Origin of the sequence: Streptomyces sp. NPDC015130 (genome assembly GCF_043080005.1) — a bacterium.
Taxonomy (GTDB): Bacteria; Actinomycetota; Actinomycetes; order Streptomycetales; family Streptomycetaceae; genus Streptomyces.
This window is the reverse complement of the sequence record NZ_JBIBVC010000018.1, coordinates 57,672-113,591: the sequence shown is the minus strand read 5'-3', so window position 1 is coordinate 113,591 and position 55,920 is coordinate 57,672. Positions and strand designations below refer to the sequence as shown.

Sequence of the window (55,920 nt, the reverse complement as noted above, 5' to 3'; positions counted from 1 at the left end):
CTATTACGTCCTGCGGGACACGGACGGTCGGCCGCTCACCACGTCAGCGCTCGACAGCATCGGGCCCGGCAAGTCGATCCCCGTCTTCATGCAATTCCCCGCACCCCCCGCCACCACCACCGAAGTCTCCTTCCAGCTCCCCACCTTCGAACCCGCCACCCTCAAACTCTCCTGAGGCGACGCCATGACGACGACGAACCGCCGCCTGGCCGCCCTGGCCCTCGTCTCCGTGGCCGTGTGGCCGCTCACCGTGCCCACCGCGCACGCCGACGATCCGCCCGGGTCGGCCGGTGTGGCCGCTGCGCCGCCCGCCATCAACGCGAACGCGCCCGGGCTCATGCTTCCCGACGGGGCCACCCTCGCGCCCGCCAAGGTGCTCGACATCAAGCAGATCGTCGAGGAGGAGGGCGGTGCGGAGCGCCGGCAGGACACCAACGTGGACGTGACCTTCGCCCTTCAGGCCGAGGTGCTGTTCCCGAAGAACAGCGCCAAGCTGAGCCCCGCCGCCACCTCCCGCATCGCCGCGATCGCCGCCGAGGTCAACAAGCTCGGCTCCGGTCGGGTCCGGGTCTTCGGGTTCACCGACAACCTCGGTACGTACGAGCACGGGCTCAAGCTCTCGAAGCAGCGTGCCGTCGCCGTGCAGCAGGTCCTCGCGCGGAGCCTCGACCCCGGTACGACCTTCGACGTCCGCGGCTACAGCGAGGACTACCCGATCGCGGACAACTCCACCGAGGAGGGCCGCACGAAGAACCGGCGCGTCGAGATCTCCTTCCCTCGGACGACGGTGTCGCCCTAGGTCGACAGGGAGGTCAGAGCCGTCCGGATCGTTCGCGTCATGCGGTCCGGGGCCGTGAAGACCTCCCTCGCCGTGAAGCGCAGCACCCGCCGCACCTCCGGGCAGGACTGGAGCGCGTTGAAGCGGGCCACGTCCCGTTCGTGGGCCCGGCGCGTGCCGTGGAAGGCGTAGCCCTCTACTTCGACCGCCAGGCCCGCCTCGCGGAAGAGGAAGTCGGGGCGCAGGGGTCGGCCGGCCCCTGCCGGCCACAGCGGCGGCTGCGACTCGGGGCGCAGGCCCGCGTCCCGCATCCGGAGGCGGGCCACCGACTCCGCCGGGGAGCCCGAGGTCGCCTCGGTCAGCGGCAGCCAGGCGCGGGCGCGGGGGCCGCCGGGCCTCGGCGCGGCCAGTTCGGCGGCCAGGTCCTCGTACCGGACGAGCGCCTCGCGCCGGATGCCCTCGACCACCCGCCGCGCCAGCGCCGAGTCCGCCGCGACGACCGCCTCCTCCCGGCTGTCGCAGCTCCGTATGAGGTCGCCGACCGTCCGCGCCGGGGTCGTCACCCGAAGGCCCCGCCGCACGGTGGAGTCTCCGTCCGTGAGGGTGGTCGTGGAGTGGATCCGCAGGACAGCTGTCCGCGTCGAGCGGGACGCGGCCGGGGCAGTGAAGTCGAGCGGCGGCGGTTCCTCGTCGGCCGGGGCGCCCAGCAGCTCGATGCGGTGCACCCGCGCCGCCGTCCCGTGGCTGCACACCAGCTCCGGGCGGAGGAGTTGGAGCGCCGTCGCCCGCACCCGCCAGTCCACCTCCTTGCCCGGCGCCGCCCACGCGCCCCGGCAGATCCCCTGCCATCCGTCCCGGCGCAGGCGGCCGGCGAGGCGGCCCCGGGGCCAGCCCGCCGCGAGCGCCCAGACCGTGAGGAGTACCCCGCCCCTCGCGAGGATCGCCAACTCGTACATACGCCCAACGATCCACGGAAGAGGGACACTTCGCACCCCCTGTGGAAAACCTGGAGAAACTCGTCGTCAGGAAAGCGCAAAAGTGACGGGACGTCCCCGTCGCCGAGGAGCATTCTGGAGCGGAGTACCCGACACCACAGGGTCCGTTCCGAAGTGGGCTGCCGATGACGTCGACGACGCCGAGTGTCCAGCTGGTCAGTGATCTCGTCACCCGGATTCCCGAGTTCCGGGGCGTGTACGAGACCCATGTCTTCACCCAGGGCGATGTCCTGCCGCACGTCTTCTTCTGGGACGTCGTCCAGGGCACCGTCCGTTCCTTCCTCGGGGAGGACCCGACGGCCGCCGACTGGCGCCGGACCCTCGACTTCCTGGAGGAGCAGTGCTGCCGAGGCGTCCTCGGCATCGACGAGGTCATCGTCACCTCCTTCCTCGGTGACCTGCCCTCCCCCCAGGAGCCCGGCCACGCCATCGTCCATCAGCTGGGTCCTGCCCTTTCCGCGAAGTTCGTCCGTATAAGGCCCCTCGGGTGAGGGGCAACGTGTGGTGAGGGGGACGGCTCCTCAGGGGCGGTCGGGATAATCGGCGGCATGTCCGCGCCAGACCGTCCTAGCAGCCTCCGCCGTCCCCGCCGCCCCCTCAGCCCCACCCTCATCGCCGTCGGCGGCTACGTCCTCACCCGTGTCATCGGCCTCGTCGTCCTCGCCGTCGCCGCCGCCGCGACTGGCAAGGACGGGCTGCACCGGCTCAAGGGCCGCTGGGACTCCGTCTGGTACGTCCGCGTCGCCGAGCACGGATACGGGTACGAGGTCACCCTGCCGAACGGCGACGTCCACTCCGACCTCGCCTTCTTCCCCCTCCTCCCCGCCCTGGAGCGCGGCCTGTCCGCCGCCCTGCCCTTCGACGCGGCCACCGCCGGGCTGGTCGTCTCCTGGACGGCCGCCGTGCTCGCCGCCGCGGGCATCTACAAGTGCGGTGCCCACGTCGCGGGGGAGCGCGCAGGGGCGCTGCTCGCCGTCCTCTGGGGCGTCTACCCGACCGCGTTCGTGCAGTCCATGGCGTATACCGAGACCCTGTTCACCGCTTTCGCCGCCTGGTCGCTGTACGCCGTGCTGCGCGGGCGTTGGATCCTGGCCGGCGCGCTGTGCGCGGGCGCCGGGCTGACCCGGCCGACCGCCGTCGCGCTGGTCGCCGCCCTCGGGATCACGGCCCTCGTCACCCTCGTACGGGAGCGGAGGCTGCCCCTCCGGACGGTCGCCGGGGTGCTGATCGCGCCGCTGGGCTGGTTCGCGTACATTGCCTACGTCGGGATCCGCGAGAAGAGCCCCACCGCCTACTTCGACGTCCAGGCCGCCTGGGGCAACTCCATCGACGGCGGCGTCGCGCTCGCGCGCTTCATCGCCGGCCTGCCCTGGCCCGCCGCCCTCGGCCTGTGCGCGGCGCTCGCCCTGCTCGGCTGGCTCGTCGCCCTGTGCGTACGGCAGAGGCAGCCGCTGCCGCTGCTCGTCTACACGATCGGCGTCGTCTTCGTCTCCCTCGTCGGCGCCGCCTACTTCGGGTCCCGGCCGCGCCTGATGATGCCCGCGTTCGGGCTGCTGCTCCCGCCCGCCGTCGCCCTCGCGCGCCTGCGCACCCGCGCCGCCGTGCCCGTCCTCACCGGCCTCGCGCTCGCCTCCGCCGCCTACGGAGCCTTCACCCTCCTCGGCTCCGGCCCGCCGTGATGCCGGTGGTTCCTCGGCCTCTTCGGCTCCGGCCCGCCGTGATGCCGGTGGTTCCTCACCCCGCTCGGCTCCGGCCCGCCGTGACGCCGACGGGTCCTCAGCCTCTTCCGCTCCGCCCCGCCGTGAGGGTCACCACCACCCCCGGCCGCACCCCCCAACCCACCATCGCGCCCGCCTCCGCCTCCAGGACGTGCCGGCCGCGCGGTCTGACCATGCCCAGGCGGCCCGGCCGCATCGTCACCACCGACAGCACCCGGAGCGAGCGGTCCAGGTAGGCCACGTCGATCGCGAAGCGCATGCCGAAGGTGTGCACGCTGTTCGTCGGCGTGATCAGCAGCGCCCCCGCGATTCCGTCCCGCCCGAGCAGCCCCCGCCGCCGCGCCCGGTACGAGGCCGCCACCTCCAGGGGGACCTCGACGGAGGACACCGCCAGCGTCCCCGGACCGTCCGCCCACTTCCCCGTTTTCCCCATGCGCCAGACCGTAGCGGCCCGCCGACCCTAGGGTCGGCTCCGTGTACGTCACGCTGATCTTCACCGCGGCGCTGTGGGGCGCCGCCGTCGGGCTGCTCGTCCCGCGGGCCGCCTACCGGCTCGCCGTGCCCGCCGAGGAGCCGTGGCGCGACCGCTGCCCCGCCGGGCACCCGCTCGCCGGGCCCGCGCGCGGCTGGCTCGGCGGGCCCGGGCGGCGGGACTGCGCGACCACGCCCACCCCGCTCGCCGCGCCGCTCCTCACCGCCCTGGCCTGCGCCGCGCTCGCCGCCGCCACCGGCGGGCCCCGGCCCGAGCTGGCGGTCTGGCTGCTCGGCGCGCCCTTCGCCGTCCTCCTCGCCTGCGTCGACGCCCGCGTCCACCGGCTCCCCGACGGACTCACCCTGCCGCTCGCCGTCGCCGTCCCGCTGTTCCTCGGTGCCGCCGAACTCCTGCCGTACGACGCGGGTTCCTGGCTCCACGCGCTCCTCGGCGCGCTCGCGCTCGGCGGGTCCTATCTGGTGCTGTACGTGATCAATCCGGCCGGACTCGGCTTCGGCGACGTCAAACTGGCGCTCCCGTTGGGCGCCGCCCTCGGCTGGTACGGCTGGGGCGTCCTCTTCGCCGGGGCCTTCGCGGGCTTCCTCCTCGGCGCCGTGTACGGCATCGGGCTCGTCCTGCTGCGCCGCGCGGACCGGTCCTCCGCGATCCCCTTCGGTCCGTTCATGCTGGCGGGCGCCCTGCTCGGGCTGCTCCTCGGGGCCTTCAGCGCGCTCCCGTGACGGCCGGACCGTCAACGCCGTGCCCGTGCCGGACGGTCCCTCTTGGGAGGGACGGAACTCCGCCGCCACGCCGGGGCGCAAACCCGCCACACGGCCTCAGAGCCCTTGTGCGGACTGGGATCCACCGCATCCCGTGGGATGAGTTCCGCGCACGTGGCGCGCAGCACGACTATCGAAGGGTTATGGTGGAAACCCCCCCTCGGGCCGGTCCGTATCCCCCCCACGGACCGGCCCGTTTTTCTTTTCCTCCCCGCGCGGGCCAGGTGATCAGCCGCGGCCGGCCCAGATGTTCGTGCCGGCGGTGTCGACCGCGAACGAGTCGATCTCCTTGAGCTCCTCGGCCGTCAGCGGCGCAGCCGCGAGCGTGGCCACGTTCTCCTCCAACTGGGCGACGCTGGACGCGCCGATCAGCGCCGAGGTCATCCGCTCGTCGCGCAGCACCCACGCCAGCGCGAGCTGCGCCAGCGACTGGCCCCTTCGCTCCGCGATGCCCGCGAGGCCGCGCAGGCGCCGCAGCACCTCCTCGGAGAGCAGGTTCGGGTCGAGGGACTTGCCCTGGGTGGCCCGCGAGCCCTCCGGGATGCCCTTGAGGTACTTGTTGGTGAGCAGCCCCTGCGCCAGCGGCACGAAGGAGATGCAGCCCATGCCGGCTTCCTCCAGCGTGTCGAGGAGGCCGTCGTCCTCGGTCCAGCGGTTGATCATCGAGTACGAGGGCTGGTGGATGAGCGGCCGGACGCCCATGTCCTGGAGGATCCGGGCGGCCTCGGCGGTCTGCTCGCTGTTGTACGAGGAGACGCCGACGTACAGCGCCTTGCCCTGCTGGACTGCGGAGGCCAGGGCCCCCATCGTCTCCTCCAGCGGGGTGTGCGGGTCGAAGCGGTGCGAGTAGAAGATGTCGACGTAGTCGAGGCCCATCCGCTTGAGGGAGGCGTCGAGCGAGGACATCAGGTACTTGCGGGAGCCCCACTCGCCGTACGGGCCGGGGTGCATCTCGTACCCGGCCTTGGTCGAGACGATCAGCTCGTCGCGGTAGGGCGCGAAGTCCTGGGCGAAGATCTTGCCGAAGTTCAGCTCGGCGGAGCCGGGCGGCGGCCCGTAGTTGTTCGCCAGGTCGAAGTGGGTCACGCCGAGGTCGAAGGCGCGGCGCAGGATCGCGCGCTGCGTGCCGAGCGCCTTGTCGTCGCCGAAGTTGTGCCAGAGGCCGAGGGAGATCGCCGGGAGCTTCAGGCCGCTGCGGCCCGTGCGCCGGTACTCCATGGTGTCGTAGCGGTCCGCGGAGGCGCGGTACAGGGGGGAATCAGTCACGTATCTCTGCTTATCACGGACTTGTGACAGTCCCGGGCTGGGAGCCTGTCGCCCGTGCGCAGTAGTGTGGCGGCTTGCGGACCGCCGCTGCCGGGCGGACCCGCCGCTGCACGGAGAGGTAAAGAACAGTGAACCTGCGCGACCTGGTGTACGGGCTCTACGCACGCCGGGTGGAGGGGCGCCTCGACCATGCCCAGGTGCCCAAGCACATCGGGGTCATCCTCGACGGGAACCGGCGCTGGGCCAAGGCCTCCGGCGGGACCCCCGAGCAGGGGCACAAGGCCGGCGCGGACAAGATCCAGGAGCTGCTCGGCTGGTGCGCCGAGACGGACGTCGAGGTCGTCACGCTCTGGATGCTGTCCACGGACAACCTGAACCGGCCCGAGGAGCAGCTGGTCCCGCTGCTCGGCATCATCGAGAACGCCGTGCGCGCGCTCGCCGCCGACGGCCGCTGGCGGGTCCACCACGTCGGCACGATGGACCTGCTGCCCGCCCGTACCCAGTCCGTGCTGAAGGAGGCCGAGCAGGCCACCCACACCAACACCGGAATACTGGTGAACGTGGCGGTGGGCTACGGCGGCCGGCAGGAGATCGCGGACGCGGTCCGCTCGCTGCTCCTGGAGCACGCGGAGCGGGGCACGAGCTTCGAGGAGCTCGCCGAGATCGTCGACGTCGAGCACATCTCGGAGCACCTCTACACGCGCGGTCAGCCCGACCCGGACCTGGTGATCCGTACGAGCGGCGAGCAGCGGCTGTCCGGATTCATGCTGTGGCAGAGCGCCCATTCCGAGTACTACTTCTGTGAAGTGCACTGGCCGGCCTTCCGCAAGGTCGACTTCCTGCGGGCCCTGCGCGACTACGCGGCCCGGCACCGGCGCTACGGCACCTGACAGACCCGGTCGGAACCGATCATCTGGTGTTCACGAACACGTCGTCATATGCCTCTGCATGGCAGAGGTGGTTCGAGGGCATATCCCTGGTGAAGTGAGCGGCACGGAGACCGCCACCCGGGAGGCCCCTTGCACCAGGACGACCGTGCGGGACACGTACGGGAGAAGCGGAGGGCCGTGGTTCGGCCCGCGCTCGGCGGCCTGAGCCCGGTCCCATTCCGCAGCGACACCGGTTCCGTCGCGCCCCGACCTCTATGGGGTCTTCAGAGGGGGTCTGTCCTTCCGTGGTGACCAGCACGAAGCGCCGCCTTAACGACCGGCGCACCTATGTTCTCGACACCAGCGTCCTGCTGGCCGACCCCAACGCCGTGTCCCGGTTCGACGAGCACGAAGTGGTGCTCCCGATCGTCGTGGTCACCGAGTTGGAGGCCAAGCGACACCACCCCGAGCTCGGCTACTTCGCCCGGCAGGCCCTGCGCCTGCTCGACGACTTCCGGGTCCGGTACGGACGCCTCGACGCCCCGCTCCCCATCGGGGAGCTCGGCGGCACGCTGCGTGTCGAACTCAACCATTCCGACCCCGGCGTACTGCCCGCCGGCTACAGGTTGGGGGACAACGACTCACGGATCCTCGCGGTCGCGCGCAACCTCCAGGCGGAGGGGTACGACGTCACGGTCGTCTCCAAGGACCTGCCGCTGCGCATCAAGGCCTCGTCGGTCGGCCTCCTCGCCGAGGAGTACCGCGCCGAGCTGGCCATCACGGACACCAACGGCTGGACCGGGATGTCCGAGCTCGCGCTCTCCGGGGAGCAGGTCGACCTGCTCTTCGACCAGGACGCGCTGCACGTGCCGGAGGCCGCCGAGCTTCCGGTCCACACGGGCCTGGTGCTCCAGTCCGAGCGCGGCAAGGCGCTCGGCCGGGTCACCGCCGAGGGGAACGTGAAGCTGGTCCGCGGCGACCGGGAGGCCTTCGGGCTCCGCGGCCGCAGCGCCGAGCAGCGGATCGCGCTCGATCTGCTCCTCGACCCGGACGTCGGCATCATCTCGATGGGCGGCCGGGCCGGTACGGGCAAGTCCGCGCTCGCGCTCTGCGCGGGCCTGGAGGCGGTTCTGGAGCGCCGGCAGCACCAGAAGGTCATGGTCTTCCGCCCGCTGTACGCGGTCGGCGGCCAGGAGCTCGGCTACCTGCCGGGCAGCGAGGCGGAGAAGATGAGCCCCTGGGCTCAGGCGGTCTTCGACACGCTGTCCTCGGTCGCGAGCCGCGAGGTCATCGAGGAGGTGCTCGGGCGCGGGATGCTGGAGGTCCTGCCGCTCACCCACATCCGGGGCCGCTCCCTCCACGACGCCTTCGTCATCGTGGACGAGGCCCAGTCGCTGGAGCGGAACGTCCTGTTGACCGTTCTGTCCCGGATCGGGGCGAATTCGCGGGTCGTCCTGACCCATGACGTCGCCCAGCGCGACAACCTCCGGGTCGGCCGGTACGACGGAGTCGTCGCCGTGGTCGAGAAACTGAAGGGGCATCCGCTCTTCGCCCACGTCACCCTCACCCGCTCCGAGCGCTCCCAGATCGCCGCGCTCGTCACCGAGATGCTGGAGGACGGTCAGATCTGACCCGTTTCGTACGCCTTCGTACGCGTACGGCAGTTGGCGCCGCCCGGCAAAGCGCAGGAGCTTAGCCGGGCGGCGCACTCCTGTCCTCTGTATCTCCCAAAACACCTGTGTCCACCGAGGTGTGAGCTTTCACACGCAACGCAGAATTGCCTTGCGGTGTCGCCGTCCGGCAAAGTCTTGCTTCCGTCAGGCCCCGCATACGGCACCCGTGCACCCTCATCGGTGCGCACCCTGAACAACTCAACAGCCGTCAGCCGTATGCCGCCCACAGCACCACGGGCCCGTGTCTTCAGTGACCCAGTACGTCGGAGACCAGCGCCAGGGGCACGATTTCGCCCGCGTGGTCACCTGTGCGGGCGATGCTGGAAGGAAACCGTGTGAGCCGGATCTCGGTCCGGGGATTCGCGGTGGCTTCGGCCACTGCGGTCACCACCGTCGGCGCCGTCGTCGGCGTTGCCTCGGGCAACGCAGCGCAGGCTTCGGATGACAACTTCGAGGCCACCGCGGCCGACACGACGCTGCTCGCGGACATCCCCGCAGGCGAGCAGGCCCAGGTACAGGTCTCCTCCCTCTCGGAGCAGGCCGACGTCCAGGCCGCCGCCGCCGACGCCACCGCGAAGAAGACCGCGGAGGAGAACGCCCGGCTCCGCGCCGCCAAGGACGCCGAGGCCAAGAAGGAGGCCGCCGACAAGGCTGCCGCCGAGGCCAAGGCCGAGGAGGAGCGCAAGGAGCGCGAGAAGGAAGAGGCCGAGCGCGCGAGCCGTTCCGCGGTGCGCGACGCCTCCAGCTTCGCCGCTCAGGGCTCGTACTCGGTCGCCGAGGTCAAGGCGATGGCCCGCCAGATGATCCCGGCCTCGCAGTTCCAGTGCTTCAGCAACATCGTGAACCACGAGTCGACCTGGAACTACCGCGCGGTCAACCCGTCTTCGGGTGCCTACGGTCTCGTGCAGGCCCTGCCGGGCAGCAAGATGTCCTCGGCCGGCGCCGACTGGCAGACCAACCCCGCCACCCAGATCAAGTGGGGCCTCAACTACATGAACGACCGCTACGGCAGCCCCTGCGGCGCCTGGTCGTTCTGGCAGGCCAACCGCTGGTACTAGTACCGGCGTGCTCAACCTCGCGGAGCCCCTCACCGTCCTACGGTGAGGGGCTCTTGCGTGTAGGTTGCGAAAACGAGCGGGGGGAAGAAGGAAGCGATGTCGAGACTGCCGGGATGGCTGGCGCGGCTGGGCGAGGGCCTGAGCCGCATGGGCGAACGCCTGGACGAGCGCAGGGCCGAGGCGGAACGCGAAGATCCGATCGGGCCGCCGTACGAGGGCGGGCCCGAGGACGCGGCCGCCCCCGCTCCGCACGAGGACGCCGCCGCTCCCGCACCCGAGCGGCCCGCCCCCTCGGACGCCCCCGCCACCCCGCCCGTCCCGACGGCCGCCCCGGCGCCGGCCCCCGTACCGACGCCCGACGAGGAGGACGGAACCGGACGCTCCGTGCCGGCCCCTCCCTCGTACGCCCCCGCCGTCGCGGCCCGCCCCGACCCCGTCGCCGCGATCCCCTGGGGCATGCGCGTCGCGGCGGAGGCGAGCTGGCGGCTCCTCGTCTTCGCGGGCACGCTCTGGGTGCTGATGAAGGTGATCAGCTCCGTCCAGCTCGTCGTCCTCGCCTTCGTCGCCGCGCTCCTCGTCACCGCCCTGCTCCAGCCCACCGTCGCCCGGCTCCGCACCATGGGCCTGCCGCGCGGACTCGCCACCGCCGTCACCGCCGTCTCCGGCTTCGTCGTGATGGGCCTCGTCGGCTGGTTCGTGGTCTGGCAGGTGATGGACAACATCGACAACCTCTCCGACCAGGTCAAGGACGGCATCGAGGAGCTCAAGCGCGGGCTCCTCAACAGCCCCTTCCACGTGACCGAGCAGCAGATCAACGCGATCGCGAAGAACCTCAGCGACTCCGTCGGAGCCAACGCCGAACAGATCACCCAGGTCGGACTCCAGGGCGTCACGGTCGTCGTCGAGACGCTCACCGGCATCCTGCTCGCCATGTTCTCGACGCTCTTCCTGCTCTACGACGGGAAGAAGGTCTGGGAGTGGACGCTCAAGCTCGTCCCCGCCCAGGCCCGGCCCGGCGTCGCCGGAGCGGGCCCGCGCGCCTGGCGCACCCTCACCGCCTATGTGCGCGGCACGGTGCTCGTCGCCCTCATCGACGCGGTCTTCATCGGCCTCGGCCTCTACTTCCTCGACGTGCCGATGGCCGTGCCGCTCGCCGTCTTCATCTTCCTGTTCGCCTTCATCCCGCTCGTCGGCGCCGTCATCTCCGGCGCCCTCGCGGTCGTCGTCGCCCTCGTCACCAACGGCCTGTTCACCGCGCTCATGGTGCTCGTCGTCGTCCTCGCCGTGCAGCAGATCGAGGGCCATGTGCTCCAGCCGTTCATCCTCGGCCGCGCGGTGCGGGTCCATCCGCTGGCCGTCGTCCTCGCGGTCGCGGCCGGCGGACTGATCGCGGGCATCGGCGGCGCCGTGGTCGCCGTCCCGCTGGTGGCCGTGTCCAACACGGTGGTCGGCTACCTGCGCGCGTACAGCACCGAACAGGCCCTGCGCAGCACACCGGAACCGCGCGGCGCGACCGCGTTCGCAGTGGCCCCGGTCCCGGCACCGGGCGCGGGGGCCGACAAGGGGGAGAAGCACACGTGATATCCGAGCCGGAACTCGACGGCGGGGACGGCTTCGTCGTCTCCGAGGTCCTCACCGAGACCCCGCCGCCCGGCCCGCCGCGCCCGCCCCGCGCCCGCCGCGCCTGGCTGTGGGCGCTCGGCGGCGCAGTGGTGGCGTCGGCGGTCTGGGGCGCGGGGCTCTACGCGTACGAGAAGCGCCAGGCCGGGGGGCCGGACATGCGCGGGTACAAGCGGGTGGAGAGCCTCTGCAAGGCGGCGGAGCTGAAGGGGCTCGCCGGAGTCCTGGGGAAGCGCTCGACCGAGGAAGGCGCGGAGAGCGGATCCGGGAACGGGTACAGCAGCGGGATCGACGTCGGCGGGTCCGGCGCCGGGGAGGGCGCCGACGACCAGGTGCTGGAGTACGCGCAGTGCTCGCTGATGTTCGGGTCCCCGGAGACCGGCTACAGCGGGGACGTCACCTACACCCGCCACCTGGTCACCGACCCCGGGCCCGAGTTCGCCGTCCTGGCGCAGCGCTACGGGGGCGGGAAGCCGTACGAGGGGCTGGGGGAGAAGGCGTACCTCGACATCTACGAGAACGTGGGGGGCGAGCTCCGGGTGCTCGACGGGCAGGTGGAGATCACCATCAGCTTCAACGGCATGGGCAGCTGGAACGAGGACACGGACGAGCCGATCCGGAAGGTCGAGCCGATCGACCTCTCCGGTATCGAGGTGCCGCTGGCGCAGGACATGCTCGCCCTGATGGCGGCGCTCAAGAAGTGACCCGCGCGGGGACGGCCTGACCGGGCACGATCCGTCCGGGCACGATCCGACCGGGCACGATCCGTCCGGGTACGAGAAGGCCCCGGGGCTGTGTGCCCCGGGGCCCTTCTCGTACGACGGTCACGCCCTACTCGGCGAGGACCGCTTCCGCGTCGAGGGTGACGCCGACGGCCTGGATCACCGCGGCGATCTTCACGGCCTCCTGGATCGTCTCGCGGTCGACACCGGCCTGGCGCAGGACCTGCTCGTGCGAGTCCAGGCACTGGCCGCAGCCGTTGATCGCGGAGACGGCCAGCGACCAGAGCTCGAAGTCGACCTTCTCCACGCCCGGCTTGCCGATGACGTTCATCCGCAGACCGGCGCGCATCGTCCCGTACTCGGGGTCCGACAGCAGGTGCCGGGTCCGGTAGAAGACGTTGTTCATCGCCATGATCGCGGCGGCGGACTTGGCGGCCTGGTACGCCTCGGGCTTCAGGTTGGCCTGGGCCTCGGGCTCCAGCTCCTTGAGGACGATCGGCGAGCGCGAGGCGATCGCGCAGGCGAGCACGGTGCCCCAGAGCTGCTGCTGCGGCAGCTCGCTGTTGCCGATGACCGAACCGAGGTTCAGCTTCAGGTCCTTGGCGAAGTCCGGTATGGCGGCCTTGAGTTCGTCGAGAGCCATCTCAGATCGCCCTTACTCGCCCGCGAGGAGGGCGGCGGCGTCGAGGGTGCCCTCGCCCTTGTTCCAGTTGCACGGGCACAGCTCGTCGGTCTGCAGGGCGTCGAGCACCCGCAGGACCTCCTTGGGGTTACGGCCGACGGAGCCGGCGGTCACCATGGTGAACTGGATCTCGTTGTTCGGGTCCACGATGAAGACGGCGCGCTGGGCGAAGCCGTCCTCGCCGCGGACGCCGCAGTCGCTCATGAGCTCGTGCTTCGAGTCGGCGAGCATCGGGAAGGGCAGGTCACGCAGGTCGGCGTGGTCCTTGCGCCAGGCGTGGTGCACGAACTCGGAGTCGCCGGAGACGCCGAGGATCTGGGCGTCGCGGTCCGCGAACTCGTCGTTCAGCTTGCCGAACGCGGCGATCTCGGTGGGGCAGACGAAGGTGAAGTCCTTCGGCCAGAAGAACACCACGCGCCACTTGCCCTCGTAGGCCTTGTGGTCGATCTGCTCGAACTCCTTGCCGCTCTCCAGCGACACGCAGGCGGTCAGGTCGTAGGTGGGGAACTTGTCACCGACAGTGAGCACGCGCTCTCCTTGCGAAACGGGAAGGGTCCCTTTTGGGGTCTTCCGTGGGGGTTGGACGTGCTCACAGCATGGCACGGAGTGCATTGATCAGTGAAATAGCTAGAGTGGGTCGTGTTGATCGAAGGTGGTTATCAGTGGCGTCCCCGTACACCCCGCCGTACAGCCCGCTCCGAGGCAAGCAGCCGAGCCTTTCGCAGCTCAGGGCCTTTGCCGCGGTCGCCGAGCATCTGCACTTCCGCGATGCGGCCGCGGCCATCGGCATGAGCCAGCCCGCGCTCTCGGGCGCGGTTTCGGCTCTCGAAGAGGCACTCGGTGTCCAGCTCCTCGAGCGTACGACGCGGAAGGTGCTGCTCTCGCCCGCCGGCGAGCGGCTCGCGGTGCGCGCCCGGGCCGTCCTCGACGCGGTCGCCGAGCTCCTGGAGGAGGCGGAGGCGGCCCAGGCGCCCTTCACCGGGGTCCTGCGGCTCGGCGTGATTCCCACCGTCGCGCCGTACCTGCTGCCCACCGTCCTGCGCCTCGTCCACCGGCGCTACCCCGACCTCGACCTCCAGGTCCACGAGGAGCAGACCTCCTCCCTCCTGGAGGGGCTCGCGGCCGGGCGGCTCGACCTGCTGCTGCTCGCCGTGCCGCTCGGCGTGCCCGGCGTCACCGAACTTCCCCTCTTCGACGAGGACTTCGTGCTCGTCACCCCGCAGGGGCATCCGCTGGCAGGGCGGGACGACATCCCCCGCGAAGCCCTCAAGGAGCTGCGGCTCCTGCTCCTCGACGAGGGGCACTGCCTGCGCGACCAGGCCCTCGACATCTGCCGCGAGGCCGGCCGCACCGACGGCGCCGAGGTCACCACCACCGCCGCCGGGCTCTCCACCCTGGTCCAGCTGGTGGCCGGCGGCCTCGGGGTGACCCTGCTGCCGCGCACCGCCGTGACCGTGGAGACCGCCCGCAACAGCGCCCTGTGGACGGGGCTCTTCACGGAACCGGCGCCCTCGCGGCGGATCGCCCTCGCGATGCGCACCGGCGCGGCCCGGCACGCCGAGTTCGAGGAGCTGGCACAGGAGCTGCGCGGCGCGATGCGGGGGCTGCCGGTGCGCGTGGTCGCCGACGGCGCCTGACGCCCGTACGACGGAACGGCGCGGGCTCCTGACGTCCGTCCGCGCGTCGGCGGGCGCCGGATCTCACGCCGTACGCCGAAGGGCGCGGGTTCCCGGAGCCCCCCGGCTCCAGGTGCCCGCGCCCATCTGCGTACATCTGCTCGACGGGTTACTCCGTGCGCAGCCCGTCCGCCTTCATCAGCCGCCACAGGACCGGCATGCTCAGCAGCGTCACCGCCGCGATGAGCCCGAGCCCGATCCCGACGACCGGCAGGAAGGCCCACCAGTCCTGGACCCCCTGTCCGCCCATCTTCAGCAGGACGACGCCGAGGGCGAGCCCGCCCCCCACGGCGAGGACCAGGCCGAGGACGATCGGGACCGCCGTCTGCCACAGGACCGACCAGCTCAGCGTCGAGCGGCGGGTGCCGAAGGCGACGAGCGAGGAGAGCAGCCGCTTGCGGTCCTTGAGCTGTTCGAGCGTGGAGACCAGCAGCGAGGCCGCCACCAGCAGCATCGTCAGCGTGGAGCCGACCAGGATGCCGGTGCGGACGCTGGAGAAGGCGGCGTCCCGCTGGGTGTCCTGCAGCTCGCGGACCCAGGACGTCGGGTCGATCGCCGCCGCCGTGTTCCGTACGCGGTCGGCGGCGTCCGGCACGGCCGGGTCGAGCCGCACCATGGCCTGCGCGTCGGGCTCGTGGAGGAGTCCGGTGTCGATCGCCGACGGGGTGGCGAGGACCCCGTACTCGTACATGCCCGTCGGGTCCGGGCGGGAGTCCACGACCCGGGCCGTGGCGGGGATGCGCCACTGGGGCAGCGGCGTGCCCTTCGGCGGCTGCGGCTCGCTCGGGTGGGGGTGCGGGTCGCGCAGGGCGACCGTGGCCCCGGGGCGCGCTGCCCGGGTGACGTGGGAGTCGTCCGGACTGCCCTGCGCGCCGTGCGCGAGGAACACGAAGACGTCGCCGTCCCTGCAGGAGGGCAGCGTGGCGAACTCGCCGAGGGAGGCGCAGTCGCCGACCCTGATCGAGGTCATCGGGGCGAACTCCTCGGCCCCCTTCAAAGGTCCGGGCCGCCAGACGTTCGACTGGGTGACGCCGATGACACCGGCGACGCCCTCGGTCCGCGCCACGCGGTCGATGATCCCGCGGGCCTCCTCGCCGTTCTCGGCGTCGACACCGACCGTGATCTGGGCCCGGGAGGTGTCCTCACCGGTGACCTGCGTGAAGTCCTGTTCCATGGACTGGAAGAGCATCTGGAGCGCGATCGCCCCGGTGGCGGCGACGACGATGCCGCTGACCGCGCGGGCGGCGGTGCCGCTGCTCAGTTGGAGCCTGCGGACGGCCAGCTGCCAGGCCACGGGGCCCGCGTGGAGCCGCTTCACGCAGGCCTCGACGAGCCAGGGCAGAAGCGTGGTGAGACCGATCAGGGCGAGCGTGGTGCCGGCGACGAGGCTCACGCCGTCCACGCTGGTCTCGGTCACCTGGACCTGTCCGACGAGCGGGACGAGCAGGGCCGCGCCGGCCGCCAGGATCGCCAGCCGCCACCACAGCCTGCGGCGCCGGGGCGTGGAGACCCGGACGACCCCGAGCGGCTCGATCGCCACCCCGCGCAGCGCGAAGAGCGTGACCACGACCGAGGAGACCGGGACGGCGGCGAGCACGAGCACGGCGAGCGCGGGCAGCGGCACGACGTCGGAGGGGAAGGCGTTGACGTCCCAGATGGTGAAGGCGCCGGCGAACTGCCGGGCCACGGCGAAGAGTCCGAGACCCGTCAGGAGGCCGAGCAGCGCGCCCGCGAGGGACTCGCCGGCCGCGATCCGGCGGGTCGTCGCCGTGTCGGCGCCGACGAGCCGCAGCGCCGCGAGCCGCCGGTCGCGCTGCTCGCCGCCGAAGCGGACGGCGGTCGCGATGAAGACGAGCACCGGCAGCAGCAGGACGACGCAGGCGACGATGACGAGGAGGATGAGGAAGGCGTTCATCGGCTCCTCGGGCACCGACCAGCCGTAGCGTGTGCCGCGCCCGTCGAAGTTCTCGGCGGTGAGGAAGTCGACCCGGGCGACGTACCGCAGCTCGGCCGGACCGATCAGGCCGGCCGGGCCGATCGTCCCGGTGACCTCGTAGGGGAGCCGCTCCCTGAGGAGGGCGCCCTCGGGGGAGTCGAGCAGCTCGCGGAGTGCCGGGGAGACGGCCATCTCGCCGACCCCGGGCAGTCTCGCGGTGCCCGGCGGGACCGGCGGCGCGGCGCCCTCGGGGGTCACGAGGAGGCCGGTGACGACGTCGTCCCCGTAGGCCGTCGTCTGCCCGAGGTGCAGGAAGGAGTCGGCGCGCGGGGAGTCGATCTGCTCGCTGCCGTCGACGGCGCGGACCGACTCCCGTACCTCCCGCTGGAAGAGCATGTTCGGCAGGGACACCGCGAGGAGCAGCAGGGCCACGCCGAAGCCGACGCCGGTCGCGGTCAGCAGGGTGCGGAGGAGGCCGGGGCGGCCGCCGGTGACCGCGAACCGGGCGCCGAGCCCCAGGTCGCGGGCCCAGGTGGCGAGGCTCATACCGCCCACTCCGTGTCCCGGACGGACCCGTCCCGTACGACGATCTCGCGGTCGGAGTAGGCGGCGACCCGGGCCTCGTGGGTGACGAGGACGACGGCGGCTCCGGTGTCCCGGGAGGCGTCGGTCAGCAGCCGCATGACCCGCTCGCCGTTGAGGGAGTCGAGTGCGCCGGTCGGCTCGTCGGCGAAGATCACCCGCGGGGAGGTGACGAGCGCGCGGGCGACGGCGACGCGCTGTCCCTGGCCGCCGGATATCTCGCCGGGGCGCTTGGCGGCGGTGTCGTCGACCTCCAGCCGGGCCAGCCACTCGACGGCCCTGGCCTCGGCGGCCTTCCGCTTCTCGCCGCCCAGGCGGAGCGGCAGGGCGACGTTCTCGACGCAGGTCAGCTCGGGGACGAGCTGGCCGAACTGGAAGACGAAGCCGAAGTCGGTGCGGCGCAGGGCGCTGCGCGCGGTGTCGGAGAGCGCGGTGAGCTCGCGCCCGTCGTAGGTGATCGTGCCCGCGTCGGGGCGCACGATTCCGGCCAGGCAGTGCAGCAGCGTGGACTTTCCCGAGCCGGAGGGGCCCATGACGGCGACGACCTCGCCGGCGCGCAGGGAGAAGTCGGCGCCGGCGAGCGCCGGGGTGGAGCCGTAGGCCTTGTCGAGGCCGGTGGCACGGAGGAGCGGGACAAGGGGGTCCCGCCGGTGCGGGGCGCTGCTCATCGGCGGACCTCCTCGGCGAGCCGGTCGAGACGGGCGGCGGTCAGTTCCAGCCAGCGCAGATCCGCCTCCAGGTGGAAGAGGGCGTGGTCGCAGATGAGCTGGTCGGCGAGGTCGCCGTCCTTCTTGCGCCGGGTGAGCTCGCGCATCAGCCGCAGGTGCTCGGCGCGCTGGGTGTCGAGGAGTTCGGCGGCCCCGCGGCCGGTGAGCAGCGCCAGGACGACCTTGGTGTAGAGCGTGGACTGGAGGTACGGCTCGGGCTTCTCGGGGGTCGCGAGCCAGGCGGCGACATCGGTGATGCCGGCCTCGGTGATCGCGTACCGCTTCCGCTCGGGCCCGCCGCCCGCCTCGACTCCGTCGACGACGACCAGGCCGTTCTTCAGGAGCCTGGACATGGTCGAGTAGACCTGGCCGTAGTGCAGGGGCCGGTCGTGGCCGAACCGCTCGTCGAACGCGCGCTTGAGGTCGTAGCCGTGGCGCGGTCCGGATTCCAGGAGCCCCAGGAGGGCGTGACCGATGGACATGCGCGTCACTGTACACCGGGTGTATACGCGGTGTGCATAGTGGCTGAAAGGCGTGCCTGCCTCCCTGGAATCGCCCCGGCCGGAACCGTAGTTCCGCCCCGAGCCCGTCCGGAGCCCGCCCGGTTCGACGGCCCCGGCAAGGCAACCATCCGGCTCTTTCGAGCGTCGGTTCCTCTGGGGGTGGGTGCTGATTCTCACGTCCGGAAAAGGCGTGATCGGTTGCCCTTTGTCTGCATCGTCGGTGTTAGCTTGCTGAGCTGATCCGGCGTGGACGCCAGACAGCCGAGGCGCCGAGACACACGACGACTGGAGCGACAGGACCCATGGGCCGACCGGACAAGAGCAAGGCGAAGAGACGCGGCATACGCCGGTTCTTCTCCTGGAAGAAGCTCCTGGGCACCTTCTTCGTGTTCTGCCTGCTCGTCATGGGCGCCCTGTACGTCGTCTACCTGATGGTCCCCGTGCCGACGGCCAACGCCGAGGCGACCATGCAGAGCAACATCTACAAGTACGCCAACGGCAAGATCCTCGCCCGCACGGGCCAGATCAACCGCGAGATCGTCGGCCTGGAGAAGATCCCCGAGAAGGTCCAGAAGGCCTTCGTCGCCGCCGAGAACAAGAGCTTCTACCGGGACAACGGCGTCGACATCAAGGGCACCACGCGCGCCGCCTGGTCGACCCTCACCGGCCAGGGCAAGCAGGGTGGTTCGACCATCACCCAGCAGTACGTCAAGAACTTCTACCTGAGCCAGGACCAGACGGCCACGCGCAAGCTCAAGGAAATGGTCATCGCCGTCAAGGTCGACCAGGAGACGAGCAAGAGCGAGATCCTCGCCGGCTACATGAACACCAGCTACTACGGGCGCAGCGCCTACGGCATCCAGGCCGCCGCCCGCGCGTACTACGGCGTCGACGCCACCCAGCTCACCACCGCGCAGGGCGCCTACCTCGCCTCGCTGCTGCAGGCTCCCAACCAGTACGACTGGACCTCCGCGAGCGCCACCGGCCGCAAGCTCGTCGAGGAGCGCTGGAACTACGTCCTCGACAACATGGTCGGCGAGGACTGGCTCTCGCAGACCGAGCGCGCCGGCCTGAAGTTCCCCGTGCCGCAGAAGCCCAAGCCCGCCCCCGGAATGGAGGGCCAGACCGGCTACATCGTCGAGGCCGCCAACCAGGAGCTGATGCGCCAGGGCGTCAGCGAGGAGGACATCAAGGCCGGCGGCTGGACGATCACCCTCAACATCGACGAGAAGAAGCAGAAGGACCTCGTCAAGGCCGTCGACCGGCAGCTGGAAGCCAAGATCGACCGCAAGGGCGACAAGAAGCAGGCCACCGTCCAGGCCGGCGCCACCTCGGTCGACCCGAAGACCGGCGCGGTCGTCGCGATGTACGGAGGCGTCGGCGCCACCGAGCACTGGATGTCCAACGCCACCCGCCGCGACTACCAGCCCGCCTCGACCTTCAAGCCGATCGTCCTCGCCTCCGCCCTCGACAACATGGCGGAGACCCAGGACGGCCGGACCATAGGCCTCGGCACGATCTACGACGGCACCAGCCAGCGGAAGGTCGTCGGCACCGACATCGACTTCGCGCCCGAGAACGAGGACGACTACAGCTACGGCCCCGTCACCGTCCAGAAGGCCACCAACAAGTCGATCAACTCGGTCTTCGCCCAGATGATCGTCGACGTCAGCCCCGGCAAGACCAAGCGGACCGCCCTCGCCCTCGGCATGAAGGACGGCGCGGACTTCGGCGAGACCCCCGCCATGTCCCTCGGCACCATGGGCGCCTCGACCCTCGACATGGCCGGCGTGTACGCCACGCTCGACAACCACGGCAAGAAGGTCACCCCGACCCTGGTGAAGGCGGCCACCCACAAGGACCGCAAGGTGGACCCGGTGGACGCGATCGGCAGCCAGGTCATCAGCCGCGAGGCCGCCGACACCGTCACCAAGGCCATGCAGGGCGTCGTGCAGAGCGGCTCCGGCTTCCGCGCCGCCGGCGACTACCAGGCCGCCGGCAAGACCGGCACCTCCGAGAACAACCGCTCCGCCTGGTTCGTGGGCTACACCCCCGAACTCGTCACCGCCGTCGGCCTCTTCGGTGAGGACGCCAAGGGCAACCAGGTCACCCTGACCAACACCATCAACCAGGGCCGCGCCAACGGTGGCCGCACCCCCGCGCAGATCTGGGGCGACTACACCACCAGCGCGCTCGACGGCGGCTCCGACGCCGCCTTCGACCTGGAGACCGACGGCACGGGCTCCTACGAGCCGGACCCGGAGCCCACCGGGACCACCGCGACGCCGGACGAGCCGACCGAGGAACCGACCACCGAGTCCCCGGACCCGACGCCCCCGGCGACCCCGACGGCCACCACGCCGCCGCAGCCGACCCGCGACCCGGTCACCACGCCGCCGGAGCCGACGCGCGATCCCGTCACCACGCCGCCGACGCAGGACCCGACCACGCCGCCGCCGCCGACGATCGACCTGCCGACGACCCGCCCGACGACCGCCCAGCCGCCGGACCCGGAGCAGACGGGCGAGAGCAGCACGCAGGGCCCGGGCCGCTGAACCGGTGACGCCGTGACGTGACGAGGGCCGGACCCCCACCGGGGTCCGGCCCTCGTCACGTCGTGCTCCGGCAGGCGCTCAGCGCGTGGCCAGTTCGAACCAGACGACCTTGCCGCCCGAAAGCCGGGTCGCCCCCCACCGCCTGGCCAGCCGGTTCACCAGGAACAGCCCGCGACCGCCCTCGTCCGTGTCCCGCGCCCGCCGCTGCCGGGGCAGCTGCGGAGAGTCGTCGCCGACCTCGCAGCGCAGCACGTCCGTCCGCAGCAGCCGCAGGGTCACCGGCCGCTCCGCGTACCGCACGGCGTTCGTCACGACCTCGCTGATCAGCAGCTCCACCGAGTCCGTCAGCTCCTCCAGGTCCCAGCGGGCCAGCGCCCGCCGGGCGAGCCGCCGCGCCCGCCCCGGAGCTGCGTCCTCCGGTTCCAGGAACCAGTACGCGACGTCGCTCGGCGCGATCCCGTCGAAGCGGGCCGCGAGCAGTGCGATGTCGTCGTCCCGGTCGCCGGGACCCAGCATGTCCAGGACGTCGTCGCAGAGCGCTTCGAGGGGCGGCGAGTGGTCCGGGCCGGTCAGCTGCGCGGTTGCCGCGAGGCGCTCCCGCAGCTGCTCGATCCCGGTCCAGACGTCCCGCAGCCGGGACTCCACCAGACCGTCCGTGTAGAGGAGCAGCGTGGCGCCGGCCGGGGCGTCCAGCTCGACCGCCTCGAAGTCGACGCCGCCGACCCCGATCGGGGCGCCGGGCGGCACCCGCAGCACCTCGGCGCGGCCGCCGAGGTGGAGCAGTATCGGCGGCGGGTGGCCCGCGTTGGCGACGGTGATCCGGTGCGAGACCGGGTCGTACACCGCGTACATGCAGGTGGCCATCCGGTTCTCGCCGAGCCGCTGCGCCTGCTCGTCGAGGTGGTGCAGGACCTCCTGCGGCGGCAGGTCGAGCCCGGCCAGGGTCTGCGCGGTGGTCCGCAGCTGGCCCATGATCGCCGCCGAGGTCATGGAGTGGCCCATGACGTCGCCGACGACCAGGGCGACCCTGCTGCCGGGCAGCGGGATCGCGTCGTACCAGTCGCCGCCGACCCGGGCCGTCTCGGCGGCCGGGAGGTAGCGCGAGGCGAGCCGGACACCCGTCGGCTGCGGGAGGGAGTCCGGCAGCATCGTCCGCTGGAGCTCGTCCGCGATGTACGCCTCACGGCCGTACAGGACGGCCTTGTCGATGCCGAGCGCCGTGTGCGTCGCCAGCTGGGCCGCGACCAGGAGGTCGTTCGGCTCGAAGCCGGCCCGCTCGGGACGGCGCAGGAAGACGGCCGCGCCGATCACCCGGCGCCGGCCGCGCAGCGGCGCGAGGACCGCCCGCAGCCCGCCGGGCAGCGGGTGCTCGGGGCCCAGGAGTTCGGTCAGCGCGGCCCGGGCGGCCGCGGAGTCGCCGAAGACCGGCCGCACGCCCCGCAGGACCTCGGCGAGCGCCCCGCCGGACCGCACCTCGCAGAGTTCGGCCGCGGGGGTCGGATCCGGATCGGGTACGAGGACGAGCTCCTCGCCCTCCAGTTCGCTTAACCGGAGCCGGTCGGTGCGGCGCAGCCGCAGCACGAAGGGCGCCACCGGGCGCTCGTCGCCCACCGGCAGCGGGTCGCGCAGATAGACCAGGATCTCGTCGGAGAAGGTCGGCACGGTCGCCCGGCACAGGCCGAGCACGATCTCGTCCAGGTCGAGCCCGCGCGCGATCCGGCGGGTCGCCGCCCCGACGAACCGCAGCCGGTCGCCCTCGCGCCGAGCGGCGCCCTCGGGGCCCCGGCCCGCGCCCGCACCCGGGCTCTGCGCCGACACGGCGACGGCCACGGCGGCGGACCCGGCGCCGGTGCCGTTACCGGCAACGGGGGCACCGGATCCGGCGCCGGACGCATCGGAGGGAGAGCCGGGGGCGGCTCCTGGGGTGCCGGCGGCCGTCGCGGGGGTGCCGGTCGTCGCCGATGTGTCCGTACCGGCGGCCGGGGCCGTCCGGTCCGCCGGTCCGCCCGGCTGGGCGGGCAGGTCGGAGGGCAGGCCGGCGGCCGCCGCCTCCTGGCGAGGGCGCGCGCGTTCCTGCGGCCGGGCAGCCAGCGGCTGTCGGCCTTCGTGGGAGGTGGGATGCTCCGTCACGCGTGGGATTCCGTCCGTCCGGGCCGGTGGTGCGATGCACTCGCTCTTCTCGCCGATGCCGCGCCTTCGGCAGGGATAAACCCCTCGTATGCAGCGGATGTGGACGTTGCGCGAGCGGCGGCAACGGCAGGGGTCGGAACACCCGGGCGCACGTCCGGCACTGCTCTCCCCCTCGTGGATGACTTGCGGTCAGGTCCTGTGCTGTGATCGGTCGTTGACGTGGTCTTCGGTCGGTCTGACGTGCTGTTCGATCCGCTTCTGCCGTGCGGAGGACGATCCTACGTTTGAACCCCGGGGGCGCATCAAGGGTCTCACGGGGCCGTGTGGGCCGGAGTGCGGTCCCAGTCACCGGGCAGCTGGGGCACCGGCCACCCGGGATCGGGCCGCCAGTCCTCCCAGCCGTCCGCGAACGGCGTCCCCCAGGAACGGATCTGCTCCACCGCCCGACGGCCGGCGTCCTTCACCCGTGCGGCCTGCTCCGCGCCCATCAGGCCGGACCGCTGGGCCTGCGCGAACTCGTCCTCGTCCCGCCACAGCCAACTGTGGTCCGGATAGACGGAGATGTCGAGGAAGTGGTCCTCGGAGTCGACGCCGCCGGACCAACGGGTCTGCGGCTCCTCCAGGTTGACGTACCAGCTGCGGAAGCGCCAGCCGCGCTCCCAGAACAGCCACACCGACCAGGGGTCCCCGGGCCGGGCCAGCTTGAGGACCCCGGTGCCGAACCAGTGGGCCCGCTCCGTGGTGCGCGGCGCGGTGTACCGCGTGGCGAGCGGCTCGTCGTGCACGGACGTGCCGTCGGTCAGCACCGGCCGCACGCACTCGGTGCCGGGTGCCATCCAGACCGCGAGCAGCTCGGGCGTGTCCTGGACGACGGTCACCGGCCGGCAGATGTGCACGGCGCCGGTGCCGTTGTCGCGGTAGCGCCAGAGGATCTGGTCCCCCGGCGCCCAATGCTGCTGAGGGCCGCCCGACTCTGTCATGCGCAGATCTTAGGGGCGCGCTCCCACCGGCGCTGCGGCACAGATCACGGAGGGGCGGGGATGAGTCAGCCGCCGCCGTCCGTGATCCGGTGCCTCGCTACGGGTGCGTCATCCGCAGCACGTCGAGCGCCTCGTCCAGCTGCTCGACCGTGAGGTCGCCCCGCTCGACGTACCCGGAGGCGAGCACCACCTCGCGGATGGTCCTCCGCTCGGCGAGGGACTTCTTGGCGACCTTCGCGGCCTCCTCGTAGCCGATGTACTTGTTCAGCGGGGTGACCACGGAGGGCGAGGACTCGGCGTACTCGCGGGCGCGCTCGACGTTGGCGGTGATCCCGTCGACCGTGCGGTCCGCCAGCAGCCGGGAGGCGTTGGCCAGGAGCCGCACCGACTCCAGGAGGTTCTTGGCGATCACCGGCAGCATCACGTTGAGCTCGAAGTTCCCGGCCGCGCCCGCCACCGCCACGGTGGTGTCGTTTCCGGTCACCTGTGCGGCGACCATCAGGACGGCCTCCGGGACCACGGGGTTCACCTTGCCCGGCATGATCGACGAACCGGGCTGGAGGTCGGGGAGGTTGATCTCGGCGAGGCCCGTGCGCGGACCGCTGGCCATCCAGCGCAGATCGTTGGAGATCTTGGTGAGGGAGACGGCGATGGTCCTGAGCTGCCCGGAGGTCTCCACGAGGGCGTCCCGGGCGCCCTGCGCCTCGAAGTGGTCGCGGGCCTCCGTCAGCGGCAGGCCGGTCGCCCGCGCGACCTCCGCGATGACGGCCGCCGAGAAGCCGGCCGGGGTGTTGATTCCGGTGCCCACCGCCGTACCGCCGAGGGGGAGTTCGGCGAGCCGGGGGAGTGCCGAGCGCAGCCGCTCCACCCCGTACCTGACCTGGGCCGCGTAGCCGCCGAACTCCTGGCCGAGGGTGACCGGGGTGGCGTCCATCAGATGCGTACGGCCCGACTTCACGACCGTCGCGAAGTCGGCCGATTTTCGCTCCAGGGCGCTGGCCAGATGTTCGAGGGCGGGGATCAGGTCGCGGGTGACGGCGCCGGTGGCCGCGATGTGGATGGAGGACGGGAAGACGTCGTTGGAGGACTGCGAGGCGTTCACGTGGTCGTTGGGGTGGACGTCCCGGCCCGCGGGGAGGCGCTCGCCGGCGAGCGTGGCGATCACCTCGTTGGTGTTCATGTTGGACGAGGTGCCGGAGCCGGTCTGGAAGACGTCCACGGGGAAGTGCTCGTCCCACCGGCCCTCGGCGACCTCCTCGGCCGCCGAGACGATCGCCCCGGCCAGATCCGCGTCGATCACCCCCAGCTCGGCGTTGACCGTGGCCGCGGCGGCCTTGATCCGGGCCAGGGCCTCGATGTGGGCGCGCTCCAGGCGCTGCCCCGAGACCGGGAAGTTCTCCACGGCCCGCTGGGTCTGCGCACGCCACTTGGCGTGCGCGGGGACCCGCACCTCGCCCATGGAGTCGTGCTCGACGCGGTACTCGTCGGCTGCGCTGTTCGTCGTCATCTCTTCCTCGACCTCCTGGCTGTGCCCGTCGGGGGTGCCCCCAACCCCCCGAAAAAGTTGAGCACTTGTCTTGTTCGATGTATTCCCAACACGCGTACCGGCCAGTAAAAACCGTGGGTAACCCCACTTCCAGGAGGCGCAATGAAGCGCACCAGGTACAGACTCCGCTGGCCCATCGCGGCCGTCGCCGCGGCCGCCGCGGCGCTCGGCACGATGACCGCGGCGGCCCCCGCCGGCGCCGCCCCCGCCACCGCCGCGGCGGTCACCGCTTCCGTACCGCTCCCGCCCGAGCTGGAGGCGATCCGGGCCGCCGAGGCCACCAAGATCTACGGCGACCCCGCCGAACGCCCGCTCGCCCAGCGTAAGACGGGCCTGATCTCCCTGGGCGACAGCGAGATCTCCGGCGAGGGCGTCGGCACGTACGAGCCCCCGACCAACGGCCCGACCAACTGGTGCCACCGCTCGCCCGACGCCGCCATCCACCGCACGGGCATCCCCGCGGACCTCACCTTCAACGTCTCCTGCTCCGGCGCGTACACGGGCAACATCCGGATCGGCGGCTCGAAGCAGTACGCCGACGAGCTCGTCCAGAGCGACAACCTCGCCGTCAAGGCCCGCAACACCCGGATCAAGATGGTCCTGCTCGTCGCCGGAGCCAACGACGACCTGCAGTTCGGCCCCGTCATGACCGACTGCGTCCAGCGCTACCTGCTTCTCCAGGGCGCCTGCGAGCCCAAGTACGCCCCGGGCTGGCAGGCCCGCGTCGACGCGCTCGTCCCCAAGGTCGAGCAGACCGTGCGCGACCTCAGGACCGTCATGCGCGACGCCGGATACGCCGACGGCGACTACAAGCTCGTCGTCATGGGCTACCCCAGCCCCATCGGCCCCGACTTCCACGACAACCCCTCCTTCCCCGGCAAGCTCGTCTGCGGCGGACTCGGCTACGACTCCGACACCGTCTGGGGCCGCAACACCGCCGTCCCCGCCTTCGAGCGCGGCATGCGCAGGGCCGCCGCCACCACCGGCGCCGTCTACCTCGACAACTCGCGGCTCTTCCACGGCCACGAGGTCTGCATGGAGGACACCTGGGCCCGCGGTCTCTCCATCGACCTCTCCAAGCCCGGCACCCCGGACGAGAACTCGGTCCGGCAGTCCTTCCACCCCAACGCGCGCGGACACGCCGCCTTCGCCTCCTGCCTCACGCAGATCTACGGTTCCGGCCTCCGCGAGGCGAGCTGCGCCGACGTCGACTCCTCGGGTACGCCGACGCTCTTCCCGGTCGCCTGGGACGACGCGTACAAACCGCTGAGGAACCAGGCCACCGGCAACTGCCTGGACGTCGAGGCGGCCTCCTCGGCCAACGAGACCGGCGTGCTCGGCTGGGACTGCCACGGCGGCCGCAACCAGGGCTGGTGGTACGACTCCACCCGCCGGAGCGTCCACACCGAGCTCACCCAGGACCGCTGCCTGGACGTCCCCGCCTCCGCCTTCCAGGCGGGCAGGGCGCTCGTCATCTGGAACTGCCACGGCGGCACCAACCAGAAGTTCGTCCGTGACGGCGCCACGATCCGGCCCGCCGCCGCGACGGGCCTCTGCCTCGCCCAGGGCGCGGCGAGGGAGCCGGTCAGGCTCCAGAACTGCGACGGCTCCGCGAACCAGAAGTTCGCGTAGCACTCCCGAAGACGCCGTGGCCCCTCGTCCGGTGCGGGACGGGGGGCCACGGTCATGCGCGCCCGCCGGCGCTGCGGGAAGGGTTCGCCCTTCAGAGCGCCTTCGTCGTGCTCTTCGCCAGCTCGTACGCCGGGAGCATCGCCCGGTGCTCCGCCGTGTCGAGCCCGCCGAGGTGGACGATCACCGTCCCCTTCGGGGTCGCGACGGCGAAGGCCCGTTCCTCCTTGGACTCGCCCCCCAGCTCGTCGGCGACCGTGTACGTCACCTCGGTGGCGGGCAGCGCGCCCGCCTTCGTCTCCCGGTAGGCGACGGCGGTCGCCTTCTTCTCGGCCTTCACGAAGCCTTCCAGGGCGGCCCGGGCCGGACCCCTGTCCGCCGTCCACACCCGCAGGTACCCGATGTGCCCGGCCGGCTTGGCGTCCACCTCGCAGCGGACCGTGGCCGGCCCCTGGCGGGTGAGCGCCGCGAACTCCGGGTCCTCGGGGTCGTCGATCGCCTCGGGCTCCCACTTCGCCGCCAGCGCGAAGGAGGCGGGCAGCGCGCAGGCCGTCCCCGCACCGCCGAGGGTCGCGCCGGAGGCGGCGGCGGCCTTCGGGTCCGTCCCGCCCGCCGTCGTGGCCGGCGCCGCGGTCGGCCGGGCGCCCGGCGTGACCTCCGGCATCGGCTCGGGAGCGGCGCAGCCGGCCGCCAGTACCCCGCCGACCAGCAGGGCGACGACCGGGGCCATGATCCGTATCGGGTGTTCCATGGCCGTCAGGGTAGCCGCGCGGGCGGGCGGGCCCGGGACGGGAGGCGGACAATGAAGCGAGCCGAGGGGGAGGTCCACCACCCGCGAGGAGTGAGGTCATGTCCCGGAGCTTCAGGAGGACCGGTGCGCTCGGCGCGGCCACCGTCGCACTCGTCACCTTCGGGGCGTCCGCCCCCGCGTCCGCCGGCACCGCGCCCCGGGCCGTCGACCTCGAATTCACCCTCTACGCCCAGGAGGTCGCCGGCGAGGAGACCGAGGCGGGCGAGGAGACCGGCGAGGGCGTCCCCGCCCCCGCGGTCGGCGACGCCTTCGCCTTCGCCGAGGACCTGTACCGCACCAAGGGCGGCGAGAAGGTCGGCCGGGACGCCGTGACCTGCACGGTGGCGCGGGTCGGCGGCCCGGGCGGCACCGGCGACCTGGTGTGCGTGGGCACCTTCGTCCTGACCGGCGGTCCCGTCGGGCAGATCGCCGGCCAGGTGGTCCTCCCCTTCTCGACGGAGACCGAGCAGCCCGCCCCGTTCGACATCGCGGTCACCGGCGGGACCGGCGACTTCAAGGACGTGCGCGGCCAGATCCGCTCGACCGAGGACGGGGAGTACGCGCGGCTGGACTTCCGCCTCACGCGCTGAAGCGCCACCTCACGCGGCGAGGTGCCTCCTCACGCGCTTGAAGGGCCTCGTCACGCGGCGAGGTGCTTCCTCACGCGCTGAAGGGGCTCCCGCGGCTCAGGAGAGCTTGCCGTCGTAGTCGGGCAGTTTGAAGGCGCGCTCGGCGTGCCCGCCGACGATGTCGGTGGTGTTGTTGCCGATGTTCGCGATGATCGTGTAGCCCTTGGCCTCGATCTCCGCGCGCTTCTCCGTCTTGTACGCGCTGACCTCGGCGAACAGGTCGGGCAGAGAGCGCACGTACAGCCCGTCGACCGGGTAGCCGACCCGCTTCAGGTTCCAGTCGGTCAGGGAGTGGATGATCCCCGGCCGCGCGGTGACGAAGAAGACCGCCACCCCCTTGGCGTGGGCGTCCCGGACCAGCTCCCGGACCTCGGCGATGGCCGGGGTCGGCAGCTCCCAGAAGGGGTGGAAGTCGGTCTCCAGGGAGGAGTTGTCGATGTCGAGGACGATCGCCTGCTTCTCGCGGCCGGCGTCCTTCGCGCGCTCCTCGATGTACGGGCGGGCCTGCGCGACGACGGCGGCCACGTCCTTGCGCCAGGTCGTGTAGTCCACGTCCGCGAGGGCGGCGGTCGAGACGAGGTGGGTGTCCGGGTCGGCCGCGGAGGCGGCGGGCGCGGGACCGACGACCAGGAAGGCCGTCAGGGCCAGCGCGCCGGTGGCGCCGGCGGCGACCCGCCGGCGGGCGGCGGTGCGGGGGGTCGTGGCCGCGAGGGTGGTGGGGGGTACGGAGGGCATGGGGGCTCCCGAGTGGTCTACCGGCTCAGTGGTTGACATGCTCGCGGCCAATACTGACCGGTAGGTAACGGGAGGTCCACCGGTCGGTAGCGAGATTCTGAGCGGAGAAGGGCGGAGCCCCCGGTCCGCACGCGCGGACCAGGGGCTCCGTTCTGCCGGGAGGGGAGACCGATCGGGTCAGCCGAGGCCGGGACCCCGCACCGGGATGTGCGTGAAGGTCGGCTCGGGCGCCGGGTTCTGGAAGAAGTCGTTGCCCTTGTCGTCCACGACGATGAAGGCCGGGAAGTCCTCGACCTCGATCTTCCAGACCGCCTCCATGCCGAGCTCCTCGTACTCGACGACCTCGACCTTCTTGATGCAGTCCTGCGCGAGACGGGCCGCCGGGCCGCCGATCGAGCCGAGGTAGAAGCCGCCGTGCGCGCCGCACGCGGCGGTGACCTGCCCGGAGCGGTTGCCCTTGGCCAGCATGACCTTCGAGCCGCCCGCGGCCTGGAACTGCTCCACGTACGAGTCCATGCGGCCGGCCGTGGTCGGACCGAAGGAACCGGAGGCGAAGCCCTCGGGGGTCTTCGCGGGGCCCGCGTAGTAGACCGGGTGGTCCTTCAGGTACTGCGGCATCTCCTCGCCCGCGTCCAGGCGCTCCTTGATCTTGGCGTGCGCGATGTCGCGCGCCACGACGAGCGGGCCGTTGAGGGAGAGCCGGGTCTTGACCGGGTACTTGGTCAGCTCCGCGAGGATGTCGTCCATCGGCTGGTTCAGGTCGATGGTGACGACGTCGCTCTCCTCGGAGAGGTGCTCGTCCGTAGTGTCCGGCAGGAAGCGCGCCGGGTCGGTCTCCAGCTGCTCCAGGAAGACGCCCTCGGCGGTGATCTTCGCGACGGCCTGGCGGTCGGCCGAGCAGGACACGGCGATGGCGACGGGCAGCGAGGCGCCGTGACGGGGGAGGCGGACGACGCGGACGTCGTGGCAGAAGTACTTGCCGCCGAACTGCGCGCCGATGCCGATCTTCTGCGTCAGCTCGAAGACCTTCTCCTCCAGCTCCTTGTCGCGGAAGCCGTGGCCGGTGGCGGCGTCACCCTCGGAGGGCAGCTCGTCCAGGTAGTGCGCGGAGGCGTACTTCGCGGTCTTCAGCGCGAACTCGGCGGAGGTGCCGCCGACGACGATCGCCAGGTGGTACGGCGGGCAGGCGGCCGTGCCGAGCGAGCGGATCTTCTCCTCCAGGAACTTCATCATGGAGGCCTCGTTGAGGACCGCCTTCGTCTCCTGGTAGAGGAAGGACTTGTTGGCGGAGCCGCCACCCTTGGCCATGAAGAGGAACTTGTACGCGCCGCCGTCGGTCGCGTACAGCTCGATCTGCGCGGGCAGGTTCGAGCCGGTGTTCTTCTCCTCCCACATGGTCACCGGGGCCATCTGCGAGTACCGCAGGTTGAGCTGGGTGTACGCGTCGTAGATGCCCTTGGACAGGGCCTCCTCGTCGCGGCCCGAGGTCAGCACGTTCTGGCCGCGCTTGCCCATGACGATCGCGGTGCCGGTGTCCTGGCACATGGGCAGGACGCCGGCGGCGGCGATGTTCGCGTTCTTCAGGAGGTCGAGCGCGACGAACTTGTCGTTGCTCGACGCCTCCGGGTCGTCGATGATCCGGCGCAGCTGGGCCAGGTGGGCCGGGCGCAGGAAGTGCTGGATGTCCTTGATCGCCTCGGCGGCCAGCTTGCGCAGCGCCTCCGGCTCGACCTTGAGGAACGTACGGCCGTCGGCCTCGAAGGTGGAGACACCTTCGGAGGTCACCAGGCGGTAGGGCGTGGTGTCCTCTCCCAGGGGGAGCAGATCGGAGTACGCAAACTCTGGCATGACGGCGGCCATTCCTCACTCGGCAGACAGCGGCGCCGCCTCCATTGGCCGCGCGCACTCCAGCGTAGAACGAGGGCGCGGCCCGGATCCTGTGAGGTAAGGCTCACTTGGACACCGGACCACGCCGATGTGGCGTGTTCGGGGGTGGCGGGCGTGTCGGGGCCCTGTCGTCGGACCGCCAACCCGCCTCTTCCGCCCGCCGGTTCGCCGGCTCTCCTCCACAGGTCCCGGGCCCGCCCACTGGTCGCGATCTATCGCGTTTCGCTAGGCTGGCTCCGTGGACCTCGAAAAGAAGCCCGAACCCGAAAAGCAGCCGCAGCGGTCGGCCGCTCCCGCCGAGCCCGCCCCGGCCTTCGCCGACCCGCGAGGTTCGCTGCGCGCGTCCGACGCGGACCGGGACCGGATCGCGGACATCCTCCGGGACGCCCTGGCCGAGGGCCGGATCGATCCCGAGGAGCACTCGGACCGGATCGACGCGGTCTACCGCGCCAAGACCGTCGGGGAGCTGGAGCCGATCGTCAGCGACCTGCCGAGCACCCGGACCCGCCGGGATTCCCACCCCGTGTACGAGGACGACGCGGCCGACGCCGACGGTGAGGCGGACAGCCTGGTCGCGATCTTCTCCAGCACGACCCGCAAGGGCCGTTGGCGGGTCAGCCGCAGGACGAACGCGTTCGCGCTCTTCGGCAACATCGAGATCGACCTGACCGAGGCGATCTTCGCGCAGCGCGTCACGACGATCAACGCGACGTCGATCTTCGGGAACGTCGAGGTGCGCGTCCCGGAGAACATCAGCCTGCGCGGCAACGGCAGCGGGATCTTCGGCAACTTCGAGGTCGTGACCCTGGAAGGCGTCGACCCGCAGGCTCCGGTCGTCGTCGTCAACGGCTACTCGGTCTTCGGGAACGTCGAGGCGCGCCCCAAGCGCGGCAAGTGGATCACCGACCTCCAGGGCAAGCTGCGCAAACACCTCGGCCACTGACCCGGCCGCCGGGCGTCACCGCCCCGGCCGGCCGGTGACCGGATTTCGCCCACGGGTATCCGCAGAGCGGAACGGGGCGGCACGCAGTGCATAGGCGCGCGCACAGCGGGTAGGGCTGCTGCATCGCCGCTCGCTCGCGAAGCCGTCGTCAGGAGTAGACCGTGCTGCCACTGCCGCATCAGCCCCTCCAGGTCGCCGCCGTGCCCCCTCAGCGCACACCTGCCCGGGAGGACGAGGCCGGTCCCTGGCACGCGGAGGCGGTGTGCCGCCGGGACGAGGCCGGGCTGTTCTTCGCCCCCTCCAAGGAGCCGACCGCCGCGCGGCTCGCGCGCGAGGAGGCGGCCAAGCGGGTCTGCGCCCGCTGTCCCGTGATGGTCGAGTGCCGGGAGCACGCGCTGATCCAGCCCGAGCCGTACGGGGTGTGGGGCGGGCTCACCGCGGCGGAGCGCCGGGTGGTCCTGGCCAGGCGCCGCCGGCGCGAGGTGGAGCTCAGGAAGGCGTCCGCGACGGACGGGCGGATCGCCCAGGCGGGCTGACGGAGCCGCGGCTCCCGTCGCGGCCCGTACGGGAAGGGGCGCCCCCACCGCACATGGGGGCGCCCCTCTTCGTGTGACCCGGCTCAGTTGGCGCGGTCGAAGTCGATCTTGCTGTACGCGCGCAGCTTCGAGAGCCGGTGCGTCGAGTCGATCTGGCGGATCGTGCCGGACTTCGAGCGCATGACCAGGGACTGGGTCGTCGCCGTCTCGGCGCGGTAGCGCACGCCGCGCAGCAGCTCGCCGTCGGTGATGCCGGTCGCGACGAAGAACACGTTGTCGCCGCTGACCAGGTCGTCGGTGGAGAGCACCCGGTCCAGGTCGTGGCCCGCGTCGAGCGCCTTCTGCCGCTCGGCCTCGTCCTTCGGCCACAGCTTGCCCTGGATCACACCGCCGAGGCACTTGATGGCGCAGGCGGAGATGATGCCCTCGGGCGTGCCGCCGACGCCCATGAGCATGTCGACGCCGGTGCCCTCGCGGACGGCCATGATCGAACCGGCGACGTCGCCGTCCGAGATGAACTTGATCCGGGCCCCGGTCTCGCGGATCTCCTTGACGATGCCCTCGTGGCGGGGGCGGTCCAGGATCACGACCGTGATGTCCTCGGGCGAGGAGTTCTTCGCCTTGGCGACCCGGCGGATGTTGACCGAGACGGGGGCGTTGATGTCGACGAAGTCGGCGGCCTCGGGGCCGGTGACCAGCTTGTCCATGTAGAACACCGCGGACGGGTCGAACATGGAGCCGCGGTCGGCGGCGGCCAGGACGGCGATCGCGTTCGGCATGCCCTTGGCGTTGAGCGTGGTGCCGTCGATCGGGTCGACCGCGATGTCGACCTCGGCGCCGGTGCCGTCGCCGACACGCTCGCCGTTGAACAGCATCGGGGCTTCGTCCTTCTCGCCCTCGCCGATGACGACGACGCCGTCCATCGAGACGGTGGAGATCAGCGTCCGCATGGCGTTGACCGCCGCACCGTCCGCGCCGATCTTGTCGCCGCGGCCGACCCAGCGGCCGGCGGCCATGGCGGCCGCCTCGGTGACGCGGACCAGCTCAAGGGCGAGGTTGCGGTCGGGGGCCTCGGGGGAGACGACGAGCTCGGGCGGCAGGTGATGGCTCTCGGTCATCGAAGCGCACCTTTCTGAACAGCGACGGCCGGGAACGGCGACGGCCGGGGAAAACGAGGGTGGTCCGACTCTATCGGTACGTCGACAAAATGAGCAGAGGGGCCCACGTATGAGCACGGCACCCTGATGCGACCATGATGGGCGTGGCAGGTATGCGAGGTAGGCAGACGGTACGAGGGATGTTCCAGTCCCTCGGGGTGATCATGGTCGCTGCGGGAGTGATGTATCTCTTCGTCCCGCACGACGAGAGCGCGGCTCCGGTCCAGGCGAAGGACTACCGCGTCGAGCTCCTGACGGCCCAGCGGGCGGCACCGTATCCGGTGCTGGCGCCCGAGGGCCTCGGGGCGGACTGGAAGGCGACGGTCGTCTCGTACAAGCGGGAGAAGAGCGACGCCTGGCAGCTCGGGTTCCTCTCCCCGGACACGCAGTACGTGGCGGTCCACCAGTCGACGGCGGAGCCGGGCAAGTATGTGCCCGAGGTCACGCACGAGGCGAAGAACACCGGGAGGACCCAGTCGGTGGGCGGCCAGGTGTGGCAGCGCTGGGAGGGGCCGAAGTACGACGCGCTCGTCCGCACGGGGGGCGGCTCGACGACCGTCGTGACCGGCACGGCGTCCTTCGAGCGGCTGGCGGAGATGGCCGGCTCGCTCAAGCCGCACCAGGCCTGACGGGCGCGCGAGACGTACGGGAAGGGCCCCGCACTCGGTGAGTGCGGGGCCCTTTCGCCCGCGTGCGGTCCTGCGGGGTCGTCAGACGGTGGTGACGACGTCCTCGAAGGCGAGGCGCGGGGAGCGCGGGAACCAGGCGTCCTCGCCCGGCTTGCCGATGTTGACGACCATCAGCGGGGTGTGGTCGTCGTCCAGGAACTCCTTCTGGACGCCGGCGAAGTCCAGGCCGGTCATCGGGCCGGCGGCGAGGCCGGCGGCGCGGACGCCGACGATGAAGTACGCGGCCTGGAGGGCGGCGTTCAGCACGGCGGACTGCTCGCGGACCGGGCGCTCCGAGAAGAAGACGTCCTTGGCCTGCGGGAAGTGCGGGAGCAGGGCCGGGAGCTCCTCGTGGAACTCGTTGTCGGCGGAGAGTATCGCGACCAGCGGGGCGGTCGCGGTCTTCGGCCGGTTGCCCTCGGCCATGTGCTTGACCAGGCGCTCGCGGGCCTCGGGGGAGCGGACCAGGGTGATGCGCAGCGGGGTCTGGTTGAAGGCGGTCGGGCCGTACTTCACCAGGTCGTAGATCGCCTGGACCTGCTCGTCGGTCACCGGCTCGTCGGTGAACGTGTTGGCGGTGCGGGCCTCACGGAAGAGGAGGTCCTGGGCGGCGGAGTCAAGGGCGAGAGACATGCTGCGTACCTTCCGAACTGCAAAAGGGGATCGCCCGCAAGGGTTCGAGCGACGTCCTCGACAGTACGCCCATGATTGATGAAAATTCAACTAATCTATCCGGATAGTGATCCGTTTCACTGTGGAGTCTACGTCAGGGCATGCCGGGGCGCCGCCCGGTCCGCCATTCGGGCCGCGGACGGCGGGAACGGCGAGAACGAACGGCTAGAACGAACGGCGGGAATGGCGGAAACGGCGAGAACGAACGGCATGAACGGCACGAACGGCACGAACGGCGCGAACGGCGCGAACGGCACGAACGGCGGTGCCGTGCTCTGGGCGGGGCTACTCCTCCGTGCCCGCCGCCTCCGCCTCCGCGGCCCGCTCCGCCGCCAGGGAGGCGTCGAGACGGGCCCGGGCGCCTTCGAGGCGCCGCCGGCAGACCTTCGCCAGCTCCTCGCCGCGCTCCCAGAGCGCGAGGGACTCCTCCAGGGACGTCCCGCCCGCCTCCAGCCGCCGGACGACCTCGACGAGCTCGTCCCGCGCCTGCTCGTACCCGAGCGCCGCCTCTTCCGCACCGGCTGCCGCCATGTGCTCCACCTCCGTGTGTCCGCTTCTCACTCGATGTCTTCTGCCGCCCGCCGCCCGAGGGGGGCGCTCAGGCCGGGCCGGCCCCGCCTGAGCTCTCGCCCGCGTCCACCCGCCGCACCGCGAACTCGCCCTCGGCGACCCGAGCCCGCAGCTCCTCGCCCTCCGCGACCTCCTCCGGGGAGCGGACGACCGCGCCGTCCGCCCGCTGGAGCACCGCGTACCCCCGCTCCATCGTCGCCGCGGGCGAGAGCGCCCGGACCCGCGCGTGGGTGTGCGACAGCTCGGAGTCGGCCCGGTCCAGGAGGTGCCCCAGCACCCGCCGGCTCCGCGCCAGCAGCGCGTCGACCTCGTCCTCGCGGACCTCGACCATCCGCTGCGGATGCTCCATGACGGGCCGCCCGAGCGCGTGCGCCAGACCGCGCTCCTCGCGCTCCAGCAGCCCCCGCACGGTCCGCAGCGCCCGGTCCCGCAGCCCGCGCACCCGGTCGAGCTCCTCCCCGACGTCCGGCACCACCTTCTTGGCGGCGTCCGTCGGCGTGGAGGCCCGCAGGTCCGCCACCAGGTCGAGGAGGGGCGAGTCCGGCTCGTGCCCGATCGCGGAGACCACCGGCGTACGGCAGTCGGCGACGGTCCGGACGAGCTGCTCGTCCGAGAACGGCAGCAGGTCCTCGACGCTGCCGCCGCCCCGGGCGACGATGATCACGTCCACGTCCTCGTGGGCGTCGAGCTCCTTCACCGCCTGGACGACCTGCGGGACCGCCTTCACGCCCTGCACCGCGACGTTCCGCACCTCGAAGCGGACGGCCGGCCAGCGGCGCCGCGCGTTCTCCAGGACGTCCCGCTCCGCCGCCGAGGCCCGGCCGCAGACGAGCCCGATCAGATGCGGCAGGAACGGCAGGGGCTTCTTCCGGTCGAGCGCGAAGAGCCCCTCGGCCGCCAGGCTCCGCTTCAGCTGCTCCAGGCGGGCGAGCAGCTCGCCGATCCCGACCGGCTTGATCTCCGCGGCGCGCAGCGACAGCTGCCCGCGCGGCGCGTACCACTCGGGCTTGGCGTGCACGACGACCCGGGCGCCCTCGGACACCAGGTCCGCGACCGAGTCGAAGACCTGGCGGTAGCAGGTGACGCCGATGGAGATGTCGTGCGACGGATCCCGCAGCGTCAGGAAGACGACCCCGGCACCGGGCCGCCGCGACAACTGCGTGATCTGCCCCTCGACCCAGATCGCTCCGAGCCGGTCGATCCAGCCCCCGATCAGCCGGGAGACCTCACCGACGGGAAGCGGCGCTTCGGCGGACGTAGTCAGAGCCATGGACCGAGCGTAACGGCGCGGTACGACAACGTGTACGACGACGGCGACGGCGGGGCCTCAGGACCGTGCCGCCGGCGTTCGGGTCGTGCCCTGTACCGCCAGGACGACGAACCCGATCCCGAGCCACACCACACCCACCACCTGCGCGGCGACCGAGGCCTCCACGATCACCGCGACCAGGATCGCCGCGCCGACGACCGGCATGACGACGTGCCTCAGCCAGTGCGGCGGCCCCTCCGCCCTCTGTACCGCGAACCACCCCACCACGCTCGCGTGCAGCAGTACGAAGGCCGTCAGTGCGCCGACGTCCACGACCGACACCAGGTGGTCCAGGCCGTCGTCCCGCCGCGCCGCCCACAGTGCCGCGACCATCGTCACCGTCGCCGACACCAGCAGCGCCACCCGCGGCACGCCCGAGTCCGTCCGGGCGAGGACGTGCGGCAGCCGCCGGTCGCGGCCCATCGCGAAGAGCAGCCGCCCCCCGGCCGCCTGCCCCGCGAGGGCGGCGAACGCCGCGCCGATCGCCTTCGAGACGGCGACCAGGTCGTGCAGCCAGCCGCCGACCGACACCTCCACGGCGTCGTAGAAGGCGGACCCCTGCTTCTCCGGATCGGCGGCGAGCTCGGCCGAGGAGACCGGTTCGAGGAGGGCCACGAGCCAGGTCTGCGCCACGAACAGCGCGCCCGCGAGCACCAGGCAGACCAGTACCGCCCGTGCCACCTTCGCCGAACCGCCCGTGACCTCCTCCGCGAAGGAGGCGATCGCGTCGAAGCCCAGGTACGACAGCACCGCGACCGACACCGCGCCGATGACCGCGGCCAGGGAGAACGACGCGTCACCGGTCAGCGGCGACCACCAGTCGCGCCGCGGCCCGTCCTGGACGAGCACCACCACCGCCGACACGACGAAGACCAGCAGGACGACGATCTCCATCGCGAGCACGGCGAAGCCGACCCGGGCCGCGGCCCGCACGCCCCACAGGTTGAGCAGGGTGGTGACCACCACGGCGATCCCGGTCCACACCCACCGGTCCACCTCCGGGACCAGCGCCTCCATGGCGATGCCCGCGAAGAGGTACGCGACGGCCGGGATCAGCATGTAGTCGAGGAGCGCCATCCAGCCGGCGACGAAGCCGGGCCCCTCGCCGAGGCCCTTGCGGGCGTACGCGAAGACCGAGCCGGCCTGCGGCGCGACCCGCACCATCTGGGCGTAGCTGAAGGCCGTGAAGGCCATGGCGACCGTGGCCACGACGTACACGAGTGCGACGGCCCCGTGGGACTTGGCGTCGAGCGTGCCGAAGACGCCGACGGGGGCCATCGGCGCGATGAAGAGGAGCCCGTAGACGACCAGGTCACGGAAGCCGAGGCTCCGGCGGAGATCCGTGTGTTCCCCGTGCCCCTCGCGCCCAGCCACCCGCGGTTCCTCGGCCATGCGGTCAGTCTCGGCCACGGCACCGATCAAAGCGCTGACCGACGCGGCCTTACGATGGGACGCATGACTGCAACGCCCGCGTCGACGCCCGAGTCCGCCCCCGCGACGAACCGCCCGAAGCGTGTCCTGCTCGCCGCACCCCGCGGCTACTGCGCGGGCGTGGACCGTGCCGTGATCGCGGTGGAGAAGGCCCTGGAGCAGTACGGGGCCCCGATCTACGTGCGCCACGAGATCGTCCACAACAAGTACGTGGTCCAGACGCTGGAGCGGAAGGGCGCGATCTTCGTCGACCAGGCGACCGAGGTGCCGCCGGGCAACATCGTGATGTTCTCCGCGCACGGCGTCGCCCCGACCGTCCACGAGGAGGCCCGCCAGGGCCGGCTCGCGACGATCGACGCGACCTGCCCGCTCGTCACCAAGGTCCACAAGGAAGCCGTCCGCTTCGCCAACGAGGACTTCGACATCCTCCTCATCGGCCACGAGGGCCACGAGGAGGTCATCGGCACCTCCGGCGAGGCCCCCGACCACATCCAGCTGGTCGACGGCCCCGGCGACGTCGCCAAGATCGAGGTCCGCGACCCCTCCCGCGTCGTCTGGCTCTCCCAGACCACGCTCTCGGTCGACGAGACGATGGAGACGGTCGACGCGCTGAAGGAGAAGTTCCCGCAGCTGATCTCCCCGCCGTCCGACGACATCTGCTACGCCACGCAGAACCGCCAGACCGCGATCAAGGAGCTCGCCGGCCAGGCCGAGCTCGTCATCGTCGTCGGCTCGAAGAACTCCTCGAACTCGATCCGCATGGTCGAGGTCGCCAAGCAGGCCGGCGTCCCCGCCGCGTACCTGGTCGACTTCGCGAGCGAGATCGACGAGGCCTGGCTGGAGGGCGTGACCAGCGTCGGCCTCTCCTCCGGCGCCTCCGTCCCGGACGTCCTGGTCCAGGAGGTCCTGGAGTGGCTCGGGGAGCGCGGCTACGCGGACGTCGAGATCGTCAAGACGGCGGACGAGTCCCTGACCTTCTCCCTGCCCAAGGAGCTCCGCAACAAGGACCTGCGGGCCGTGGCGGAGAAGCTCGGCGCGGGTGAGCCCGCGGCCGCCGCCAAGGAGTAACTCCACGCCGGAGCCCTTACCGTGGGTCCATGACCATGAACGTCTTCGGAGTGGACATCGGCGGTTCGGGCATCAAGGGCGCCCCCGTGGACCTGGAGCGCGGAGCGCTCGCCGAGGAGCGCCACAAGGTACTGACCCCGCAGCCCGCCACACCCGACGGTGTGGCGGGCTGCGTCGTGGAGGTCGTGGAGCACTTCGGCTGGACCGGACCGGTGGGGGTGACCTTCCCGGGCGTGGTGACGGGCTCCACGGTCCGTACCGCCGCGAACGTCGACAAGAGCTGGATCGGCGTCGACGCGGGCACCCTGCTGAGCGAGCGGCTCGGCGGCCTCCCGGTGACCGTCCTGAACGACGCGGACGCGGCCGGGGTCGCGGAGATGACCTTCGGCGCGGGCCGGGGCCGCAAGGGCACGGTGATCCTGCTGACGCTGGGTACGGGCATCGGCTCGGCCCTCTTCGTCGACGGCCGCCTCGTGCCGAACACGGAGCTGGGCCATCTGGAGCTGAAGGGGCACGACGCGGAGACCCGGGCCTCGACGAAGGCCCGGGAGGACCACGGCCTCACCTGGGAGCACTGGGCGAAGCGCCGGCTGACGAAGTACCTCGCGCACGTGGAGATGCTGTTCTCGCCGGAGCTGTTCATCATCGGCGGCGGGGTGAGCCGCAAGCCCGAGAAGTTCCTCCCGCTGATCGAGGGCATCCGCGCGGAGATCGTCCCGGCGGAACTCCAGAACAACGCGGGCATCGTCGGCGCAGCGATGACGGCGGCGGGGTCCTGACCCGAGAAACGTCACGAAGCCGGGCGCCGGGCTGACCGCCGCGGTCGACAGGACCGGCGCCCGGCGGCCCGGGCACTGCCTTCCGGGCCGGACGGTGGACCGGGTTCCGCCTCCGGCCCGGGCTCTGCCTCCGGCCCGGGCTCTGCCTCCGGCCCGGGCTCTGCCTCCGGCCCGGGTGGCCCAGGGCTTCCGCACTCGCCCCCGGCCGGTCACCGGCCCGGCCCGGCTCCGTGCCCGGCGATCCGTCTCCGGCCACGGCCGGTCACCCCCTCGGCCCGGTTGCGGCCACGGGGCGAGTTCGCGGCGCCGCGCCGGTGGTCGGGCCGGATGGGGCCTTCGGGGTACGGCGCCCTAGGGCGTGTTGCGAAAGTCCCGCCTGCCCGACGGCGCCTGGCAGGCACGCTCGCCGCGTTGTCGGGATCACCCCGATACATCCAGTATCGGGGTGACCCTCCGCCTTGCGATCGCACGCACCAGACGCCGTCGGGCTCGCCCTTCGGGCGGCCGGCGCTACTTTCGCAACACGCCCTAGGCGACGGGGCGTCGGCCGGAGGTCGAGGGGCGGCCGCCGGCCTTCTCGCCGGTGGCGGGGGCGGTACGGCCTGCGGGGCCGGGCCGGGAGCCGGCCCCGGGCCCCGACCCTGCCGCGGCGCGCTGCTGGCGGCGGCCCATGTCCCGTACCTTGCGGACGCTCGTGATGAGGCCGGCGACGAGGGTGCCGCCGTAGAGCCAGCCGGCGTGCACGGCGAGGGCGGTCACGACGGCCATGGCCTGGCCGCCGAGCCCACCCGTACCGCCCGAGATGGGGACGACCCCGACGGCGAAGGCGATGGGGACGCCGATCGGGGCGGTGACGAGGTCGGCGGTACGGACCCACAGCGCGGTCAGGGCGCTGACCGGCAGGAACAGCAGCCCGAAGACGATCGGGGAGCCGTCGAGGATCAGCCGGTCGAGGAAACCGATCACCAGCATGGCAGCGGCGGCGAACAGCCCGGCGCCGAGCCCGGTGAGCCGGGGCGCGGGGAGCCGCCGCAGGGCGAGGACGACGGGCGCCACGGGCCGGGCGCCCGCGGGCCGCCCGGGACCCCGCCCGGGCACGACGGCGGCCGCGGCCCGCTTCGCGCGCGCGCCCCGCCCGGCCCGGCCGGTGACGCGGTACACGGCCACGCCCTCGACGGCCGCTCCGTCCGCGAGCGCGCCGGGCGGCGTCACGGGCGGTGTGACGGGGTTTTGCGGCCGTCGGCGGCCTTGCGGCTGACTTGTCCTGTGCTGCTCCACACCACCAACGTAGGTCGGAAGGGGCGGGGAACCCGGTCCGAGACACGCCCTTTGGGTGACGATGCGCCCGAGATCGACCGAAGGCCGACGTCACCGGCCGGTTCACCCCGCCCGTAAACTGGGGGATCGGCCCACCATCCACACTTCAGGAAGTCGCCACCGTGTCGCTCACGATCGGAATCGTCGGTCTGCCGAATGTCGGCAAGTCGACCCTGTTCAACGCCCTGACCAAGAACGACGTGCTGGCGGCCAACTACCCGTTCGCCACGATCGAGCCCAACGTCGGAGTCGTCGGTGTCCCCGACGCCCGCCTCACCAAGCTCGCGGAGATCTTCAGCTCCCAGCGCATCCTCCCGGCGACGGTCGACTTCGTCGACATCGCGGGCATCGTGCGCGGCGCGAGCGAGGGCGAGGGCCTGGGCAACAAGTTCCTCGCGAACATCCGCGAGTCGGACGCGATCTGCCAGGTCATCCGCGCCTTCAAGGACGAGAACGTCGTCCACGTCGACGGCAAGGTCTCGCCGAAGGACGACATCGAGACGATCAACACGGAGTTGATCCTCGCGGACCTCCAGACGATCGAGAAGGTCCTGCCGCGCCTCCAGAAGGAGATGCGGATCAAGAAGGACATCGCGCCGAAGGTCGCGGCGGTCGAGGCCGCCCAGGCGATCCTGGAGAAGGGCGACACCCTCTTCTCGCAGGGCATCGTGCAGGGCTCGGAGAAGGCGGAGCCGCTCCACGACCTCCACCTCCTCACCACGAAGCCGTTCCTGTACGTCTTCAACGTCGACGAGGACGAGCTGACGGACGACGCCTTCAAGGCGGAGCAGAGCGCGCTGGTCGCCCCGGCGGAGGCGATCTTCCTCAACGCGAAGCTGGAGCAGGACCTGGCGGAGCTGGACGAGGAGGACGCCATGGAGCTCCTCCAGTCCGTCGGCGCCGAGGAGCCGGGCCTGGCCACCCTCGCCCGCGTCGGCTTCGCGACGCTCGGCCTCCAGACCTACCTGACGGCCGGCCCGAAGGAATCCCGCGCCTGGACGATCAAGCAGGGCGCGACGGCCCCCGAGGCGGCCGGTGTGATCCACACCGACTTCCAGAAGGGCTTCATCAAGGCCGAGGTCATCTCCTTCGCCGACCTCGTCGAGACCGGCTCGGTCGCCGAGGCCCGCGCGAAGGGCAAGGCCCGCATGGAGGGCAAGGAGTACGTGATGCAGGACGGCGACGTGGTGGAGTTCCGCTTCAACGTCTGACGCGCACCGCGCACCGCTCACCGCTCACGGCAGGGGCCGGACTCGGGCGAGTCCGGCCCCTGCCGCATGCCCGCGTCCGCTCGCCCGATCGCTCAGCTCTTCCGGGGCGGGGTGAGCTTGTCGAGGTCCAGGGTGATCTCGAAGGGCACCGGGCGCTGGAGGGCGCCCCGGAAGATTCCGGCGGGGGCGTAGGCGCCCGTGGGTCCGTCGAGCTCGTAGACGTGCACGACGGGCGCCCCGTCCTCGTCCTCGACGCACCAGTAGTGCGGGATGCCGGCCTCCGCGTACTTGCGGAGCTTCACGGTGCGGTCGCGGTGGGCGGACTCGGGGGAGACGACCTCGACGACGAGTCTCACGTTCTCCGGGGCGTACCAGGTGCGGTCGGGGGCGTAGGGCAGGTCCGTCAGCAAGAGGTCCGGCTCGGGGCGGTTGCGGGAATCGAGGCGGATCGTCATCTCCCGTTCGACCTCGAAGCCGGCCGGCGCCTGCGCCATGAGTGTGGTGGTCAGGGCGGTGGCGAGGCGGCGGTGCCAGGCACGCTGGGGCGACATCCTGAAGACGAGTGCTCCGTCGATCAACTCGGTGTGGCGGGGTGCCTCGGGGAGGCGGTCCAGGTCCTCCGCGAACCAGCCCTCCGCGCGTGGCGGATGCATCCAGTCGGGCAGTGCGGGCATGGGGCAACCCTAGGGCGTGTTGCGAAAGTCCCGCCTGCCCGACGGCGCCTGGCACGCACGCTCGCCGCGTTGTCGGGATCACCCCGATACATCCAGTAGCGGGGTGATCCTCCGCCTTGCGATCGCACGCACCAGACGCCGTCCGGCCCGCCCTTCGGGCGGCCGGCGCTACTTTCGCAACACGCCCTAGCCACCTCCACCCCCGCACGTCGGCTGTCGTGCCGCTGATCCGGGTGTCACGGAGTCCGCCGGAGCGGGGTGCATCCGTGGCGGAGGGCCTAGCCTGGGCCGGCGTGGCGTTGGTGGGTGGGCGTGGAGAGAGGGTGCGGCGTGGGCGGTGGTGCGTGGGGGTGGCCCGGGCGGAGTCTGCTCGGGGTGTTGTCCGGGCCCGCGCGGGCCGAACTGCTCGGGCTCGGATCCGAGTTGACGCTCGGGTCCGGGGGAGTGCTCCTCACCGAGGGGGCCACGGACCGGCATCTGTACGTGATCCTCAGCGGGTTCGCGAAGGTCACCGCGACCGTCGAGAACGGGCAGGAGTCGCTGCTCGCCGTCCGGGTCGGCGGTGACAGCGTCGGGGAGATGGCCGCCCTCGACGGCGCCCCCCGGTCCGCCGGGGTCGTGGCCTGCGGGCCCCTGCGGGCGCGTGTGATCGGGCCCGGGGCCCTGCACGGGCTCATGCTGCGGCGGCCCGAGGTCGCGATGGCGCTGACCCGGATCGTCGCCGACCGGCTGCGCTGGGCCAACCGGCGGCGCCTGGAGTTCCGCGGCTACCCGGTCAAGGTGCGCCTCGCCCGTCTCCTGGTGGAGCTCGCCGTGGCGTACGGGCGGCCCGAGGCGGGCGGCGGCCACGTGATCGGCTTCCAGCTCACCCAGCCCGAACTCGCCGCGCTCACCGGCGCGGCCGAGACCACCGTGCACAAGGGGCTGCGCGAGCTCCGCGACGAGGGGCTGCTCGGCACGGGCTACCGGACCACCACCGTGCACGACCTCTCCCGGCTCGCCCGGGTGGCCGAGCTCGCCGAGCCCGTGCTCCCGCCCGCCCCGCCCCGGCCCCGCGGGTCAGTCGAGGAACGGCCGTAGCAGCAGGCACAGTCCCGCGGTCGTGCCCATCACCGCGGTGCACACCACGGCCGCCGTCACGCAGCGGTACTTCCGCAGGGCCACGTCCGAGAGGAACCGGATCATCGCGCGCAGCTGCCGCTCGTCCTCCTCGGACGCCGTCGGCACGAGAGCGGTGAGCGGCGGCGGCTCCGCGGCGGCTGCCAGCCGTACGAAGCTGTAGTCGTTGGGGCCGGTCGGCCGCCAGACGCGCGGCCGGAGCGCCAGCGCGAGCGAGGCCGCGCCGCCGAACAGGCCGCACGCGAAGAGGACCAGCAGCGCCGCCGCCGTCCAGCCGAGCGGGCCGCCGCGCCGCCAGCCGTCGACCGCCGCCTCGCTCCACGCGCCGGCCGTCCCCACGAGCGCCGCCTGCACGGCGGAGAGGATGCCGGCCTTGGCGTCGGCGTGCTGGTGAGCCGTCTGCAGGACGGGCAGCATCGTGTGCGAGGCCGGCACGGACGCGCCCCCGGCGGGGGCGGGCGCCGCGGTGGGCGCGGTGGGTGGGGTGGTAGTCACGGAAACCTCCGACACGGCTCGACCGGACTTCCATTGAGCCGTCGACGCGCCGTGCGGACCAGCCACTTCTACGGGATTGGGCGACTGCACGAGATCCCGTATTTCCACGGGGTGCGGATGCCCGGTTGCGGTGTACGACTGGCAGTGCGACCGGTGCTCCACGGGGGTGGGCAACGGTCCGGGAGCGGCATGCCGCATCGCCTTGTGTCTCGTAACTCCCTTGATTCGCAAGTGAGTTGGACCTGCGGCATGCTGTCCTTCCCGATGTGACGGACGAGGAGGACGGGATGTCCGTAGGTGCGATGGGCGTGTTCGGCAGGCGGCTTCTGCTCGCCGTAGACGCGCGAGGATACGGCAGCGCGGACACCGCGCGACAGCGCGAGATCCAGACAGTTCTGCCCCGGCTTCTCGCCGAGTCGGCCGAGGCGGCCGGGCTCGATCGCGCGTCCTGGGTGCGGCAGCCCGCCGGGGACTCCGAGTTCGCCGTGCTCCCCGCCGGTTCCGACGAACAGGCCCTCGTCGAGCCCTTCATGCGGAGGCTGGACGCCGGTCTCCGCGCCCACAACCGCGACCGGGTGCCCGGCGCGCGCCTCGCGCTGCGCGCCGCCGTGCACTTCGGCACGGCCTCCCCGGCCCCCAACGGCTTCGCCGGCCCCGGGCCCGTCGAGGTCGCCCGGGTCCTGGAGAGCGACCCGCTGCGCCGGGCCCTCGCCGAGGCCCCGGACGCCGCGCTCGCCGTCGCGCTGACCGCGCCGGTCTTCACGGAGCTCGTCGCCCAGGGGTACACCAACTTCCGGCCGGACGAGTTCCGCGAGGTCGTCGTCGAGAAGAAGGAGTACCGGGGGCGGGCCTGGCTGTGGGTGCCGGGGTACGACGTCCACGCCCTGGATCTCGGGGAGGCCGAGTTCGCTTCCCGGAGCGAGTCCCCTGCCCGGAGCGAGTCCCCTGCCCGGGGCGGATCCGAGGCCCGGGGCGGATCCGAGGCCCGGGGCGGATCCGATTCCTCCGGGGAGTCCGGTTCCCGTGAGGGGGCCGGTGCCCGCTCCGAGTCCGGTTCCCGTTCCGGTGCGGACTCCGGTTCCCCCTCTCGTACGGACTCCTCCGCGCCCGCCGCCGGCGACTCCGTCACCACGCATCTGCACGGAACCGTCATCAACGGGAACGTCGTCTTCGGCATCTCCAAGTGACCGGAGCGGAGGGGGAGACGGGGGTGTGCACGTGAGTTCCACGGATCGGCCGACGGAGAGTCACGGAAGCGGGGAGGAGGCGGGCAGGGACATGGTGTCCGGTGATTCCCGGAGGTTGGCCGAGGACGTGGGCGGCGCTGTCGAATCCGGTTCCGGGTACGAGTCCCCCTCGGCCTCCTCGCCCTCGTCCCCTTCACTCTCAGGAGTGAACTCCGCATCCGGATCAGGGTCTGGTTCCGGATCTGGTTCCGGGTCTCGTTCCGAGTCCGGTTCCAGCTCCGGTTCCGGTGACAGCGACTACCGCGTCTACAACAACTTCTACGGCCCCCAGTACCACGGCCGCGCCCACTTCGGCATCGCCACCGCCGCCGAGCGGCCCGGGCGGGCCCGCGCCACCGGGCTCCTCGAAGGCGACGAGATCGACGCCCTGCTCCGCTCGTACATCCGCCCCGACTGCTTCGACGGCGCGGCCCGCGAGCTCTCCCGTACCGGCGTCGTCGTCCTGACCGGCCCCCAGGGCACGGGCAAGCGCTCCGGCGCGGTCGCCCTGCTCCGGGAGACCGTCGGGCCCTCCGCCGACTACGTCGTCCTCTCACCCGACATCGGCCTCGACCAGCTCGCGGAGCGCACCTTCGACGAGGGCGTCGGCTACGTCGTCCTCGACCGCACCGGGACCGCCGGGACCTCCGGAGGCGCCGCCGGACCGTCCTCGGACTTCGACTGGCGGCGGGTGCGCGACCAGCTGCGCCACCATCGCGCCCACCTCGTGATCACCACCGTGCACGACGTGTCCGGTCGCCCGCCGGAGGCCGTACGCCATCTGCGGTGGCGGCCCCCGGCCCTGGACAAGGTCGTCCGGGCCCGGCTCGTCATGGCCCGTACCCCGCAGGAGACCCTCGACCGCGCCCTCGCCGGCATCCCGCCCCGCTGCCCCATCGCGGTCGTCGCCGACGCGGCGCAGCGGATCGCCGCCGGTGCCGACCCCGACCAGGTGTGGAAGGAGCACAGCGGCAGCGCGCCGCAGGCCGTCCAGGAGTGGTTCGACGCCGAGGAGGAACGGAGCCTGCGCGAGATCGCCGAGGTCACCACCCTCGCCTTCGCCACCGGCATCGGCCGGCGCGCCTTCGAATCGCTCCAGGACCTCCTGGAACGGCTCCTCGAACCGGTCTACTTCACGCCCGAGGACAGCCGGGCCCCCGGCGACGCCCAGGCCCCCGACACCACGGGGCAGACCGTCGCACCCGACGGCCCCGACCCCCGGCCGCGCCGCCGCGCCCGCCCGGTGGACCGGCGCCGCTCCCTCGCCCGCAACGCCCTCATCAGCACCGAGATGCAGGTCTACGGCGCGACCACCCGCGAGGTCATGGTCTTCGCCGACGCCGAGCTGCGCCGCTGGGTGCTCCAGGCGCTGTGGCGCGATCACCCCACCGAGTACTGGGACGCGGTCCGCACCTGGCTGGCGGCGGTCGTCCGCGCCGACCCCGACCCCGTCCTCCAGAACTCCATCGCCTCCGGGCTCACGCTCCTCGGGCACACCGCCTTCGACGAGGTCGTGCAGAGCTACCTCGACCCCTGGGCGCGCGGCGAGAGCGGCGAGACCGGGCAGGCCCTCGCCGTGTACGTCCTCTGGTACATGTGCCTGGAGGAGTCCCAGGCGGCGCCCGCCCTCACGCTCGCCCGCACCTGGGCGCAGTCCGCCCACCCCACCCTGCGCGGGACCGCGCTCATCGCCTTCAGCGGCCAGCTCGGCGTCACCTTCCCGACCGACGCGGTGAAGTGGATCTGGGCGGTGCTCCGCAGCGGCGTCCTCGCCGAGCGGGCGGAGCGCGTGGTCGGGCTGCAGGCCTGGGCGCAGCTGTTCCTGACGCTCGTCGACTGCCAGGAGGACGCCGGCATCGTCCTCGACGCCCTGGCGCACCGGATCAGGAAGGAACAGCGCACCCGGTCCGCCGCCTACTCGGCCACCGGCCTCCTCGTCCTGGAGACCACCCTGTGGGTCTTCACCGCCACCGAGCGGCTCTCCGGCCGCCCCGCCGTCGCGCGGTACGTCGCCGACCGCACCGAGGAGGCGGACGTCGTCGCCGAGTTGTGGGCGGCGATCCTCTGCTACCGGCCGCTGCGCCGTAACGCCCTGTCCGCCCTGCTCGTCACGGCCCGCGCCCTGCCCGCCGTGACCTCCGACCCCACCGCGGCGGCCGCGCGACTCGGTCGCGCCCTCGCCGCCGCGCTCCCGCAGGTCGAACACCGCTTGCTGACAGGCGAGCTGGACCGACTCGCGATCTCCCGTCCCACTCGCGCCACGGGTCCCGACTGCGTCGCGATCCTGCTCGGCGCGCTGAACAGTGCGAAGGACACCCAGCCACGATGACCACGATCCGCAGGTCCTATCCGCTGGTCGAGGAGCGGGTGCTCGCCCCCGCTCCCCGCACCGGCCGCCGCTTCTGGAACCAGCCGTCCCGCTCCGCCGACGAGCTGCCCCGCGTCTCCGCCCACCAGGTCCTCGTCTACCGCACCGGCGACCAGTACCTCACCGACCACGGGGTCCGCGGGCCCGGCGACGAGGCCGTCCTGAGCGCCGGTTCGGTGACGGTCGTCGACTGCCGGACCGACGTGGCCGTCACCGTCGGCACCGACGTACCGTCCGCCGACACCGACGGCTTCACCCTCCAGGTCGCCTTCCGCTGCACGGTCACCGACCCGGTCGCCGTCGTCCGCGAGGGCCTCACCGACGTGGAGTCCCGGCTGCTCGGCTACCTCCGGTCGCTGCCCGGACTCACCGACGTCACCCAGGAATGGCCGCTCGAAGAGGGCAAGGAGGTGTCCCGTCGGCTGACCGCGCGCCTCATCGCGTACCTGGAGATGCAGCCGCCGCGGATCGCCGGGCTCTCCGTCGGCGACCCGTACCTGACGGTGCTCACCCCGGAGGAGTTCGCCGCCCAGCAGCGCCAGGCCGAGGCGGAGCGGCGCGAGCACGAGCAGGACCGCGTGAAGGAGGCGGTGCGCCGGGAGCGCGAGCGCATGGAGCACGAGCGCGAGAAGGACCGGGAGCGGATGGAGGCCGAGCGCAGGACGATCGAGATGCGCCACCAGCAGGAACTGGAGGACATCAGGCGGTCGTACTCCCACAAGGCCGCGGCCGAGGACCAGCACTACACCCAGAACATCAAGCGCAAGGACAACGAGTTCGACCGCACCGAGGCGCTCAAGGACCTCGACGACTTCGGCACCGACGCGGCCCACACGGACATCCTCGCGCGGCGCAGGGGCGAGATCGGTTACTCCGAACTGTCCGAGCGGCAGCGCGAGACCGAGCGGCAGCGGCGCGAGTGGCAGCGCGAGGACGAGGACCGGCACTGGGAGAACGCCGAGCGGCGGCGGCTCGCCGAGCGGGACGACGTCCGGTACAGCTGGGAGCGCGAGGACCGGCACCGTGAGGTCGACCGCCAGGACCAGCGCGCCGCGCTCGACGCCGCCCGGGAGGAGCAGCGCGAGGAGCGGGCCGCGGAGCGCGAGGAGCGGCAGCGGCGGCACGCGGAGCAGCGCGAGGACGTGCTCGCCGAGCGGGCCGAGCGGCGGCACCGGGCCGACCGGCGCGACAACATCAACCAGGAGCTGGGCCGCCAGATGATCAACCGCGGCCTCCTCGACAACGCCCCGCTCGACGCCCGTGCCTTCGTCGAGCGCCTCAGCTCCGGACAGGACCCGGTCGACCAGGACCAGCCGGCCGCCGCGCAGGTGACCGGCTCGGGTGACGCCCCGCAACTGGAGGAGGGCGCGGAGGCCTCGCACGCGAGGAAGCCGTACGGGAAGGGCGAGTACGGGACGGGGGAGTACGGGCGGGGGAGCGACGCGCGCCGTCAGGACCGGCCCGACGATCCGTACCGGGGCGACCGGGACGGCGAGGGGTACGGCGCAGGCGGATACGGCGGCGGCGGGTACGACCGTGCCGGCCGGACCGGCCGTGACAGCGGCGGCCGCGCCGACCGGGGACGGGACCGGGACCGTGAGTTCGACAGGGACCGTGACCGGGAGTTCGACCGGAGCCGGGAGTTCGACAGGGACCGGGACGTCGACCGGAGCCGGGACCTCGACAAGGACCGGGACTTCGACCGGGGGTTCGACAGGGACGCCGACGCCGACCGCGCCGCGGCCGGCCCCGTGATCGCCGACGACGACCTGGGTGAAGCGGGGAGGGAGGAGCGTGGCCGCTGACACCCCCGTACGCCCGCCCGAGGAGAGCTACGCCGACTGGGCGGCCGAGACCGGGCCCGCCCGCCACGTCCGGAACCGCCGCAGCCCCGCCGCGCTGCTGCGCCGCCTGATCGGCATACGCGAGGAGATCCTCGACCGTGAGCCGGCCGAGCGCGCCCGCTACACCTGGTACGGCGCCATCGTCCTCAACACCGCGCTGCTCGGCGGTGCCTCCATGACGATGGCGATCAGCACGATCCGCGAGGGCACGCCGGTCGCGGTGGCGGTCCTCGTCGGCCTCGTCTGGGCGTGGATCGTGCTCGCCCTGGACAGCTGGCTGGTCTCCAGCACCCACGGCTACACCGGCGGACGCGCGGTCCGCATGCTGGTGCCCCGGCTGTTCCTCTCGATCGTGCTCGGGCTCACCATCGCCGAGCCGCTCCTCTTCCAGATCTTCGACCGCGAGATACGCCAGGAGATGGCCGTCTCCAGGGAGCGCGACCTCCTGGACTTCCGGGGCGGCCTCACCGCCTGCAACCCCCTCGACGGCAAGGACACCACCGGCCGCGCGGAGTGCGACCGCTTCCACCTCACCGTGCAGGGCGCGCCGGCCTCGATCAAGGAGGACATCGCCGACAACACCGCCGCCGTCGGCCGCCTCGACGTGCAGATCAAGAACTCCAACGACGCCCTCGACACGAAGCTCGGCGTCGAGCGCCGCGAATGCGCCAGGAACCGGTGGATCTGGCGCGGCAACGGCTGGGACACCACCGAGACCTGCGAGCGGGCCCGCGCCGACACCAGCGCGTACAAGCGGACGAGCAAGGTCGCCGAGTACGAGGTGAAGCGCGCCGAACTCGTCGCCCGCGGCAATGTCCTCGCCGACCGGCTGGTCGCGACCGGCACCGCCTACCGGGCGGACGTCAAGAAGGCCATCGACGCCAAGGTCGCCGAGCGGAAGGAGTCGCAGCAGCACGACGGACTGCTGCTGCGCGCCGACGCCCTGTCCACGGTGGCCTGGTCCGACGGTTTCGCGCTCTTCATGATGTTCCTGCTGCACGCCGTGCTGCTCCTGGTCGACGCGATGCCCGTGCTCGCCAAGCTGATGAGCGGCCCGTCCGAGTACGACCGCAGGATCGGCGAGCGGCGCGAGGCCAACCAGCGCATCCACCTGGAGGACCAGGACGTGCAGCGCCAGGTCGCCGCCATCGACCACGAGGTCCGGCGCTACGCGGCGGAGGTCCGGGCCGAGGAGGACAAGGCCCGGCTGGGCCACGCCCGCTACCAGGCGCGCGCCGAGCACGCCCGCAGGGTCCGCGAGGAACTCGACGCCCGCACGGCCCGGCTCCTCGGCGACTGACACCGCACGAACACCACACGACGCGCGACCCCGGGGCGCCGCCCGGGGTCCGCCGTCCGCGCGGATCCGGACGGCGGGGACGGATCCGGACGGCGAGGGCGACTTCGGGAACTCCACCGCGCGGTCGTCCCTCTTACCCCACGTATCCTCGTCTGCTGGGAATCGGGGGCCGGGGGACAAGGATCGCGGAGGTAGAAGGTGGAGTTCCGGCTGCTCGGATCCGTTGCGCTGGTGACGGAGGACGGCGACGTAGCCCTGGGCCCCGCCAAGCGGTCCAGTCTGCTCGCCATGCTCCTGCTCCGGCCCAACGGCGCCGTGAACGTGACGCAGCTGATCGACGCCCTGTGGGAGGACGAGCCGCCCACGCACGCCAAGACCGTCCTCCAGGGGCACGTCTCGCGGCTGCGGGCGCTGCTCGCCGAGCACGGGGCGGAGGGGTACGGGGTCGAGCTCGCCACCCAGGGCTCCGCGTACGTGCTGCGCATGCCGGAGTCGCTCGTCGACGCCCACCGCTTCGAGGAGCTCGTCGCGCTCGCCGGGGTGCAGCGCCATCCCGGTGACGCCGTGCGGATGCTGCGCGAGGCCCTCTCGTACTGGCAGGGGCCCGCGCTCACCGGGACCGTGCACAGCCGGCCCCTGGAGGCGGCGGCCGGGGGTCTCGAAGAGCTGCGGCTGGCCTCCGTGGAGGCCCTGGCCGCGGCGTACGGGGCGCTCGGCGAGCACGGCCGGGCCGCCGCCGTGCTCCGTACCGAGGCCGTCGCCCACCCCCTGCGCGAGTCCCTCGCCGCCGCGCTGATGCTGGCCCTCGGCCGCGCGGGGCGCCAGTCGGACGCCATCGACTGGTACCACCGCACGCGCCGGCTGCTCGCGGAGGAGCTCGGCGTGGACCCCGGCGAGGCGCTCGCCGAGGCGTACGCGACGCTCCTGCGCTCCGCCGAGCCCGCCGCGCGCGTCCCCCGCCCGGCCCTCCCGGTCGAGGCGTCCGTCCCGTTCGCGGCGCCGGAGCAGCTGCCGCGCGCGCCGCGCGGCTTCACCGGCCGGGGCGCCGAGCTGGCCGACCTCGACCGGGCCGTCGGCGGGGTCGTCGCGCCCCTCTGCCTCGTCACCGGACCCGCGGGCGTCGGCAAGTCGGCCTTCGCCGTCCACTGGGCGTACGAGCGCCGCGCCGCCTTCCCCGACGGTCGACTTTTCGCCGATCTGCGCGGCTTCAGCGACACCCCGGCGCCCGAGACGGCCGCCGTCCTCCGCGAGTTCCTGCTCGCCCTCGGCGTCCCGGCGCTCCGGATACCGGAGGCCGCCGACGCGCGGGGCGCGCTCTTCCGCTCCCTCACCGCCGGCCGCCGCCTCCTCGTCGTCCTCGACAACGCGCGCTCCTCCGAGCAGGTCCGGCCGCTGCTCCCGGGCGGCGACCTGTGCGCGACGGTCGTCACCAGCCGCGACCGGCTCAGCGGTCTCATCGCCTCCGACGCCGCCCGGCCCGTGCCGCTCGGGCACCTGCCGCCCGCCGCCTCGTCCGCCCTCCTCGCCACCGTGCTCGGCGAGGCCCGGGTCGCCGCCGAACCCGCCGCCGCCGAGCGGCTCGCCGGACTCTGCGACGGGCTGCCCCTCGCGCTGCGCGTCACGGCGGCCCGGCTCGCCGAACGCCCGCAGTGGACGCTCGACGCGATGGTCGGCGAACTCGCCGACGAGCAGGTGCGGCTGACCCTCCTCGACGTCGAGGACGTCGGGGTCTCCGCCGCGCTGCGCCTCACCGTGCAGCAGCTGCCCGACTCCGCGGCCCGGATGTTCCGGGCGCTCGGCCTGCACACCGGCTCCGACCTGGACCGCTTCGCGGCCGGCGCGCTCGCCGGCACCTCCCCGGCGCACGCCTCCGTCGATCTGGACCGGCTCGCCGCCGCCCACCTCCTCACCGAGGCCGTGCCCGGCCGCTGGACCCCGCACGACCTCGTACGCCTCTACGCCCGCCGCGTCGCCCCCGACGCCGACCCCGAGGGCCTGCCCCGACTCCTCGACCACTACCTCTTCACCGGGCTCGCCGCCGACGCCGCCGCCGAACCGGGCTCCCAGCCCTGCTACTCGCTGCCCTCTGACGCCCGACGGCCCGCCGCCACCCTGGAGTTCGAGGACCGGGCGGCGGCCCTGGACTGGTACGCGGCCGAACGCCCCGCCCTGGAGGGCGCCGTGGCCGCCGCCGCCGCGCTCGGCCTCCACGACCGGGGCTGGCGGCTCGCCCTCGTGATGTGGCCGCTGATGCTCATGCGGATCGGGGACGGCTGGACGCCGCTCCTGGAGGCCGGACTCGCCTGCGCCGAGCACGAGGGCAACCTCGACGCGCAGTCGCGGACCCGGGCGCTCCTCGGGTGGGTGCTGCACGAGGAAGGGCGGAACGCCGAGGCGCTCGTCCACCTGGAGAAGGCGCCGATCCTCGCCGCCCGGGCCGGGGACACGGTCAGCGAGGCCATCGCGTACGTCAACTACGCCGCCGTCCTGGACGCGACCGGGGAGCACGAGCGGGCCGGCCTGCTCATGGTCCACGCGGTGTCGCTCGCCGACCGCGCCGCCCACCCGTCCACCCAGGTCCTGACCCTCCAGCACCTGGCGTCGCACTGCCTGAAGGCCGGGGAGTACGACGAGGCCCTCGCGCACACCGTTCGCGCGGGGGAACTGGTGACACCCGACGCGGTGGTCGTCCAGGCCCAGCTGCAGATCGTCCGGGGCGAGGCGCTGGCCGGTGTGGGGCGCCTCGACGAGGCGGCTGACCAGCTGAAAAGGGCCATCGCCGCGGCCGACGCGGCCGGGTTCACCGAGGGTTCCGTGCGGGCGGCGGAGAAGCTTTCGCGGCTGTCAGCGGATCGTTAGCGGCACGCAAGCGGAACGGCAGCGCCGGGCCGGAAGCTGGACGCATCACGCAGTACGGACGTACCGCGTCGACCGACAGCTTCACGGGGGAGAACCACCATGCGGACCACCAAGCGCGCCCACCACAAGGCCACCGTCCTGGCCGCCGCGGCCGTCACCGCCCTCTCGCTGGGCCTGACCGCCTGCGGCGGCGACACCGGCACCGGCGCCAAGGACGCGGGCAGCGCCGCCGCGAGCAGCTCGCCGTCGCAGCCGCAGAAGGACGCGGGCACCGCGGACCAGGGCACGGGCGACGACACGGCGGGCGCGGCTGGCGGTGCCACGGCCGGCGGCTCCACCTCCGAGGGCGTGACCGAGGCCTCCACCACCGGCGGCAAGGCCTCCACCACCGGAGGCAAGGGCTCCACCGGCGGCAGGACCACGGCCAAGGCCTCCGCCGGGACCGAGGCCGGCGCCTCCAGCTCCGCCAAGGCCCCGGCCTGCGCCCACGGCGACGTCAGCATCACCGCGGCGAAGGCGGACGAGGTCCCGACCGAGCACATCACCCTCACCGCCACCAACACCTCCGGCCGCTCCTGCACCCTCCTCCGGTACCCGCTGATCGCCTTCGGCGACATCCAGACGGCCAAGGACGTCCCGGCCGTCGCGAAGAGCAGGCCGGCCGCCCCGGTCGTCCTGAAGCCGGGCGCCCCGGCCTACGCCAACGTGCGGGTCGCGCTCGGCGGCGCCCACGAGGGCAACAAGGTCGTGAAGAGCTTCAACGTGAACCTCTTCGCCGCCGACGGCCCGGCCGAGGGCAGCATCGTCGTCAAGGCCCCCGCGGGCGGCCTCGCGGTCGACGAGGCCGCTGCGAAGACGGGCTACTGGACGCCCGAGCTCCGCAACGGCGCCGACGAGTTCTGACGGCGGAGCCCAGGGAGCTCTCCCCAGGGTGCTTCTCCCCGGGAGTACTCCTCAGCGAGCACTCCTCAGGGGGTGTCTAGGGCGTGTTGCGAAAGTCCGCGGGCCCGCCCTGCGGGCGGCCGGCGCTACTTTCGCAACACGCCCTAGCCGACCAGCCCCGTCTTCGCGCCCGCCCCGCACAGCGGCACCACGGTGAGGCCCGGGCGGGGCGGGGCCGCGCTGACGGCCGCCCAGCAGGCGACGCCCGTGCCCTCGACGAAGAGGCCGCGCCTCGCCAGGTCCCGCTGGGCGGTACGGATCTGGTCCTCGGTCACCGTCAGGAACGTGCCGCCCGTCTCGCGTACCGCCCGGAGGATCTGGCGGGCGCGGGGCGGGGCCGGGATCGCGATGCCCTCGGCGAGGGTGGGGCGAGCGGGGGCGGGGGCGGCGACGTCGTCCGCGCCCGCGTGGAAGGCGGCCGCCAGCGGGGAGACCGCCTCGGCCTGGACGGCGACGAGCGCGGTGCGGGTGTCGGCGAGCCCCTGGGCGCGCAGTTCGGCGAGGGCGAGGGCGGC

50 protein-coding genes (2 of these 50 running past the window's edge) are annotated in these 55,920 nt (G+C 72.5%); 27 read left to right on the top strand and 23 right to left on the bottom strand.

The window, feature by feature from the left end:
* Positions 1-175: the 3' portion of a hypothetical protein gene (locus ACF08F_RS30665; RefSeq protein WP_392301781.1), read on the top strand. 398 nt of this gene lie to the left of the window's left edge; the window shows 175 of its 573 coding nt (coding positions 399-573); its start codon lies beyond the left edge, outside the window; it ends in the stop codon at positions 173-175.
* 9 nt (positions 176-184) lie between these two features.
* Entirely contained in the window at positions 185-799 is a 615-nt protein-coding gene (locus tag ACF08F_RS30660) for an OmpA family protein (protein WP_392301780.1), read from the top strand.
* Here the strand turns inward: ACF08F_RS30660 and ACF08F_RS30655 are convergent.
* The gene (locus ACF08F_RS30655; RefSeq protein ID WP_392301779.1) at positions 796-1,734 is read right to left on the bottom strand and encodes a hypothetical protein; all 939 of its coding nucleotides are present in this window, start codon (positions 1,732-1,734) and stop codon (positions 796-798) included. The genes ACF08F_RS30660 and ACF08F_RS30655 overlap by 4 nt on opposite strands.
* Positions 1,735-1,898: 164 nt before the next feature.
* Here ACF08F_RS30655 and ACF08F_RS30650 point away from each other — a divergent pair, with 164 nt between their 5' ends.
* Both ACF08F_RS30650 and ACF08F_RS30645 read left to right on the top strand, forming a co-directional pair.
* Positions 1,899-2,264 (top strand): hypothetical protein, encoded by a 366-nt coding sequence (locus tag ACF08F_RS30650; protein ID WP_141301749.1) that lies wholly within the window; start codon positions 1,899-1,901, stop codon positions 2,262-2,264.
* A 57-nt stretch (positions 2,265-2,321) separates the two neighbouring features.
* Positions 2,322-3,452 carry a mannosyltransferase family protein gene (locus ACF08F_RS30645; protein WP_392301778.1) on the top strand — a complete coding sequence of 377 codons (1,131 nt, stop codon included), beginning with the start codon at positions 2,322-2,324 and terminating at the stop codon, positions 3,450-3,452.
* A gap of 97 nt (positions 3,453-3,549) precedes the next feature.
* Here the strand turns inward: ACF08F_RS30645 and ACF08F_RS30640 are convergent, their stop codons facing one another.
* Complete coding sequence (locus ACF08F_RS30640; RefSeq protein ID WP_392301777.1) at positions 3,550-3,924, bottom strand: DUF192 domain-containing protein; 375 nt, start codon at positions 3,922-3,924, stop codon at positions 3,550-3,552.
* A gap of 41 nt (positions 3,925-3,965) precedes the next feature.
* Between ACF08F_RS30640 and ACF08F_RS30635 the strand changes: the two genes are divergently transcribed.
* Positions 3,966-4,703 carry a prepilin peptidase gene (locus tag ACF08F_RS30635; protein ID WP_392301776.1) on the top strand — a complete coding sequence of 246 codons (738 nt, stop codon included), beginning with the start codon at positions 3,966-3,968 and terminating at the stop codon, positions 4,701-4,703.
* A gap of 267 nt (positions 4,704-4,970) precedes the next feature.
* Here the strand turns inward: ACF08F_RS30635 and mgrA are convergent, their stop codons facing one another.
* Positions 4,971-6,008 (bottom strand): L-glyceraldehyde 3-phosphate reductase, encoded by a 1,038-nt coding sequence (gene mgrA, locus ACF08F_RS30630; RefSeq protein ID WP_392301775.1) that lies wholly within the window; start codon positions 6,006-6,008, stop codon positions 4,971-4,973.
* A 128-nt stretch (positions 6,009-6,136) separates the two neighbouring features.
* Between mgrA and ACF08F_RS30625 the strand changes: the two genes are divergently transcribed.
* The 5 genes from ACF08F_RS30625 to ACF08F_RS30605 all read left to right on the top strand — a co-directional run bounded on the left by ACF08F_RS30625 (position 6,137) and on the right by ACF08F_RS30605 (position 11,932).
* Positions 6,137-6,898, top strand: coding sequence for an isoprenyl transferase (locus tag ACF08F_RS30625; protein ID WP_392301774.1), 762 nt, complete (start codon positions 6,137-6,139; stop codon positions 6,896-6,898).
* A 284-nt stretch (positions 6,899-7,182) separates the two neighbouring features.
* The gene (locus ACF08F_RS30620; RefSeq protein WP_392301773.1) at positions 7,183-8,508 is read left to right on the top strand and encodes a PhoH family protein; all 1,326 of its coding nucleotides are present in this window, start codon (positions 7,183-7,185) and stop codon (positions 8,506-8,508) included.
* A gap of 377 nt (positions 8,509-8,885) precedes the next feature.
* Positions 8,886-9,608, top strand: coding sequence for a transglycosylase SLT domain-containing protein (locus ACF08F_RS30615; RefSeq protein WP_392301772.1), 723 nt, complete (start codon positions 8,886-8,888; stop codon positions 9,606-9,608).
* Between the two features lie 96 nt (positions 9,609-9,704).
* The gene (locus ACF08F_RS30610) at positions 9,705-11,189 is read left to right on the top strand and encodes an AI-2E family transporter (RefSeq protein ID WP_392301771.1); all 1,485 of its coding nucleotides are present in this window, start codon (positions 9,705-9,707) and stop codon (positions 11,187-11,189) included.
* Positions 11,186-11,932, top strand: a complete 747-nt coding sequence (locus tag ACF08F_RS30605; RefSeq protein WP_392301770.1) for a hypothetical protein — start codon at positions 11,186-11,188, stop codon at positions 11,930-11,932. Before ACF08F_RS30610 ends, ACF08F_RS30605 begins: the two co-directional genes overlap by 4 nt.
* Before the next feature lie 127 nt (positions 11,933-12,059).
* Here the strand turns inward: ACF08F_RS30605 and ACF08F_RS30600 are convergent, their stop codons facing one another.
* Positions 12,060-12,593 (bottom strand): alkyl hydroperoxide reductase, encoded by a 534-nt coding sequence (locus ACF08F_RS30600; protein ID WP_392301769.1) that lies wholly within the window; start codon positions 12,591-12,593, stop codon positions 12,060-12,062.
* A gap of 12 nt (positions 12,594-12,605) precedes the next feature.
* Positions 12,606-13,160: a peroxiredoxin gene (locus ACF08F_RS30595; protein WP_392301768.1), complete on the bottom strand. Its 555-nt coding sequence runs from the start codon at positions 13,158-13,160 to the stop codon at positions 12,606-12,608.
* Between the two features lie 134 nt (positions 13,161-13,294).
* Between ACF08F_RS30595 and ACF08F_RS30590 the strand changes: the two genes are divergently transcribed.
* Positions 13,295-14,269, top strand: a complete 975-nt coding sequence (locus ACF08F_RS30590) for a hydrogen peroxide-inducible genes activator (RefSeq protein WP_392301767.1) — start codon at positions 13,295-13,297, stop codon at positions 14,267-14,269.
* Positions 14,270-14,417: 148 nt separating this feature from the next.
* On the opposite strand, the gene ACF08F_RS30585 is transcribed toward ACF08F_RS30590, so the two are convergent.
* Genes ACF08F_RS30585 through ACF08F_RS30575 form a run of 3 tightly spaced genes read right to left on the bottom strand, consistent with a single transcriptional unit; the run spans position 14,418 to position 18,015 of the window.
* Positions 14,418-16,790, bottom strand: coding sequence for an FtsX-like permease family protein (locus ACF08F_RS30585; RefSeq protein ID WP_392301766.1), 2,373 nt, complete (start codon positions 16,788-16,790; stop codon positions 14,418-14,420).
* Positions 16,787-17,494 (bottom strand): ABC transporter ATP-binding protein, encoded by a 708-nt coding sequence (locus tag ACF08F_RS30580; protein WP_392301765.1) that lies wholly within the window; start codon positions 17,492-17,494, stop codon positions 16,787-16,789. The genes ACF08F_RS30585 and ACF08F_RS30580 overlap by 4 nt, the downstream gene beginning before the upstream one ends.
* Positions 17,491-18,015, bottom strand: a complete 525-nt coding sequence (locus ACF08F_RS30575) for a PadR family transcriptional regulator (protein ID WP_392301764.1) — start codon at positions 18,013-18,015, stop codon at positions 17,491-17,493. The genes ACF08F_RS30580 and ACF08F_RS30575 overlap by 4 nt, the downstream gene beginning before the upstream one ends.
* A 323-nt stretch (positions 18,016-18,338) precedes the next feature.
* On the opposite strand from ACF08F_RS30575, the gene ACF08F_RS30570 reads away from it, so the two are divergent.
* Positions 18,339-20,591: a transglycosylase domain-containing protein gene (locus tag ACF08F_RS30570; protein ID WP_392301763.1), complete on the top strand. Its 2,253-nt coding sequence runs from the start codon at positions 18,339-18,341 to the stop codon at positions 20,589-20,591.
* Positions 20,592-20,669: 78 nt separating this feature from the next.
* Here the strand turns inward: ACF08F_RS30570 and ACF08F_RS30565 are convergent, their stop codons facing one another.
* From ACF08F_RS30565 to ACF08F_RS30555, 3 genes are all read right to left on the bottom strand, one after another.
* On the bottom strand, positions 20,670-22,721 hold the full coding sequence (locus ACF08F_RS30565) for a SpoIIE family protein phosphatase (protein ID WP_392301762.1): 2,052 nt from the start codon (positions 22,719-22,721) through the stop codon (positions 20,670-20,672).
* A gap of 311 nt (positions 22,722-23,032) precedes the next feature.
* Entirely contained in the window at positions 23,033-23,701 is a 669-nt protein-coding gene (locus ACF08F_RS30560; RefSeq protein ID WP_392301761.1) for a DUF402 domain-containing protein, read from the bottom strand.
* A gap of 97 nt (positions 23,702-23,798) precedes the next feature.
* Entirely contained in the window at positions 23,799-25,208 is a 1,410-nt protein-coding gene (locus tag ACF08F_RS30555) for a class II fumarate hydratase (RefSeq protein ID WP_392301760.1), read from the bottom strand.
* Between the two features lie 141 nt (positions 25,209-25,349).
* On the opposite strand from ACF08F_RS30555, the gene ACF08F_RS30550 reads away from it, so the two are divergent.
* Complete coding sequence (locus ACF08F_RS30550; protein WP_392301759.1) at positions 25,350-26,879, top strand: ricin-type beta-trefoil lectin domain protein; 1,530 nt, start codon at positions 25,350-25,352, stop codon at positions 26,877-26,879.
* Between the two features lie 91 nt (positions 26,880-26,970).
* On the opposite strand, the gene ACF08F_RS30545 is transcribed toward ACF08F_RS30550, so the two are convergent.
* Positions 26,971-27,627 carry a lipoprotein gene (locus tag ACF08F_RS30545; protein ID WP_392301758.1) on the bottom strand — a complete coding sequence of 219 codons (657 nt, stop codon included), beginning with the start codon at positions 27,625-27,627 and terminating at the stop codon, positions 26,971-26,973.
* A gap of 98 nt (positions 27,628-27,725) precedes the next feature.
* Here ACF08F_RS30545 and ACF08F_RS30540 point away from each other — a divergent pair, with 98 nt between their 5' ends.
* Positions 27,726-28,256 carry a hypothetical protein gene (locus ACF08F_RS30540; protein ID WP_392301757.1) on the top strand — a complete coding sequence of 177 codons (531 nt, stop codon included), beginning with the start codon at positions 27,726-27,728 and terminating at the stop codon, positions 28,254-28,256.
* 96 nt (positions 28,257-28,352) lie between these two features.
* On the opposite strand, the gene ACF08F_RS30535 is transcribed toward ACF08F_RS30540, so the two are convergent.
* Together ACF08F_RS30535 and ACF08F_RS30530 are read right to left on the bottom strand one after the other, a co-directional pair.
* Complete coding sequence (locus ACF08F_RS30535; protein WP_392301756.1) at positions 28,353-29,030, bottom strand: HAD family acid phosphatase; 678 nt, start codon at positions 29,028-29,030, stop codon at positions 28,353-28,355.
* Positions 29,031-29,207: 177 nt separating this feature from the next.
* The gene (locus ACF08F_RS30530; RefSeq protein WP_392301755.1) at positions 29,208-30,878 is read right to left on the bottom strand and encodes a fumarate hydratase; all 1,671 of its coding nucleotides are present in this window, start codon (positions 30,876-30,878) and stop codon (positions 29,208-29,210) included.
* A gap of 277 nt (positions 30,879-31,155) precedes the next feature.
* On the opposite strand from ACF08F_RS30530, the gene ACF08F_RS30525 reads away from it, so the two are divergent.
* Together ACF08F_RS30525 and ACF08F_RS30520 are read left to right on the top strand one after the other, a co-directional pair.
* The gene (locus ACF08F_RS30525; RefSeq protein WP_392301754.1) at positions 31,156-31,860 is read left to right on the top strand and encodes a DUF1707 domain-containing protein; all 705 of its coding nucleotides are present in this window, start codon (positions 31,156-31,158) and stop codon (positions 31,858-31,860) included.
* A gap of 161 nt (positions 31,861-32,021) precedes the next feature.
* Positions 32,022-32,396, top strand: a complete 375-nt coding sequence (locus ACF08F_RS30520; protein WP_376402237.1) for a WhiB family transcriptional regulator — start codon at positions 32,022-32,024, stop codon at positions 32,394-32,396.
* 83 nt (positions 32,397-32,479) lie between these two features.
* On the opposite strand, the gene glpX is transcribed toward ACF08F_RS30520, so the two are convergent.
* Positions 32,480-33,514 carry a class II fructose-bisphosphatase gene (gene glpX / locus ACF08F_RS30515; protein ID WP_392301753.1) on the bottom strand — a complete coding sequence of 345 codons (1,035 nt, stop codon included), beginning with the start codon at positions 33,512-33,514 and terminating at the stop codon, positions 32,480-32,482.
* A 134-nt stretch (positions 33,515-33,648) separates the two neighbouring features.
* On the opposite strand from glpX, the gene ACF08F_RS30510 reads away from it, so the two are divergent.
* The gene (locus ACF08F_RS30510) at positions 33,649-34,182 is read left to right on the top strand and encodes a DUF4245 domain-containing protein (RefSeq protein WP_392301752.1); all 534 of its coding nucleotides are present in this window, start codon (positions 33,649-33,651) and stop codon (positions 34,180-34,182) included.
* 81 nt (positions 34,183-34,263) lie between these two features.
* Here ACF08F_RS30510 and ACF08F_RS30505 read toward each other — a convergent pair whose 3' ends face one another.
* The 4 genes from ACF08F_RS30505 to ACF08F_RS30490 all read right to left on the bottom strand — a co-directional run bounded on the left by ACF08F_RS30505 (position 34,264) and on the right by ACF08F_RS30490 (position 38,164).
* Entirely contained in the window at positions 34,264-34,854 is a 591-nt protein-coding gene (locus tag ACF08F_RS30505; RefSeq protein ID WP_392301751.1) for a malonic semialdehyde reductase, read from the bottom strand.
* A 324-nt stretch (positions 34,855-35,178) separates the two neighbouring features.
* Positions 35,179-35,424: an exodeoxyribonuclease VII small subunit gene (locus ACF08F_RS30500; protein WP_392301750.1), complete on the bottom strand. Its 246-nt coding sequence runs from the start codon at positions 35,422-35,424 to the stop codon at positions 35,179-35,181.
* A gap of 67 nt (positions 35,425-35,491) precedes the next feature.
* Positions 35,492-36,733, bottom strand: coding sequence for an exodeoxyribonuclease VII large subunit (gene xseA / locus ACF08F_RS30495; RefSeq protein WP_392301749.1), 1,242 nt, complete (start codon positions 36,731-36,733; stop codon positions 35,492-35,494).
* 57 nt (positions 36,734-36,790) lie between these two features.
* Positions 36,791-38,164, bottom strand: coding sequence for an APC family permease (locus tag ACF08F_RS30490; RefSeq protein ID WP_392301748.1), 1,374 nt, complete (start codon positions 38,162-38,164; stop codon positions 36,791-36,793).
* Positions 38,165-38,218: 54 nt separating this feature from the next.
* Between ACF08F_RS30490 and ACF08F_RS30485 the strand changes: the two genes are divergently transcribed.
* Together ACF08F_RS30485 and ppgK are read left to right on the top strand one after the other, a co-directional pair.
* Entirely contained in the window at positions 38,219-39,271 is a 1,053-nt protein-coding gene (locus ACF08F_RS30485; protein WP_392301747.1) for a 4-hydroxy-3-methylbut-2-enyl diphosphate reductase, read from the top strand.
* A gap of 35 nt (positions 39,272-39,306) precedes the next feature.
* Positions 39,307-40,050: a polyphosphate--glucose phosphotransferase gene (gene ppgK / locus ACF08F_RS30480; RefSeq protein ID WP_392301855.1), complete on the top strand. Its 744-nt coding sequence runs from the start codon at positions 39,307-39,309 to the stop codon at positions 40,048-40,050.
* Between the two features lie 528 nt (positions 40,051-40,578).
* Here ppgK and ACF08F_RS30475 read toward each other — a convergent pair.
* Positions 40,579-41,148 (bottom strand): DUF6542 domain-containing protein, encoded by a 570-nt coding sequence (locus tag ACF08F_RS30475; protein ID WP_392301854.1) that lies wholly within the window; start codon positions 41,146-41,148, stop codon positions 40,579-40,581.
* 341 nt (positions 41,149-41,489) lie between these two features.
* Between ACF08F_RS30475 and ychF the strand changes: the two genes are divergently transcribed.
* Positions 41,490-42,578: a redox-regulated ATPase YchF gene (gene ychF, locus ACF08F_RS30470; RefSeq protein ID WP_392301746.1), complete on the top strand. Its 1,089-nt coding sequence runs from the start codon at positions 41,490-41,492 to the stop codon at positions 42,576-42,578.
* 92 nt (positions 42,579-42,670) lie between these two features.
* On the opposite strand, the gene ACF08F_RS30465 is transcribed toward ychF, so the two are convergent.
* A complete protein-coding gene (locus ACF08F_RS30465; protein ID WP_392301745.1) occupies positions 42,671-43,252 on the bottom strand; it encodes a Uma2 family endonuclease in 582 nt (193 codons plus the stop codon).
* Between the two features lie 375 nt (positions 43,253-43,627).
* Here ACF08F_RS30465 and ACF08F_RS30460 point away from each other — a divergent pair, with 375 nt between their 5' ends.
* Positions 43,628-44,332 (top strand): Crp/Fnr family transcriptional regulator, encoded by a 705-nt coding sequence (locus ACF08F_RS30460; RefSeq protein WP_392301744.1) that lies wholly within the window; start codon positions 43,628-43,630, stop codon positions 44,330-44,332.
* Here ACF08F_RS30460 and ACF08F_RS30455 read toward each other — a convergent pair.
* Positions 44,312-44,866 (bottom strand): Pycsar system effector family protein, encoded by a 555-nt coding sequence (locus ACF08F_RS30455; protein ID WP_392301743.1) that lies wholly within the window; start codon positions 44,864-44,866, stop codon positions 44,312-44,314. The two genes, ACF08F_RS30460 and ACF08F_RS30455, sit on opposite strands and share 21 nt — an antisense overlap.
* 287 nt (positions 44,867-45,153) lie before the next feature.
* Here ACF08F_RS30455 and ACF08F_RS30450 point away from each other — a divergent pair, with 287 nt between their 5' ends.
* The 6 genes from ACF08F_RS30450 to ACF08F_RS30425 all read left to right on the top strand — a co-directional run bounded on the left by ACF08F_RS30450 (position 45,154) and on the right by ACF08F_RS30425 (position 55,366).
* A complete protein-coding gene (locus ACF08F_RS30450; protein WP_392301742.1) occupies positions 45,154-46,053 on the top strand; it encodes a hypothetical protein in 900 nt (299 codons plus the stop codon).
* A 205-nt stretch (positions 46,054-46,258) separates the two neighbouring features.
* Positions 46,259-48,421 (top strand): hypothetical protein, encoded by a 2,163-nt coding sequence (locus ACF08F_RS30445; protein ID WP_392301741.1) that lies wholly within the window; start codon positions 46,259-46,261, stop codon positions 48,419-48,421.
* Positions 48,418-50,265, top strand: a complete 1,848-nt coding sequence (locus ACF08F_RS30440) for a hypothetical protein (protein WP_392301740.1) — start codon at positions 48,418-48,420, stop codon at positions 50,263-50,265. Before ACF08F_RS30445 ends, ACF08F_RS30440 begins: the two co-directional genes overlap by 4 nt.
* Positions 50,255-51,604, top strand: coding sequence for a DUF4407 domain-containing protein (locus ACF08F_RS30435; RefSeq protein WP_392301739.1), 1,350 nt, complete (start codon positions 50,255-50,257; stop codon positions 51,602-51,604). The genes ACF08F_RS30440 and ACF08F_RS30435 overlap by 11 nt, the downstream gene beginning before the upstream one ends.
* A 198-nt stretch (positions 51,605-51,802) precedes the next feature.
* Positions 51,803-54,463 carry a BTAD domain-containing putative transcriptional regulator gene (locus tag ACF08F_RS30430; RefSeq protein ID WP_392301738.1) on the top strand — a complete coding sequence of 887 codons (2,661 nt, stop codon included), beginning with the start codon at positions 51,803-51,805 and terminating at the stop codon, positions 54,461-54,463.
* A gap of 99 nt (positions 54,464-54,562) precedes the next feature.
* A complete protein-coding gene (locus ACF08F_RS30425; protein ID WP_392301737.1) occupies positions 54,563-55,366 on the top strand; it encodes a DUF4232 domain-containing protein in 804 nt (267 codons plus the stop codon).
* 143 nt (positions 55,367-55,509) lie between these two features.
* Here the strand turns inward: ACF08F_RS30425 and ACF08F_RS30420 are convergent, their stop codons facing one another.
* Positions 55,510-55,920 carry the 3' end of a pyridoxal-phosphate dependent enzyme gene (locus ACF08F_RS30420; protein ID WP_392301736.1) on the bottom strand. It continues 711 nt past the right edge of the window, so 411 of the gene's 1,122 nt are visible here — the last part of the coding sequence; the start codon falls outside the window, past its right edge; it ends in the stop codon at positions 55,510-55,512.

Excerpts from the sequence above, each read along its gene's own strand:
- ACF08F_RS30660 (WP_392301780.1), top strand. The coding sequence starts at position 185 with ATGACGACGACGAACCGCCGCCTGGCCGCCCTGGCCCTCGTCTCCGTG.
- xseA (WP_392301749.1), bottom strand. The coding sequence starts at position 36,733 with ATGGCTCTGACTACGTCCGCCGAAGCGCCGCTTCCCGTCGGTGAGGTC.
- ACF08F_RS30570 (WP_392301763.1), top strand. The coding sequence starts at position 18,339 with ATGGGCCGACCGGACAAGAGCAAGGCGAAGAGACGCGGCATACGCCGG.
- glpX (WP_392301753.1), bottom strand. The coding sequence starts at position 33,514 with ATGACCGAGAGCCATCACCTGCCGCCCGAGCTCGTCGTCTCCCCCGAG.
- ACF08F_RS30555 (WP_392301760.1), bottom strand. The coding sequence starts at position 25,208 with ATGACGACGAACAGCGCAGCCGACGAGTACCGCGTCGAGCACGACTCC.
- ACF08F_RS30655 (WP_392301779.1), bottom strand. The coding sequence starts at position 1,734 with ATGTACGAGTTGGCGATCCTCGCGAGGGGCGGGGTACTCCTCACGGTC.
- ACF08F_RS30540 (WP_392301757.1), top strand. The coding sequence starts at position 27,726 with ATGTCCCGGAGCTTCAGGAGGACCGGTGCGCTCGGCGCGGCCACCGTC.
- ACF08F_RS30500 (WP_392301750.1), bottom strand. The coding sequence starts at position 35,424 with ATGGCGGCAGCCGGTGCGGAAGAGGCGGCGCTCGGGTACGAGCAGGCG.
- ACF08F_RS30530 (WP_392301755.1), bottom strand. The coding sequence starts at position 30,878 with ATGCCAGAGTTTGCGTACTCCGATCTGCTCCCCCTGGGAGAGGACACC.
- ACF08F_RS30490 (WP_392301748.1), bottom strand. The coding sequence starts at position 38,164 with ATGGCCGAGGAACCGCGGGTGGCTGGGCGCGAGGGGCACGGGGAACAC.
- ACF08F_RS30575 (WP_392301764.1), bottom strand. The coding sequence starts at position 18,015 with ATGTCCATCGGTCACGCCCTCCTGGGGCTCCTGGAATCCGGACCGCGC.
- ACF08F_RS30510 (WP_392301752.1), top strand. The coding sequence starts at position 33,649 with ATGATGGGCGTGGCAGGTATGCGAGGTAGGCAGACGGTACGAGGGATG.
- ACF08F_RS30440 (WP_392301740.1), top strand. The coding sequence starts at position 48,418 with ATGACCACGATCCGCAGGTCCTATCCGCTGGTCGAGGAGCGGGTGCTC.
- ACF08F_RS30545 (WP_392301758.1), bottom strand. The coding sequence starts at position 27,627 with ATGGAACACCCGATACGGATCATGGCCCCGGTCGTCGCCCTGCTGGTC.
- ppgK (WP_392301855.1), top strand. The coding sequence starts at position 39,307 with ATGAACGTCTTCGGAGTGGACATCGGCGGTTCGGGCATCAAGGGCGCC.
- ACF08F_RS30645 (WP_392301778.1), top strand. The coding sequence starts at position 2,322 with ATGTCCGCGCCAGACCGTCCTAGCAGCCTCCGCCGTCCCCGCCGCCCC.
- ACF08F_RS30610 (WP_392301771.1), top strand. The coding sequence starts at position 9,705 with ATGTCGAGACTGCCGGGATGGCTGGCGCGGCTGGGCGAGGGCCTGAGC.
- ACF08F_RS30585 (WP_392301766.1), bottom strand. The coding sequence starts at position 16,790 with ATGAGCCTCGCCACCTGGGCCCGCGACCTGGGGCTCGGCGCCCGGTTC.
- ACF08F_RS30650 (WP_141301749.1), top strand. The coding sequence starts at position 1,899 with ATGACGTCGACGACGCCGAGTGTCCAGCTGGTCAGTGATCTCGTCACC.
- ACF08F_RS30580 (WP_392301765.1), bottom strand. The coding sequence starts at position 17,494 with ATGAGCAGCGCCCCGCACCGGCGGGACCCCCTTGTCCCGCTCCTCCGT.
- ACF08F_RS30600 (WP_392301769.1), bottom strand. The coding sequence starts at position 12,593 with ATGGCTCTCGACGAACTCAAGGCCGCCATACCGGACTTCGCCAAGGAC.
- ACF08F_RS30485 (WP_392301747.1), top strand. The coding sequence starts at position 38,219 with ATGGGACGCATGACTGCAACGCCCGCGTCGACGCCCGAGTCCGCCCCC.
- ACF08F_RS30425 (WP_392301737.1), top strand. The coding sequence starts at position 54,563 with ATGCGGACCACCAAGCGCGCCCACCACAAGGCCACCGTCCTGGCCGCC.
- ACF08F_RS30535 (WP_392301756.1), bottom strand. The coding sequence starts at position 29,030 with ATGCCCTCCGTACCCCCCACCACCCTCGCGGCCACGACCCCCCGCACC.
- ACF08F_RS30465 (WP_392301745.1), bottom strand. The coding sequence starts at position 43,252 with ATGCCCGCACTGCCCGACTGGATGCATCCGCCACGCGCGGAGGGCTGG.
- ACF08F_RS30560 (WP_392301761.1), bottom strand. The coding sequence starts at position 23,701 with ATGACAGAGTCGGGCGGCCCTCAGCAGCATTGGGCGCCGGGGGACCAG.
- ACF08F_RS30550 (WP_392301759.1), top strand. The coding sequence starts at position 25,350 with ATGAAGCGCACCAGGTACAGACTCCGCTGGCCCATCGCGGCCGTCGCC.
- ACF08F_RS30450 (WP_392301742.1), top strand. The coding sequence starts at position 45,154 with ATGTCCGTAGGTGCGATGGGCGTGTTCGGCAGGCGGCTTCTGCTCGCC.
- ACF08F_RS30505 (WP_392301751.1), bottom strand. The coding sequence starts at position 34,854 with ATGTCTCTCGCCCTTGACTCCGCCGCCCAGGACCTCCTCTTCCGTGAG.
- ACF08F_RS30640 (WP_392301777.1), bottom strand. The coding sequence starts at position 3,924 with ATGGGGAAAACGGGGAAGTGGGCGGACGGTCCGGGGACGCTGGCGGTG.